We start from the raw sequence: 56,886 nt of genomic DNA on the forward strand, positions 1-56,886 counted from the left end.
GGTGCTGTGGCTGGAGGCGCGGCTGTGCCTCGGCTGGACGGTGGCCCACCTCTCCCTCCAGCTGCCCCTGCTGGCGGTCGACTTGCTGACGACGGGGCTCGGCCTCGGACCCCTCGCCGACGGATTCGTGACCGTCGAGGACAACCGCTGGTGGCACGTCCCGCTCGCACTCGTGCCGTTGATCTTGTGCTCCGTGGTCGTGGTGTGGTCGGGCCGCTGCGTCACCGCGCTGGCCGGGCGGCTTCTCGGGCCGTCCCGCGCCGAGCGGCTGGCGGCGCTGGAGGAACGCACCGAACAGTTGCTGGAACGCACGCGTATCGCCCGCGAGTTGCATGACTCCATCGGGCACGCGCTCACGGTCGCCGTGGTGCAGGCGGGGGCGGCTCGGGCGGCCGGCGACCCGGAGTTCACGGACCGGGCGCTGAGCGCCATCGAGGAGACCGGCCGCACCGCTCTGGAGGACCTGGAGCGGGTGCTGGGTGTCCTGCGCGAGTCTCGGAAGCCCGTGAGCAGCAGACCGACACTGGCGGACGCCGACCGGCTGCTGGATTCGGCGCGCGCATCCGGGGCGAAGGTCGACGCCGAGGTGACGGGGCCCGTGGACACCGTGCCCGGGCCGGTGTCGCGGGAGGGCTACCGGATCCTCCAGGAGGCCCTGACCAACGTGCTGCGGCACGCGGGTGCCGTTCCGGCCCTGGTCCGTGTCCAGGTCACCGACGGCACCCTCGTCCTCGCGATACGCAACCCGCTGCCCGAGCCGATGTCCGGCCCCGGCTCCGGCCCCGGACGCGGCAGCGGCCTGCGCGGCATACGCGAGCGCGCCGCCCTGCTCGGCGGACGGGCCAGAACCGGACCCGACGAGGGTGACTGGCAGGTCCATGTCGAACTGCCGCTGAGTTGATCTACGCTGTCCGGATGCCGGTCACCGTTCTCCTCGTCGACGACGAACCCCTGGTACGCGCGGGACTGCGGGCCGTCCTGGAGGCACAGCCGGACATCGAGGTCGTCGGGGAGGCCGCGGACGGGGCGGCGGTGATCCCGCTCGTGCGGCGGCTGCGGCCCGACGTGGTCGCCATGGACGTACGGATGCCGCTGCTGGACGGCATCGAGGCCACCCGGGCGCTGCTGCGGACCGTCGACGAGCCGCCGCGGATCCTGGTGGTGACGACCTTCGAGAACGACGAGTACGTGTACGAGGCGCTGCGGGCCGGGGCCGACGGGTTTCTGCTCAAGCGGGCCCGGCCGGCCGAGATCGTGCACGCGGTGCGGCTGATCGCCGAGGGCGAGTCGCTGCTGTTCCCGGCCTCGGTGCGGCAGCTCGCCGCCGAGTACGGCGACGACGGCGGGAACCGCGCCGCGCGGGCCGTGCTGGAGCGGGCCCAGCTCACCGAACGCGAGGCCGAGGTGCTGCGGCTGATGGCGCGGGGTCTGTCGAACGCGGAGATCGCCGCCCGGCTGGTCGTCGGGACGGAGACCGTGAAGTCACATGTCAGTGCGGTGCTGGCGAAGTTGGGGGCGCGGGACCGGACCCAGGCGGTGATCACCGCGTACGAGTCGGGCTTCGTGGCACCGGGCTGATCAGGGGAGGCCGGGGCCGGGTCCTCGCCGGGGCGCGCCGCGCCGAGTACGATCCGGCCAACACGCGCGCGACCTGGGAGGACGGACGGTGGGGCGGCTGACCGGCGGGGATCCCTCGCTGCTGCGAAGGATCAACTCCGCGGTGGTGCTGCACGCCCTGCGTGCCACGGACTGCGCGACGCTGACCGAGATCACCCGGGTGACGGGGCTGTCCCGGCCGACCGTCGAGGGCGTCGTCGAAGGGCTCATCGAGGCCGGGCTCGTGGTCGAGAAGGCGGCCGAGGAGGGAGCCGCACGGCGGCAGGGACGCCCGGCGCGGCGGTTCCGGTTCCGGGCGGAGGCGGGGCATCTGCTGGGGCTGGAGATCGGGGCGCACCGGGTGGCGGCCATGCTGGCCGACCTGGACGGCCGGGTGATCGGCGCCCAGGCCAAGGACGTGCCCGAGACGGCGGAGGCCGACGAGCGGCTGGAGCGGCTGCGCGGGGCGGTCGCCGAGCTGCTGCGGCGGGCCGGTGTCGCACGGGGCTCACTGCGGGCCGTGGGCGTGGCGACGCCCGGGATCGTCGAGGCGGACGGCACGGTACGGCTGGGCACCGCGTTGCCGGGGTGGACGGGGCTGCGGCTGGGCGAGCGGCTGAGCCGGTCCTTCAAGTGCCCGGTCCTGGTCGAGAACGACGCCAACGCGGCCGCCGTCGCCGAGCACTGGAAGGGCGCGGCCACCGAGTCGGACGACGTGGTGTTCGTGCTGGCGGGGCTCAGCCCGGGTGCCGGTTCGCTGATCGGGGGGCGGCTGCACCGGGGCTACGGCGGGGCGGCCGGCGAGATCGGCGCGCTGCATCTGCTGGGCCGGGAGGTCACGCCGGAGACCCTGCTCTCCACCACCGACGAACCCCTGCACCCGCTCGACGAGCAGGCGGTCGCCGAGGTGTTCGCACAGGCCCGCGAGGGCGACCAGCGGGCCCGCGCGGCCGTCGACCGCTTCCTCCAGCGCCTGGTCCACGACGTGGCGGCCCTCGTCCTCGCCCTGGACCCGGAACTGGTCGTCATCGGCGGCTGGGCAGCGGGCCTGGACGGCGTCCTCAACCCCCTCCGCCAAGAACTCTCCCGCTACTGCCTGCGCCCCCCACAGGTCACCCTCTCCCGCCTCGGAGACGCGGCAGTGGCGACCGGCGCCCTACGCCTGGCCCTGGACCACGTGGAGGAACAACTCTTCGCGGTGGAACAACGCCCCTTCTAGGGGCGCGGACCCGCGCGTCTTTGGGGGCGCGGACCCGCGCGTTTTTTGGGGGCGCGGGGAACTGCGCGTCTTGGGGGCGCGGGGAACTGCGCGTCTTGGGGGCGCGGGGAACTGCGCGATCAGCCACAGCGAACCCGCAGCCCAAGACTCACCGCACCCCTCACAGCGCGAGGGTCAGGACGCCCGCTGCTCAGGCCCGTCATGAATCTCGACCCCACCCGAGTCACCGAAGGTCAACCGGCACGTGTCAGCGCGATACGTGGCAACCGACAGCGCAGCCGTACGCCCCGCAGCCACAAACCGCGTCGTGACGACAAGAACGGGCGCCCCAGGAAGCCGGTCCAGCTCCTTCGCGTCATCGGCCCCGGCAGACCCGAGCTCCACCGCGTTCTCCTGCCGCCCCAGCTCCAGCCGCTGCAACTCACGCAGCACCGCACGCGCACGTGCCGCTCCGGACGGCGCGTCTATGCCGGAGAGCTCGGGCACCGAGGACTCGGGGATGTAGAGCAGCTCCGCGGCCACCGGCCGGCCGTTCGACACACGGGAGCGGCGCACGACATGGACGGCCTCGTCACGGCCGGTCTCCAGCGCCTCGGCGACCGCCGCCGACGGCACCGCCGCCACACAGTCGACGGGCTGCCAGGCGTCCTCGGAGCCGCCGGGCCAGGTGTGCGGGCCGGTGCCGAGGGAGACGCCCATGCGCGGCGGGGCGACGGTCGTGCCGACACCGCGGCGGCGCTGCAGCCTGCCTTCCAGTTCGAGCTGCTCCAGGGCCTGGCGGAGCGTGGCGCGGGCGACGCCGAACCGGGCCGCCAGATCGCGCTCGTTGGGCAGGATCTCCCCCACCGAGAACTCCGAGTCGAGCGCTTCACTGAGCACGGTCTTGAGATGCCAGTACTTCGGTTCCGGCACCGATTCCAGCTGCGTGGTCCCCACCCTGTCCTCCGCAATCGCCGTGGTCGGCGGCGTTTTCGCGCCCTTGTTTTTTAAAGGTTGTTTCACTTCTCTGCGACCATAGGACGGCCCCCATCCTTGGTCAAGACCAATGGCCGGGAACGTTCACGGCGCGTTCATCCGAGGTCCACGGGGCTACGGCGGCACCCGCTACCCCACGGCCAGCGACCGCAGCTTGTCGGGGTTCCGGACGATGTAGACCGCTTGGACCCGCCCGCCGGCGACGTCGAGCTGGAAGACGGAGTCGGGCTTGTCGCCGGACAGGACCAGCATGGCCGGGCCGCCGTTGAGCTCCAGGAAACGCACGGAGAAGTCCGGGACGTCGCCCTTCCGCGCGGCGCCGACGAGGAAGCGGCCCACCTTGTCCGCCGTCTGGAGGACCCGCAGCGGCGCCCGCGACTTGCCACCGCTGTCGCCGACAAGCCGGACGTCCGGGGCGAGCAGCGCCATCAGCCCTTCGAGGTCGCCGTCGGCCGCCGCGGCGAGGAACCGTTCGGTGAGGTCGCGACGCTGGGCGGGGTCGACCTCGTAGCGGGGCCGCCGCTCCTCGACGTGCTTGCGGGCCCGTCCGGCCAGCTGTCGTACCGCCGGTTCGCCGCGGTCGAGCATGGCGGCGATGTCGGCGTACGGGAAGCCGAAGGCCTCACGGAGCACGAACACGGCGCGCTCCAGTGGCGACAGCGACTCCAGCACGACGAGGACGGCGAGGGAGACGGAGTCGGCGAGCACGGCCCGCTCGGCGGTGTCCGGCACGGTGTCGCCGAAGTCGGTGACGTACGGCTCGGGCAGCCATGGGCCGACGTAGGTCTCCCCGCGGGACTTGATCTGGCGCAGCCGGTCGATGGCGAGGCGGGTCGTGATCCGTACGAGGTAGCCGCGCGGTTCGCGTACGTCGCCGCGGTCGCTGCCCGACCAGCGCAGCCAGGCCTCCTGGACCACGTCCTCCGCGTCGGCCACGCGGCCCAGCATGCGGTAGGCGACGCCCAGCAGGACGGGGCGGTGCGCTTCGAAGACGTCGGTCGCGGTCTCGGTGGTCACGGCTCCATCCCAGCCCACCGCTGCGGCCCTGTCCAGGCGGAATCACCCCTTCCCGGACAGAATGGGCGACAGGACGACAGGACGCCGGTGATCGCCGGCAGGGGTTCCGGAGGTGGCGATGCGGTACGCGGTTCTGGGCACGGGAGACGTCGGGCGCACCCTCGGCACCCGGCTGGTGGAGCTGGGGCACGAGGTACGGCTCGGCTCCCGGACGAGGGACAACCCGGCCGCCGTGGAGTGGGCCTCCGCCGCGGGCGCAGGTGCGGACGCGGGGACGTTCGCCGAGGCGGCGGCGTTCGGCGAGGTCGTGGTGAACGCGGTCGGCGGGCGGGTCGCGCTCGCGGCGCTGGACGCGGTGAGGCCGGAGGACTTCGACGGGAAGATCCTCGTGGACATCTCCAACCCGCTGGGGTTCGAGGAGGGCGAGCTGCGGTTGTCCCCCGTCGAGTCGGACAGCGTGGGCGAGACGATCCAGCGGGCTTTCCCGAACGCGCGCGTGGTGAAGACACTCAACACCGTCAACTGCCAGGTGATGGTGGACCCCGGGCGGGTGCCGGGCGAGCACAACGTGTTCGTCTGCGGGGACGACGCGCGCGCCAAGGAGCAGGTGACGGCCCTGCTCGGGGAGTTCGGTTGGCCGCGGGAGCGGGTGCTCGACCTCGGCGGCATCCGGGCGGCGCGCGCCGTGGAGATGTGGCTGCCGCTGTGGGTCGGCCTGATGCAGAAGTTCGGGCACGCCGACTTCAACCTGGAGCTGCGCCGGGCCCGTTGAGCGGTCCGGGACCGTGAAGGTGGCGACGACTCGGGGCTACCCGTCGGTAGCAATTGCTGACAAGCTGTCTACAGCGTCCGTCAGCGAGTACAGCCGAGGAGCACCCCATGTCCGCCACCGTCTCCTTCAAAGTCGCCTCCGCGCACGGCGAGCAGAACGTCACCCTGTCCTACACGCGCCGGGGCAGCGGCGACCCGTTGCTCCTGCTGCACGGCATCGGCCACCACCGGCAGGTGTGGGACCCGGTGATCCCGGCGCTGGCGGCCGAGCGCGATGTGATCGCCGTGGACCTGCCCGGGTGCGGCGAGTCGCCGGCGCTGCCGGACGGCATGGCGCACGATCTGCCGACGATGAACACCGTCCTCGTGGCGCTCTGCGAGGCGCTGGAGATCGAACGGCCGCATGTGGCGGGCAACTCGCTGGGCGGCCTGCTGGCCCTGGACCTGGCCCGGGCCCGGCTCGTCCGCTCCGTCACCGCGCTGTCCCCCGCCGGGTTCTGGAACGAGGCCGAGCGCCGCTACGCCTTCGCCGTGCTGATGACGATGCGGCAGATAGCCCAGCGGTTGCCCGTGCCCGTCGTCGAGCGGCTGGCCCGCCCGGCGATCGGCCGCACGCTGCTGACGAGCACCATCTACGCCCGCCCGGGCCGCCGTTCGCCCGAGGCCGTGATCGCCGAGACGCTGGCGCTGGCCCGGGCCCAGGGCTTCTCCGAGACCCTCCGCTCCGGCAGGACCGTGCAGTTCAGCGACGACATCGTGGGCACGCCGGTCACCGTGGCCTGGGGCAGCCGGGACCGGCTCCTCATCCCCCGCCAGGGCGTGCGGGCCAAGGGCGTCATCCCCGGGGCCCGGCTGGTGCGGCTGCCGGGCTGCGGCCATGTCCCGATGAACGACGACCCGGCACTGGTCGCCAGGGTCGTCCTCGACGGCAGCCGCTGACCCGCACCGGGGCTCGCGGGGCGACGAGCCTCTAAGGTCTCCCTTCATGAAGCCACCGCAGAGCGACCCGGGCGAAGGCACCGCGTCCGCCGCCTGGGAGCTGCTGCTTCCCGCCGCCGCGGCACCGGCACGCACACGTGGCCGATCCCTCCAGGCGGCGCTGCGCGAGGCGGTCCGCTCGGGCCGGCTCTCGCCCGGCACACGGCTGCCGTCCAGCCGGGATCTCGCGGCGGACCTGGGGGTGTCGCGGGGGCTGGTCACGGAGGCCTACGAGCAGCTGACGGCCGAGGGCTATCTGCGCAGCGGCCGGGGCGCCGGCACCTGGGTCGGAGCGGCCGCGCGGGCCGCACGGCCGCGGGCGCGCGACCTCGCCCCGCGCTCCCCCGGTGCCCGCGCGGACTTCGTGCCCGGCACACCGGACCTGTCGCTGTTCCCGCGCTCGGCGTGGGCCGCCGCGCAGCGCGACGTACTGGCGGAACTGCCGCACCAGGACCTGGGGTACCCCGATCCGCGCGGGCTGCCCCGGCTGCGCACCGCGCTGGCCGGACTGCTCGCCCGGCGGCGGGGCGTGGTGGCCGACCCGGAGCGGATCGTGGTGGTCTCCGGGGTCGCCCAGGCGACGGCCCTGCTCGGCTTCGCGCTGCACGCGCGCGGGGTGCGGACCGTCGGCGTGGAGGACCCCGGCAGTCCCCAGCACGACGCGCTGTACACCTCGGCCGGGGTCGCCGCCGTGCCGCTGCCCGTGGACGACGAGGGGATCGCCCTGGAGCCGCTGCGGGCGTCGGGCGTACGGGCCGTGGTGACGACTCCGGCCCACCAGTTCCCGACCGGCATCGCCTACTCGCCGGATCGCCGGGCCGGGCTGCTGGACTGGGCACGTGAGGTGGACGGCATCGTCCTGGAGGACGACTACGACGGCGACTTCCGCTATGACCGCGCCCCTGTCGGCGCCCTCCAGGGCCTCGACCCGGACCATGTCGCCTACACGGGCTCCGTCAGCAAGTCCCTCGCGCCCGGGCTGCGGCTGGGCTGGCTGCTGGTGCCCGAGTCCTGGGCGGCGGAGATCGTCGAACGCAAGCGCACCATGGACCTCGGCCACCCGGCCCTCGACCAGGCCCTGTTCGCCCGTTTCCTGGAACGCGGGGACTACGACCGCCAGCTGCGCCGCTGCCAGCGCGCCTACCGCGAGCGGCGTGACGCGCTGGTCGCCGCCCTGGACGAGCACTTCCCCGGCTCGGAGGTGTCCGGGATCGCGGCGGGCCTGCATGTGATCGCCACACTGCCGGAGCGGTACGGCCCCGAGGAGCGGTTCCTCGCGCGGGTGGCGGAGGCCGGGGTGGCGATACGCCCGCTGGCGTCCTGCTCCCACCCGCGGGCCGGGAGCGCCGAGACGAAGAAGGTGCGGCTCGTCCTGGGCTACGCCCATGTGCCGCCCGCCCGGATCGACGAGGGCGTACGTCTGATGGCGGAGGCGGCCACCGGGTGACTCCCGGGGGCTCGCCCGTGCGTGCCGGTTCCCCCGCCCCTGCGGTCAGTTGTTCACTTGGGGTTCGTGTGTGCGCTGCGGCGTGCCAGTAGTTGTGGCTCTGCACACTGGCCGGATCCCGTCCCTGGAGGCGTATCCATGTCACACCGTCCGTTCCCCGGGCGCCGTAGCGTCCTGCGGGGCTCCCTCGCCGCGTCGGCGGCCCTGTCCCTGCCCACCGCCCTCGGCGCGGCGCCGGCCTTCGCCCGGTCCGGGCGTCCGAAGGCGGGGTGGGGTGTGCAGGCGGGAGACGTGACCTGCGACTCCGGGCTGGTGTGGGTGCGGTCCGACCGGCCCGCCCGGATGATCGTCGAGACGTCGGCGACCGAGTCGTTCCGCAACCCGCGCAGATGGCACGGCCCGCTGCTGGGCCCGGGCACCGACTTCACCGGCACGACCCCGCTGCGCGGGCTGCCGTCCGGCGAGCAGATCCACTACCGGGTGCTGCTCGCCGACCCGGACGACCCGCGCCGTACCGGCGAGCCGGTCACCGGCACCTTCCGCACCGCGTCCGCCAAGCGCCGCGACGGGGTGCGGTTCGTCTGGTCCGGTGACCTGGCCGGGCAGGGCTGGGGCATCAACCCGGAGCTCGGCGGCTACCGGATCTACGACGCGATGGGCGCCCTGGACCCGGACTTCTTCCTCTGCAGCGGCGACAACATCTACGCCGACGGCCCGCTCACCGAGACCGTGGCCCTGCCCGACGGGCGGACCTGGCGGAACATCACCACCGAGGAGAAGGCGAAGGTCGCCGAGACCCTGGCGGAGTTCCGCGGCAACTTCCGTTACAACCTCCTGGACGAGAACCTGCGCGCCTTCAACGCCCGGGTCCCGTCCATCATCCAGTGGGACGACCACGAGGTCACCAACAACTGGTACCCGGGCGAGATCCTCGGCGACACCCGCTACACCGAGAAGAACGTGGACGTGCTCGCCTCCCGCGCCCGCCAGGCGTTCTCGGAGTACTTCCCGATCTCGACGCTGCGCCGCCCGAGCGGCCGGGTCCACCGCGTGCAGCATCACGGCCCGCTGCTGGACGTCTTCGTCCTGGACATGCGCACCTACCGCAACGCCAACTCCACGGACGACCAGCCCACCGACGCGCAGGGCATCCTCGGCCGCGAGCAGCTGGAGTGGCTCAAGCGCGAGCTGTCCCGCTCCCGGGCGGTGTGGAAGGTGATCGCCTCGGACATGCCGATCGGCCTGGTCGTCCCGGACACCGGTGACGGCAAGCCGAACATCGAGGCGGTCGCGCAGGGCGACCCCGGCAAGCCGCTGGGCCGCGAACTGCAGATCGCCGAGCTGCTGCGGTTCATCAAGCACCGTCGGATCACGGGCACGGTGTGGCTGACGGCCGATGTGCACTACACCTCGGCACAGCACTACCAGCCGTCGAAGGCCGCCTTCACCGACTTCGAGCCCTTCTGGGAGTTCGTGTCGGGCCCGCTCAACGCCGGTGCCTTCCCGGCGAACACGCTCGACGGCACCTTCGGTCCGGACCGCGTGTTCCTCAAGGCGCCGACGACCGCCAACGTCTCGCCCGCCGGCGGCTACCAGTTCTTCGGCGAGGTCGACATCGACGGCGGCAGCGGCGAGCTGACGGTCCGTCTGCGTGAACAGGACGGCACCGTCCTGTTCACCCAGGTGCTCCAGCCGGGCCGGGTCGGCCAGTAGGTGCCCGTGGGTCCGGCAAGTACGGAGCGCAACGTTTGAAGCGTCGATAAAGGGGGCAGACTGTCCCCTTTACCCGCCAGACACAAAGAGTTCGCGATCACGCAACACCGTTCCGTCACAGTGGGTGCATGACGCGAAAAGTGACCGAAGCGACGCACTCGAACAACAACTGCCGCCCCGCCACCACGATGCGGCGGTTCACCACGGCGTTCCGGGCCTGGCGGACACGACGCCACGAGAACGCGCCGCCGCCGGACCATACCGAGTCCCCGGCACCGGAGCCGGTGCCGGGGGCGAGCACGCTGTGGCGGATGCGGACCACGGTGCGGGACGAGCCGGGGGCGCTGGCGGCGCTGTGCACGGCCCTCGCCGGGCAGCGCGTCGACATCCTGAGCCTGCAGACCCATCCGCTGGCCGACGGCACGGTGGACGAGTTCCTGCTGCGGGCCCCGGGCGAGCTTCCGGCGTCCGGGATCACCACGGCCGTCGGTGCCGCCGGCGGCACCGACACCTGGATCGAACGGGCCGACGCCCACGACCTGGTGGACGCGCCGACCCGGGTCCTGGGGCTCGCCGCCCGCACCGCCCTGGACGCCGCGGAACTGCCGCTGGCCCTGCGCCAGTTGCTGGGCCGCTGCACGATCCGCTCCCAGCCGGCACCGGCCGGCGGCGACCGGGCGCCCGGCGGCGTACCGGTGGAGGGGGCCCTCGACGACACCGTGCTGCGCCTGCGCGCCCCGGAAGGCGGAATGATCACCGTGGAGCGGCCGTACCTGCCGTTCACCCCGACCGAGTTCGCCCGGGCCAGGGCCCTGGTGGAACTGGACGCCCGGCTGGGCCCGCGCGTCCCGCACGGCCGGGACGTGCTCACCCTCGCCGAGGGCGCCGACATCACCGTGCGCCGGGCCGACACCCGTGATCTGGAGTCGGCCCGGGCGATGCACGAGCGGTGCTCGGACCGCACGCTGAGGCTTCGTTACCACGGTCCGGTCGGCGATGCCGACCGGTATCTGAACCACCTGCTCAGCCCCCGATTCGGCCGTACCCTCGCCGTGCAGACCGCGTCGGGGCGCGTCGTCGGGCTCGGGCATCTCCTGTGGGACGGGGACGAGACCGAGGTCGCGCTGATCGTCGAGGACGCATGGCAGCGGCGGGGTGTAGGTGCCGAGTTGCTGCGCAGGCTGGTGGCGATGGCGGTGGACGCCGGGTGCGGGAGTGTGTATGCCGTGACGCAGGCGTCCAACACCGGCATGGTCGCGGCGATGCGGGGGCTGGGGCTTCCTCTCGACTATCAGGTCGAGGAGGGGACGCTGGTGATCACGGCTCGGCTGGGTGAGCCCGTGGCGTCGCGTGCGGGTGAATTGGGGAGCGCCTCCGCGCCGTAGGGGTTCAACGTCGGTGGGCGACCGCGAGTCCGTTGTGGCTTGTCGCGCAGTTCCCCGCGCCCCTGAGAAGCGCTCCCTCCAGGTCCCTCCAGAGGTCCTCGACGTCCTCCAAGCCCACCGACATCCTCAGCAAGCTGTCGCTCACCCCGGCGTCCTGTCGGTCGTCCGCGTCCACGATGCGGTGGCTGATGGACGCCGGGTGCTGGATGAGCGTGTCGACGCTGCCGAGGCTGACGGCGGGGGTGATCAGACGGACGCCGGCGATGACCTCGTGGGGGTCGCCGTGTACCTCGAAGGAGACCATCGCGCCGCCGATGCGCGGGTAGTGCACACGGGCCACCCGCGGGTCGGCGGCCAGGCGGCGGACGAGTTCGGCGGCGTTGGCGGAAGCGGCCCGGACCCGTACGGGGAGGGTGGACAGTCCGCGCAGCAGCAGATAGCCGGCCAGCGGGTGCAGCACACCGCCCGTGGCGAACCGCACCTGGCGCAGCCTGCCCGCCGACTCCTCGTCGCAGGCGATCACGCCCGCCAGCACGTCCCCGTGACCGCCGAGGTACTTGGTGGCGCTGTGCAGCACCAGGCGCGCGCCCTGCTCGGCGGGGCGCTGGAGGACCGGTGTGGCGAAGGTGTTGTCCACGAGCAGCGGCACCGAACCGCAGGCGTGCGCGACGGCCCGCAGGTCGACCTCGGCGAGCGTGGGGTTGGCCGGGGACTCCACCAGGACCAGCCCGGTGTCCGGGCGCAGCGCGTCGGCGATTCCGGCCGGGTCGGTCCAGGTCACCTCCGAGCCCAGCAGCCCGGCGGTCAGCAGATGGTCGCTGCAACCGTAGAGGGGACGTACGGCCACCACGTGTCGCAGCCCCATCGAGGCGCGGACGAGCAGGACGGCGCTCAGGGCGGCCATGCCGCTGGCGAACGCGACCGCCGCCTCGGTGCCCTCCAGGCGGGCCAGCGCGGTCTCGAAGCGGGCGACGGTCGGATTGCCCAGCCGTCCGTAGACGGGCGGGCCGTCCGGCTCCGAGCCCGTGGCGGCGAACGCGTCGATCCGGGCCGCCTCGCCGCGGCTGTCGTACGACGGGTAGGTGGTGGACAGGTCGATCGGCGGGGCGTGCAGCCCCTGCCGGGCGAGGTCGTCCCGCCCGGCGTGCACGGCCTCGGTGGCGAGAGCTCTCGATGCGGTCCCCGTGTTCATGCCCATGCCCGTATCCATGAGGGGAGAGTGAACACTGACCGGTTCTGTGCGGAAGAACACCGTGTTACGTTCGGCCGATGGCCGAATCTGTCGTACTGGACCCGGTGGATCTCCATCTTCTGCGGCTGTTGCAGAACGACGCCCGGGCGACGTACCGGGATCTCGCCGCGCAGGTCGGCGTGGCGCCGTCGACCTGTCTGGACCGGGTGACGCGGCTGCGCCGCTCGGGTGTGATCCTCGGGCACCGGCTGGAGCTCGATCCGGCCAAGCTGGGGCGAGGCCTGGAGGCCCTGCTGTCGGTGCAGGTCAGGCCGCACCGGAGGGAGCTGGTGGGGCCGTTCGTGGAGCGGATCCGGGCACTGCCGGAGTCGCGGACCGTGTTCCATCTGACCGGCCCGGACGACTACCTCGTCCATGTCGCGGTCGCCGACATGACCGACCTCCAGCGGCTCGTGCTGGACGAGTTCACCTCGCGGCGGGAGGTGGCGCGGGTGGAGACCCGGCTGATCTTCCAGCAGTGGGAGTGCGGGCCGCTGCTGCCGCCTTCGCCCTCGGCTCAATCCGGATGACGTGCGCTTCCCGTCGTACGAGGATGGCCGCATGTCTGAGATCAAGAGCCCGCTGCCCCGTGAGGTCGCCGACGCCTACGTCGACGAGCTCGTCGCCCTCGACCCGATCACCGGCACGTTCCTCGGCGTGAAGGAGAGTTCGAGCAGGCTGCCCGACACCTCGCCCGCGGGCCAGGAGGCGTCCGCTGAGCTGGCGCGCCGGACGCTGGCCCTGCTGAACGAGGCCGAGCGGCTGCCCGGCGCGGAGAGTGAGATCGAACGCCGCTGCGGGCGGCTGCTGCGCGAGCGGCTCAATGCCGAACTCGCCGTGCACGAGGCCGAGGAGAGCCTGCGTTCCGTCAGCAACCTGAGCTCTGTCGCCCATGCGGTGCGGCAGGTGTTCACCGTGACGCCGGCGCAGACGGAGGAGGACTGGACGGCGATCGCGGAACGGCTGCGCGCGGTCCCGGCGGCGCTGGAGGGGTACCGGGAGTCCCTGGCGCTCGGCCTGGAGCGGAAGCTGTACGCCGGGCCCCGCGCCACGGCCACGTTCGTGGAGCAGCTCGGCGAGTGGGCCGACGCGGACGGCGAGGGGCAGGGCTGGTTCGAGCAGTTCGCGGCCGCGGGCCCTGAGTCGCTGCGGCCCGAGCTGGACACCGCCGCCCGCTCGGCCACCGAGGCGGTCCTGCGGCTGCGCGACTGGATGCGGGACGTGTACGCACCGGCGATCGAGGGCACGCCGGACGTGGTGGGCCGGGAGCGGTACGCGCGCTGGGTGCGCTACTTCAACGGCACCGACCTCGACCTGGACGAGGCATACGCCTACGGCTGGTCCGAGTACCACCGCCTCCTCGGCGAGATGAAGGCGGAGGCCGAGAAGATCCTGCCGGGCGCGGCCACCCCGTGGGTGGCGCTGGCGCACCTGGACGAGCACGGCACGCACATCGAGGGCGTCGACGAGGTGCGGCAGTGGCTCCAGTCCCTGATGGACGAGGCGATCGACGCGCTCGACGGCACCCACTTCGACCTGGCCGAGCGCGTCCGCCGGGTGGAGTCGCGCATCGCCCCGCCGGGCAGCGCCGCGGCCCCGTACTACACGGAGCCGTCGGACGACTTCTCGCGACCGGGCTGCACCTGGCTGCCGACCATGGGAAACACGCGATTCCCGGTCTACGACCTGGTGTCGACCTGGTACCACGAGGGCGTCCCGGGCCACCACCTCCAGCTGGCCCAGTGGAAACACGTGGCGCAGGACCTCTCCCGCTACCAGGCCGGTGTCGGCATGGTGAGCGCCAACGCCGAGGGCTGGGCGCTGTACGCGGAGCGGCTGATGGACGAGCTGGGCTTCCTGACGGACGCGGAGCGCCGGCTGGGCTATCTGGACGCGCAGATGATGCGGGCCGTGCGCGTCATCATCGACATCGGCATGCACCTGGAGCTGACCATCCCGGACGACTCCCCCTTCCACCCCGGGGAGCGCTGGACGCCCGCGCTGGCGCAGGAGTTCTTCGGCTCGCACAGCAGCCGCCCCGCGGACTTCGTGGAGAGCGAGCTGACGCGCTATCTGTCCATGCCGGGCCAGGCCATCGGCTACAAGCTCGGCGAGCGGGCCTGGCTGCTGGGCCGCGAGAACGCCCGCGCCCGGCACGGCGACGCCTTCGACCCGAAGGCCTGGCACATGGCGGCCCTCTCCCAGGGCTCACTGGGCCTGGACGACCTGGTGGACGAGTTGTCGGCGCTCTGATGGAGAGCCCTCGGCTCAGCGCAGGAATCCGCCTTCGGAGTTGATGACCTCACCGGTGATCCAGCCCGCCTCGTCCGTCGCGAGCCAGGCGATGAGGCGGGCCGGGTCGTCGGGCATGCCCCACCGTCCGGCGGGGAAGCCGGCCGCCACGGCCTCGTACGCTTCCCCGGTCAGGTAACCGGTGTCGACGGGACCGGGGTTGACGGTGTTCACCGTGATCCCCTGCTCGACGAGGGTGGTCGACAGGGAGCGGGTGATCGAGGCGAGGGCGCCCTTCTGGAGGGCGTAGGCGATCTCGCCGGGCATGCCGCCCGCGATGTCCTGACCTGATGTCATCATCACGACGCGGCCTCCGGGGGCCGGTGGCCGCAGCCGGGCGTATGCCTGGACGAGCAGCAGGACCGCGCGGGTGTCGACCGCCCAGTGCCTGTCGAGCATCGCCGCGTCGATCTCGTCCAGAGAGCCGTCGAACCCGCTCTGCGCGTGGTTGGCCACGAGGATGTCGAGCCGCCCGCCGAGCGCCTCGGCGGCTCGGCCGACCAGTTCGCCGGGCACGGCCGGGTCGGCCAGGTCGCCGGGCCCGGCGAGGACCCGTGCCTCGGGGTCACCCAGTGCGCCGCGCACGGATTCCAGCACCTCCTCGGGCCGGTCGGCGCCCCAGGGCATGCCGGCGTCGTGTGGCACATGGTGATGCAGATAGACACTCGCCCCGTAGGCGGCGAGCCGACGCGCCACGGCATGCCCGATGCCGGCGCGGCGGCTTGCACCGGTCACCAGGGCGGTACGGCCACGCAGGGGCAGGGGGTCACGGCGCAGGTCTTCGGGGCTGGGGTGAGGAAGTCGCGGCATAAGGATCATCGTGGCCGGGCTTCTCGATCGACGCACACGATTTTCGCCCCTCTTTCAGGGGCGCGGGGCTGTGCTGATATGCGGCTCCGCCGCATGGGCGCGACCAGCCACAGACAACCCGCACACGCCAAACGGCCATTGCCCCACGGCTACCTGGGCGCCAACAACCGAAGTTGCACCAGACCCAGCCACGTCTCAGGCCCCGGCTGCACCCGAGCCGCCCGAACCGCATACCTCCCCGGCTCCAGAACCACCCGCACCCGGTCGCTCCCCACCGGCTCGCCTCCAGGCCACGCCGCGTCGAACAGCAGCACCGGCCCGGGCACGTCCCAGCCGACTTCCGGCTCCCACCGCGCCGACGCGACAGCGCCCGGCACACTCGCCAGCAGCTCGCCCTCGGAGTTGCCCGCACACCACCGCACGAAGACGCCCTGGTCGGGCAGATAGGCGGTCGAGGCCGGCTCGTCGCCCAGCACCAGGGCCGTGCAGTCGCCGACCGGCAGCAGCCCGACGTGTCCGTCCACCTCACAGGCCCGGTCGTAGTCGGACGCCGTCTCCTCGCCGTCGGCACCCGCCCAGAACGGCAGAACCGTCTCGGGCACCGCTATCAGCGGTCCGCCGCCCGACTCCACCCACTCCACCGTGCCCGGCTCCGCGTATCGCACCATGAGTCAAGAACCTACAATGCCAACCCGCGCCGCCGGGCCGGGGGTTAGGGCCTCCCCACAAAACCCCCTAAGTCCCGCGCTGCCTGAGCACCGATCCGGACCGGCCCTTGACGACCTCCAGTTGAGCGTGGATCCGCCGTCGCAGGTCGGCCACATGGCTGACGATGCCGACGCTGCGGTCGCGTTCGCGCAGGGAGTCGAGTACGTCGAGGACCTCGTCGAGGGTCTGGTCGTCGAGGCTGCCGAAGCCCTCGTCGATGAAGAGGGTGTCAAGCCGCACGCCGCCCGCCTCGTCCGTGACGACGTCCGCGAGGCCGAGGGCGAGGGCGAGGGAGGCGAAGAACGTCTCGCCGCCGGACAGCGTCGCCGTGTCCCGCTCGCGGCCGGTCCACGCGTCGACGACATGCAGTCCGAGTCCGCTGCGCCCGCGCCCGGTGCGGTCGTCGGAGTGGACGAGGGTGTAGCGGCCGGACGACATGCGCCGCAGCCGTACGGTCGCGGCGGCGGCGACCTGTTCCAGCCGGGCCGCGAGGACGTACGACTCCAGGCGCATCCGGCGTTCGTTGTCGGCCGAGGTGCCGGCGGTGAGGCCGGCCATGCGGGCGACCCGGTCGTACTCCTCACGTAGGGGCGCCAATCGGCGTACCGACGTGGTCGCCCGGGCGGACAGCCGGTCGAGTTCGGCGCAGCGCCTGGCGGCGGCGTCATGGGCGGAGGCGGCGTCGCGGGTGCGCCGGTCCGCGGCGGCAGCGGCCCGCTCCGCGCTCTCCAGGTCGGCGGGCCGCTGCCGGGCAGCGGCTGCCGTGTCGGCCTCGGCGAGGACGGCCCGTGCGGCGGCCTCCTCGGTCTGCCAGGCGTCCAGCCGCCGTTGCAGCTCGCGGTGGACGGCGTCGTCGAGGAGTGCGTCGGCCGCGGCCTCGGGGGTCTCGAAGCCGGCGCGGAAGGCGGCGTCGGCGAGCCGGGCGTCGGCGTCCTTGAGCCGCTGGGCGGTGTCCTCGGCGGCGCGGGCGGTGTCGGCGGCGTCCGTGAGCAGCGCGGTCCGCCGCTCCAGCTGTGCGGCCCGCGCGGCGACGCTGTCCAGCGTGCCTCTCGCCCGGTCCAGTTCCTTCTCCAGGCCGGCCCGTTCCTGGTCCAGCCGCTCCCGGTGACCGACCCGGGCGGCGGTCCGCACGGCGGCCTCCTGCCGGGCGGCGACGCGCCGTTCCTGCTCGTGCCCGGCCTGCCGCAGCCGTTCCCGCGCGGAGTGCAGCTCGGCGGCGGCACGGCGGGTCTGCTCGTACTGCTTCTCCAACTCCTCTGCCTCATCGGCGAGTTGCCCGGTGGGGATGTCACCGGCCTCGGCGGTGGCCGCAGCCAGCGCCTCCCGTACGTCACCAAGCCGGCGTTCGTCCGCGGTGCGCTGTTCGTCGGCGCGCTGGTAGTCGGCCAGGGCGTCGTCCTCGGCCTCCCGGTCGATGTGACCGGCGACCTTGCGGGCGGGGGCGGGGTGCTCGGTGGCACCGCAGACGGCGCAGGGCTCGCCGTCGGTGAGATGCGCGGCCAGTTCGGCGGCGATGCCGGTCAGGCGCTGTTCCTTGAGGTCGAGCCAGTGCTGCTTGGCCCGCAGCATCCGCTCCTGTGCGTCCCGGGCCCGGATGACGGCCTCGTCGGTGTCCTGGGTGAGCCGGTCCCGCCGCCGGGCCGCCGCCAGCCGCTGCCGCGCGGGCTCGCGCCGTACGGCGAGTTGTTCGGCGAGGGCGGCGGCCTGCTGCGCGGCATCCACCTGGGCCTGGAGACCGGCGTGGGTCTCCTCCCAGCCGTCGAGCCAGTCCTCCGCCTCCCGCAGGATCTCCGCGTCGGCGTGCTCCTGGCGGTCCAGGCCGACGCGTTCGTCGCGGAGTTCGGCCAGCCGGCGCTCGGCGCGGCGGGCCGAGTCCAGTCCGCCCAGTTCCTCGGCGGCCCGGCGTGCGGCCGTCGCGAGTCCGGCCGCGCCCGCGTCGGCGAAGCTCTCGGGCAACAGGGCTCGCGCGCGTGCCTCCGCGTCGGCGGCCCGCCGGTGTTCGGCGTCGGCGGACTCCCGCAGGTCCAGGGCGGGTGCGACCTTCTCGGCCTTGCGGGAGCGCTCCATGCGCGCCTGCGCCTCCCGGAAGGCCTCGGCACCCTCCTCCAGGCGCGCCGCCCGCTCTCGTGCCTCGGCGAACCGCCGCTGGAGCCGGGCGAGTTCGCGCGCGTCGTCCAGGGCGTGGCCGGCTGCGGCCCGCGCGGACTCGGCCGCGCTGAGCGTGCGGTCGGCGACGGTGAGCTGTTCCCGGGCGGTGCTGCGGGCGACGGCGGCGGCGCTCAGCACGGCCTCGGCGAGGCCCGGTTCGCCCGGGGCCAGCTCCGGAAGTTCCATGGCGTCGCCCGCGGCCTGCTGCATACGGTGGGCGTCGGCCAGCAGGTCGGCGTCCCCGTCCCGCACCTGGGCCTCGGTGGCCCGGCGCCGCTCGGCGAGACGCTTCTCGACGTCGGCGAAGCGACGGGTGTCGAAGAGACGGCCGAGCAGCTTGCCCCGGGCCTCGGCGTCGGCGCGCAGGAACCGTGCGAAGTCGCCCTGCGGCAACAGCACGACCTGGCAGAACTGCTCCCGGCTCATGCCGAGCAGCTGGGTGACCTCCTCGCCGATCTCCTGGTGGGAACGGCTGAGGTCCTTCCAGGCCGCGGCCGTCGCGTCGTACTCGCGGAGCCAGGTCTGGGCCTTGTCGACGGTCGTGCCGGTTCCGCGCTTCTTGGGGCGTTCCCAGGGCGGCTGACGGGTGACCTCAAGCCGGCGTCCGGCGACGGTGAGTTCGAGGGTGACCTCGGTGCGGGTCGCGGGTGCGGCGTGGTCGCTGCGCAGGGACGCACCCTGGCCGCCGCCCTGCCGGGCGCCGGGAACCGAGCCGTACAGGGCGTAGCACACGGCGTCGAGGACGGACGTCTTGCCGGCGCCGGTCGGTCCGTGCAGCAGGAACAGCCCGGCCGTCGACAGCTCGTCGAAGTCGACGGTCTGGGTGCCCCCGAAGGGGCCGAAGGCGGTGACCGTCAGCCGGTGGAGCCTCACCGGGCCACCTCCCGTACGGTCTCGTCGGCGCGGACCGCGTCGAACGCGTCCCGCAGGACGCCCTGTTCGTGCGCGTCGGGTCCGGCGCCGCGTACATGGGCGACGAAGTCCTCCGCGATCTGCTGGTCGCTGCGGCCGGCGAGGCGCCGGGCGTACGACACGTCGGGGTCGTCCTCGGTGCGGTCGGGGTCGAAGACGAGGCTGAGCGTGTGCGGGAAGCGCTCGGTGAGCCGGGCCATCGGGTCGGCCGGGCGGACCGGGTCGGTGAGCGTCGCCTCGACCCACGACTCCTCGTGCCGTGCCTGCTCCGGGTCGGCGAGCAGGTCGTCCAGCGCGCCCCGGATCCGGGCGAGGGGGCGTGGCACGGGGCAGTCGACGCGCTCGGCGCCGACCGACCCGTCGGCGTCCAGGTCGACGAGCCACATGCTCTTGCGGTGCCGGGCCTCGGAGAAGGAGTAGGGCAGCGGGGAGCCGGAGTAGCGGACGCGCTCGGTGAGGGTCTGGCAGCCGTGCAGGTGCCCGAGCGCCACGTAGTCGACGCCGTCGAAGACACCGGCGGGCACCGCGGCCACACCGCCGACGGTGATGTCCCGCTCGCTGTCGCTGGGCTCGCCGCCGGTGACGAAGGCGTGCGCGAGGACGACGGAGCGGGTGCCGGGCGCACGGGTGGCGAGGTCGGCGCGGACCCGGTCCATGGCGGCGGCGAGCACGGCCTCGTGCCCGGCCTTCTCCACCCCGAACTCGTCCTTCACCAGGGCCGGTTCGAGATACGGGAGCCCGTAGAAGGCGACGTCGCCGTGGGCGTCGGCCAGCACCACCGGGGTGCCCGCCGCCGACGGCTCGGTCCGCAGATGGATACCGGCCCGCCCGATCAGGCCCGCGCCGACGCCCAGACGGCGGGCCGAGTCGTGGTTCCCGGAGATCATCACGGTCGGCACACCGAGGTCGGCGAGCCGGTGCAGGGCGTCGTCGAACAGCTCGACCGCGGCGAGCGGCGGAACCGCCCGGTCGTAGACGTCCCCCGACACGACCACCGCGTCCACGGACCGCTCCCGTACGGTCGCGACGAGCCGCCCGATGAACTCGGCCTGGGCGCCGAGCATGTTCACCCGGTGGAACGACCGGCCGAGGTGCCAGTCGGAGGTGTGCAGCAGTCTCAAGACGCCGCTCCGACCCGCATGTCTCTCCCTGTCACCACTGCGCAACCAGCGCGAACCGGCACGGCTCGCTGTCAGACCCACCACGCTAACGCGTGCGGGCATCTGATCCACCACGAACCTCGGTCCGCCCCTGCCATCGGCGGCGATTCAGCGGACATATCCGCATCTGTGCCGTAGCGCCGTCATTCCGGCGCGATGTCGTACTCGCGCATCCACCTGTCGAGGTACAGGGCGGTCTCCAGTCCGTTGCGGCGCAGCTGCGTGTCGTAGTGGCCCTGGGGAAGCTCGAGCATGCGGGCGAGTTCGCCGGCGTCGACGATGTCGAAGGCGGGCGAGGAACGGTCGGCGAGCAGCGCCTGGGTCCGGGCCCGCAGGTCCTTCTCGTAGAGCTGGTCGGCGGTGGTCGGGTAGGGGCTCTTGCGTCGCTCCAGCACGGACCTGGGCACGATGTCGCGGGTGGCCCGCTTGAGGAGGCCCTTGGGGTCGCCGTCGGGTGTCTTGAGGTCCCAGGGCGTGTTGTGCACGTACTCGACGAGCCGGTGGTCGCAGAAGGGCACGCGGACCTCCAGACCGGCGGCCATGCTGAGCCGGTCCTTGCGGTCGAGCAGCGCGGGCAGCCAGCGGGTGAGGTGGAGGTGGCTGATCTCACGCATGCGGCGCTCCGACGGGGAGTCGCCGGGCAGGTGCTCGACCTCCGCGAGGGCCTCCTGGTAGCGGTCCGCGCGGTACTGCTCGAAGCGGGTGGCCGCCCGGAAGGCCGGGGAGAGCAGCCCGGGTGTGATCAGCTGCATACGACTGAGCCAGGGGAACGCCGCCGCCTCGACGACGGCCGGATCGTGGAACCACGCGTAGCCGCCGAAGACCTCGTCGGCCGACTCTCCGGACAGGGCGACGGTGGAGTGCTCGCGTATCCCCCGGAACAGCAGGTGCAGCGAGGTGTCCACATCGCCGAAGGTGTACGGCAGGTCATGGGCGCGCAGGACCGCGTCGCGGTTGGCGTCGCGGGTGAGTTCGTCGGCGGAGAGCTCGATGAGCCGGTGGTCGGTGCCGATGTGCCGTGCGGCTTCGAGGGCGTAGGGGGAGTCGCGCTCCGGCCGGAAGTCGCTGGCTTGGAAGTCGGCTTCGCTGCCGGTGAAGTCCACCGCGAAGGAACGCACGGGCGGTTCGCCGGCACGGGCCTGCACCCGGGCGGCCAGCGCGGTGAGCACGGTGGAGTCCAGTCCGCCGGAGAGCAGGGTGCACAGCGGTACGTCGGTGACCATCTGGCGGGACACGGTGTCCTCCAGCAGGTCCCGCACGGTGTCCGCCGCGGTGCCGAGGTCGCCCTCGTGCGGCTGCCGTCCCAGACTCCAGTACCTCTCGGTCCGCAGCCCCTCGCGGTCGTAGACGGCGAAGCAGCCCGGGGGCACTTCCTCGATGTCCCGGTAGGGGGTGACGCCCGGCGACTTCATCAGGCCGAGGAGATCGGCGAGTCCCTGGCTGTCGAGCCGGGCACGGAAGCGCGGGTGGGCGAGGACCGCCTTGGGTTCGGAGCCGAACAGCACACCGCCCCCGAGCCGTGCGACGTAGAGGGGCTTGATGCCGAGACGGTCGCGCACCAGGAGCAGGCGCCGGTCGCGCTCGTCCCACAGCGCGAAGGCGAACATGCCGTTGAGACGCCTGACGAAGTCCTGGCCCCACTGGAGGTAGGCGTGCAGGACCACTTCGGTGTCCGAGCGGGTGCGGAAGGTGTGTCCGAACCCGCGGAGTTCCTCCCGGAGTTCGCGGAAGTTGTACACCTCGCCGCTGTAGCTGAGCACCACGGACGGCCTGTCCCCGGCGGGCCGGTCCGGATCCGCGGGCGCCACCATGGGCTGCTTGCCGCCGTCCAGGTCGATGATCGCCAGCCGGCGATGCCCGAGGACCGCGTGCGGGCCGAAGTGGACTCCGGCGGCGTCCGGCCCTCGGCAGGCCATGGTCCGCACCATACGTTCGACACCGTCCACCTCCCCCGTGAGGTCGAGTCCTGCGTCGGCCCAGCCTGCGATTCCGCACATGAGAAAGCTCCAACCGGATTCGGATGAGGGTTGCGGACTGCCGGGTAAAACGGCGTGCGGTAAGCGCTCCAACAGGGCGCGAAACCCACTGTTCGGGTTCGATTAACCGCGTCTTCAAAACGATGCCGGTTTCACATCGGCGCTCATCGAGACTAGGCCGGAAAACCAACTCGGGCAACGTACCGAGTAGTAGCCCCATTGCCGCTTCAGCGGGGCCGTCGATTTTCGGTCGGGGATGGCGAGTTGAGGCTCCCGGAGGCGGTTGCACGGCTCACCTTTAGTGCTATACGTTCGCTGTGGGTCGGGCTCCTGACCCCTGCGCCACGCCCTGAGCTGTGGCTTCCCGACCCTCGCAGGGCGGCCCGTCGAGACCGACGTCACGGGCGCGTACAGCCCTTCCTGCTTCCTGGCTGTGCGCAGGCAACAAGCGATGAATTGAGCGAGGTTCGTGTGATCCTGCACACCGACAAACGCCAGACAATACTTCGTGAGGCACAGGCCGAGATAAGGGAGAATCAAGGCCGCATCCCGGCCGAGGACTTCTACACGGAAAAGATCTCCGCAGCTTGGCAACGCGCGCGCGGAACAAGGTCTTACGGCGCAGGTGAGGACAGCGGCGATATCGGGGAGTTCTCCCTCGATCGATTCCGGGACCTGCCCGTGACGCCGCGTGAGTCACTCAAGGCGCGGCCCCTGGACTTCGCGGCCGTCTCGCCGACCGAGGCCTCGAAGTACTACGAGACCACCGGCACCACGGGGCAGCCGACGCCCACCCCGCGCCGGGCCGAGGACACCATCTGGAACACCGTCTCGGTGGCCGAGGCATGGCGCCCGCTGCTCGGCTCCGACGAGCGCGTGGTGATCCTGCTGCCGTCCGACATCGTGCCGGTGGCGGATCTGGTCGCCGGGGTCTGCGAGTACCTCGACCACGCGCACATCCGGGCCTATCCGTTCGCCACCGGCATCACCGACTGGGACCGGCTGGAGTCGATGTGGCGGACCTACCGGCCCACCACGGTGTTCGTCGCCCCCGGCGTGGCCCTCCAGTTCACCCGGCTGCTGGCGCAGCGCGGGCAGCTGGACGAGCTCGGCTCCTCGGTCAAGCGGCTGATGCTGCTCGGAGAGGTCAACACCGCGCCCTTCCGCTCCCGGCTGGGCCGGTGGTGGAACGCCGATGTCCACGACGCCAGTTACGGCAGCACGGAGACCGGCACGCTGGCCGCCGCCTGCGCGCGGGGCCGCCAGCACCTGCTGCCGGCCGCCACCTACTTCGAGCTCGCCACGCCCGAGGGCGTCGTCCCGCTGCACGACCGGGGCGGGCACGAACGGGGACGGCTCGTCGTCACCCCGCTCAACGCACACGCCAGGCCGCTGCTGCGGCTCGACACCGGCGACGAGGTGTCCGTGGCGACGGACTGCCCGTGCGGCAACGCGGCGCCCGGGATCACCGTCCACGGCCGCTCGAGCGACGGCCTGCGGGTACGCGGCACACCGCTGTCCGTCCGTGCCGTCGAGGAGGTCGTCTACGGCGTCACCGACGCCACCGGCTACCTGCTGGAGGTGGACAGCGAGGGCACCTACGCGCGGCTGCTCCTGGAGCGCGGCATCGGCGCCGGGCGGGACGGCGAGCCCGAGGAGTGCCGGCGCGTCCAGGCCCGGTCCGAGGAGTTGCTGGGGCTGCGCTGGGACGGTGTGGTCTTCGTCAACTCCCTGCCCGCGAACACCAAGAGCGGCGCCTCGCAGAAGAGCTGGAAGCGGTCCAACATCCGGGAAGTGGAGGTCGCGCGATGACCGCCACCGCGACGACGACCTCCCCCCGCGCGCCGCAGGGCCGGGGTGTGTCCGGGGGCGAACCCGACCTGTGGTGCACCTACGCGGCCGTGCGGACGCTGGGCTGGCTGGACCGCACGGACACGATCACCGACCCGGACGGCACGGCCGCCTACCTGACCGGCCGGCGCAACGCTGACGGCGGTTACGCCTGGAGCCGGGGCATGCTCTCCGACGCCTGGGCCACCTTCTACTGCACCCAGGCGCTGCGCGACATGGGCCGCCCGGTGCCCGGCACCGAGGCCACCGCACGCTGGCTGGAACGCACCTGGTCCGGCGACGCCTACGCGATGCTCCCGGGGCAGGCCCCGGACGTGTGGGCCACCCACTTCTCCGCCCGCACGGCCGTCGAGCTGTGCGGCGGCCCGGTGCCCGACCGCGCCCGGCTGCTGGACTGGCTGAGCCGGCTCCAGTGCGCCGGGGGCGGGCTGAGCTGGTCCCCCGAGGACGCCCGGCGCGGCAAGGCCGACGTACGGGCCTGCTACTACGGGGTGATGGCCTGGCGGGCCGCCACGGACAACGGGGCCCGGGGAGCGCCGCCCTGGGACGAGGAGGCGCTCACCGCCTGGCTGCGCGCCCGCCAGGGCGACGAGGGCGGCTTCCGGTTCGCTCCCGCCGCCGAAGTGCCCTGCCTGTGGGCCACGTACCGGGCCGTGGGCGCGCTCGCGGCGCTCGGCCGGGCTCCGCGCGATCCCGACGGCTGCCAGGAGTGGGTCATGCGCCGCCGCGGTCCCTCCGGCGCCTTCGTCCGCTGGGAGGGGTACGACGTCGAGGACGTGTGGGCCTCCTTCTGCGCCGTGGGCACGCTCAAGGCGCTCGGCGCGCCGCTCGCCCCCGTCGCCGACGCCGTCACCGCCCGCATCGCCGAACTGGGCGTCGCCGGGGGCGGCTACACCTACCGGGAGCCCCCGGCCGCGGCCGACGCCCTGTCCACGGCCGCCGCCGTGCTCTCGGCCGGCCCCGCGTCCCCGCGCCCGGACGAGGTGCGCTGGCTTGAGGGCTGCCAACTGCCCAACGAGGGCGGTGTGATGTACATGCCGGGCCGGGGCAGTGAGGTGCGCTGCACCCTGTGGGCCCTCGCGGCCGGAGCGTTCGCCGAGGACCGGGCGGCCCGGCACCGGATCGCCGACTGGCTGGCCGGTCTCCAGAACGCCGACGGCGGGTTCGGCTACTGGGAGGGGCGCGGATCCGACCTGGTGTCCACGGCCGCCGCCGTGGAGACGGCGGCGCTGCTCGGCGGACCGGACGGGCTCGGCCTCGACCTGACGGGCGTCCTCGCCTTCGTCGACTCCTGCCGTACCCACGACGGGGAGCCGTTCGCGCACGGCAACGTGCCGGGCGCCGACCCGGGCCTGCGCCCGGCCCTGCAGGCCCAGCGCGTCCGGCTGCTCCTCGGCCCCGGCATCGCCCCGCCCGCCGAGGCCCGCGAGGCCGTCGGCGTCCTGCTCGCCCGCCATCGCGTACGGGGCGGCGGCTACGCGGGCGAGGGCAACCGGGTCCCCGACCTGCTGTCCACCTACGAGGCGGTGCTGGCGGCCGACCGGGCCGGGATCGCCCTCGACACCGGGCACCTCCGCGCGTTCACCGACCGGGTGCGCGGCGCCGACGGCACCGCGTGGAGCCCACTGGCCCCCGGCGGCGGAGGGCCGCTCGCCGACTGTCTCGGCACCCTGCTGGCCCGACGCCTGGCCGCGAACCCCGGCGCGCTGCCGGCCCTCGCCCTGTCCTGAACCGCCGAACGGGAGAACTCGTGCCCACGATCACCATCCGTACCCCCGAACTCCCCGTACCCCGCCGTCGCGCCGTCGCGCTGCGCCTCACCCGCTGGCTCACCGCCCAGGGCGTCCGGGCCGGTCACGTCGTCGTGCGTTTTGAACCCACCGAGGAGAGCACGGTCTTCTCCGGCGGCATGCCGGTCGAGGCCCTGCCGTACGACGGGGACACCGACGCCCCCGGCCCGCGCCACGCGTCGGTGACGTGCTGTGTGGGCCCCGACCGTGACGACGCCTTCCGCGACGGGCTCGCCCGGTGCGTCACCGAGGCGCTCGGTGCCGATGCCCGAACTCCCTTCTGCTACCTGGAGTTCCGGCCCACCTCGCCCTCCGATGTCTACCTCGGCGCCGGCGAGGGACTGTGCCGGGCCGACGGCACCCCCGTGGGGCCCGCGCCGGCCGCCGCGGTCTGACCCCACGGGCTCCCCCCCCAGTCCCACTGCTCGATTTTCCCCATGCGCCACCAGCAAGGAGTACGACCATGACCACGACCCTCCCCTCCCCCGAAGAGATCCACGACCGGACCCGGACCGTCCTGGCCACCCGCATCGGCGACGCCTTCACCGACGTCGCCTCCGACGCCGAACTCCAGTCGGCGCTCGGTGAGCGCTACGACAGCCTCACCGCCATAGAGTGCATCTCCGCCATCGAGAGCGAGTTCGGCATCGAGGTGGACTTCGTCGCCGACGACGTCCGGTTCTGGTTCTCCAGCGTGGAGCGGATGGTGCGCTTCACCCACGAGCGCCTGGAGGACACGGCGGCCCTCGGGCTCGGGAGCTGACCGTGCCGGACATCGCCTTCGCCACCTCCGGCAGCACCGGCCCGCCCGTGACCTGGCTGCGCACGGAGGCCCAGTTACAGGCCGAGGCGGCACTGGTGCACGACGTGGTGCTGGGTTCCGCCCGGTTCGGCCGCATCGTGTCGTACGCGCCTCCCGGCCACCTCTACGGCAGGCTCTACGGGCACGAACTGCCCCGGCTCGAGGACGTCCCGGTGTCCGGGCTGTGGGACGAGCCTCTCACCGTGCCCCCGCTCGACGACGGCGTTCCCACGCTGCTGGTCTGTCTGCCCTCCACCTGGCAGCTGCTCTCCCGGCACACGGCGGCCCTGGCACGGCACGGCCGGGTGACGGCCCTGCACAGCACCGGCCCGGCCACACCGGCGGCCCACCAGGTCGCCGAACGCCTTTCGGACACCGGCTTCCGGGCGCACGAGCTGCTCGGCTCCACCGAGACCGGAGCCGTCGCCCACCGCCCCGTCGCCGGCGAACACACGGGAGGCCTGCCCTGGCGCCTGCTGCCCGACGTGGAGGTGCTGCCCGGCGGGATCGCGGACGGCGACGGAAGGGTCCAGCGCCTGAGGGTCGCCGGTCCCCGGATGGCCCGCCGTACAGGCGCCGAAACGCCCCCGGACGACTGGGAGTTGCCCGATCTCGTCGCGCCGGTGACGCCGCGCACCTTCCACCATGTGGGGCGGGCGTCGCGGCTGGTCAAGGTGAACGGGGTGCGCTGCGACCTGACCCGCGTGGAGGAGTTGGCGCGCGACCGCTGCCCCGGCCTGGACCTCGTCTGCGCGCCCGTCAGCGACCCGGTCCGGGGAGAGCACTACGAGGTGTTCTACGCCGGACCCGGACCGGTCGACCCGGCGGCCCTGCGCCGGCGGCTGGGCCGGCTTCCCTCGGGGCTGCCCGCCCCACGGGCCGTGCATCGCGTGCCCCGTATCCCCCGCAGCGCCACCGGCAAGGTCCTCACCGCCGAGCTCACCGCCACCGCACGCCCCGCCCAGGAGGCCGAGCATGTCTGACGCCCCCACACCGCAGGACGCCATCACCGCCTACGCCCACCGGGCGCACTGGAACTCACCCCCCGAGGCGCCGCGGCCCGGCACGCCGATGGCGCTCCCGCTGCCGGAGCGGGTGGCGGCCCGCTCCCGGGGCACGCTGACCGCCGAGGAGTGGCGCACCGCGGAGGCCGACTGGTCCGACCGGGCCGACGCCCGCTACCGGGCGACCGTCCAGCGCGCCCCGCTCGGCACGGACGCGGCACCCGTGCGCGTGGGGGTCAAGGACACCGTGGACGTGGCCGGCCTCCCCACCCGGCTGGGCCTGCGCGGCCACCGGCACCACGCCCGGGTCTCGACCCCCGCGATCGCCGCCCTGCCGCCCGGACTCGCGGCCGTGACCGCCAAGGTCGTCACCACCGAACTCAACATCGGGGTGGGGTCGGAGTGCGTCAACCCCTACGTTCCGCACATCGACCCGGGTGGTTCCAGCACCGGTACCGCCGTGTCGGTGGCCGCCGGCATCTGCGACCTCGGTCTCGGCACGGACGTGCTGGGCTCGGTGCGCTGGCCCGCCGGGCAGTGCGCGACGGTGGGACTGCGGATGACGCAGCGCGTCTCCCTGCTGGAGGGGGTCTTCCCGCTCTCCCCACCGATGGACGCGCTCGGCTGGGTCACCCGCAGCGCGGCGGACCTGGCGTACCTGTGGCCGCTCCTCGGGCTCGACCGGCTCGGCACGCAGCGCCCGGCAGGCGAGGGCCCGTACCGGATCGGTGTCGTCGCGAACGCCGAAGGGCCCGAGGGCGCCTGCGGTCCCGCCATGCGCGGGGCGCTGGAGACGGCCTGCGAACGGCTGGAGGCGAGCGGTCAGCGGCTCGGTCCGGTGCGGGTCGACGACCTGTGGGCGCTGCGCGGACCCGCCTGGGAGCTGTGTGCGCGGCAGGCCTGGGACGCCTACCAGGTGTGGCGGCCGTGGGTGCCCGCCGACCTGCACGAGACCACCCGAGGCGCGCTCGAGGTGGGCGCGAAGGTCCAGGACGACCGCTACGCCTGGATCCTGGAGCGCCTGGCGCACACCCGCGCCACGGTCGAGGCCGGCTTCGACGACGCGGGCGTCGACGCCTGGCTGCTGCCGCTGGACCCGGCCGCACCGCCGGACCTGGCCGCCGCCGACGCCCGGGTCTCGACCATCCCGGCCCCTCAGGACCCCGACTACGACCTGCGGGTGGCCTACACACCACTGGCCAGCTTCGCCGGGCTGCCCGCGCTCACCCTGCCGGTCGCCCGGGACGAGCGCGGAGCGCCGCTGTGCGTCCAGCTCATCGCCCGCCGCGACCACGAACCGCTGCTGATCCGGCTGGCCGCGCTGCTGGAGGAGGCGGTCGGCCCGCTCGGCTTCCGGCCGAGCTGAGGCGGCGGGCCCCACATCCGCCCCCACCAGGACGACGGAAGGCAGTCATGTCCCTGTCCCGCCCATCCGACGCCGAACGGTCGCCCGACACCCTGGTGCGCGACCTGCTGGACCGCACGACCGCCCCGCTGGAGGCGACAGCCGCCGAACAGGCCCGTATGGCGGCGGCCCGCCGCACCCTGGCAGGCCTCGATGGGTCCCGGCACGTCTACGGGGTCACCCACGGTTTTGGACCGCTGGTGGACCATCCCGCCGACCCGGACCCGGCCCGACAGGGGGCGGGCCTCATCTCCCACCTGGCCACCGGGCAGGGGGATCCGCTGCCGCCCGAGGTGACCCGCACCATGGTCTGGCTGCGGCTGCGCGGCATGGCCCTGGGGCACTCCGCCGTCGCGCCGGAGACATGGCAGCGCCTCGCCGGCCTGTTGAACGCGGGGTTCGTCCCCGTGGTGCCGAGCGAGGGCAGCCTGAGCGCGAGCGGCGACCTGGTACCGCTCGCCCACGCCGCGCTGGCGTTCGCCGCGGACGGCGCCGGCCAGGCATGGTGCCGGGGCCCCGGGGGCGAGTGGCGGCGCGAGGACGCGCCGGCCGCACTGGCCGCCCTGGGCCTGCCGCCCGTCGTGTGGGAGGCCCGGTCCGCGCTCGCCTTCGTCAACGGCAGCAGCGCCTGCCTGGCCCGCGCCCTGCACACCCACCGGGAGATCAGCGCGCTCACCCGGGCCGCCGCGGTGGTCACCGGCCGTACGGCGGCGCTGCTCAGCGCCTCGGGCGAACCCTACGAGGACGCTCTGCAGCGCGTGCGCAACCAGCCCGGGCAGCGCACGGCCGCCGCGTGGATCCGGGCCGAACGCATCGCATCGGGCGCCGGGACCGGCACGGCCCCCGGCCCGGACCGGCCGCTCCAGGAGCGCTATTCGCTGCGGTGCGCCCCACAGGTCCTGGGCGCCGTCCTGGACCAACTGGACCTCCAGGGCTCGGTCCTGGCCGACGAGGCCGAGGGGTGCAGCGACAACCCCGTGCTCGTCGACGGCACCCTGCTGCACGGCGGCAACTTCCACGCCGCGCCCGTGGCGTTCGTCTCCGAGACGCACGCCGGCTGTGTCCACCAGGTGGCCTACCTGCTGGAGCGGCAGCTCGCCCTGGTGCTGGACCCGGCCGCCAACGGCAGTCTGCCGCCGCTGCTGACGCCACGGCCCGGCGCCGGGAGCGGCTTCGCCGGAGTGCAGATCGCCGCGAGTTCCCATCTGAGCCGGCTGCGCCAGCTGGGCCATCCGGCGTCCTTCACTGCCGTACCGACCAATCTGCACAACCAGGACCAGGTCCCGCTCGCCCTCAACAGCGCCAACGCCCTGGCCCAGATGACCGAACGGGCCTGGTGGATCCTCGGCTCGCTGCTCCTCGCCGTCAACCAGCTCGCCCATCTGACGGGGCACCAGGACCGGGAGGAGGGGCGGCTGTGGCGGGAGCTGCGGGAGGAGTTCCCGCCCCTGGACCGGGACCGTCCGCTCGCGCCGGAGATCACCCGGGCGGCCGGGCGGGCCCGGGCCCGATTCCTGCCGCTCGCCGTCACCGACCCCGACCCCGACGCCACCGCCGCGGACGCCCCTCGCACCGCGGCGGCGTGACGCCCACTTCCATGGAGGAACCATGACCGCCACGCGCCTGCTGCTGCCGGCCCGTGCCCTTCAGCAGCCCGAATGGGCCTCGCTCGACGAACTCAAGGACGTCCTGCTCTCCCTGGAGGCCAAGCCTCCCCTGGTGGACGCCACCGCCTGCGCCGACCTCACCGCCGAACTCGGGCGGGCCGCCCGCGGCGAGGCCTTCGTGCTGCAGGCCGGAGAGTGCGCCGAGCGGTTCTCGGACGCCAACCCCGAGACCGTCCTCGCCAAGACGGACGAACTGCACCGGCTGGCCGACGAGTTCACCGACGCCAGCGGTCTTCCCGCCGTCCGGATGGGGCGGATCGCCGGGCAGTACGCCAAGCCGCGCTCCAGCCCGACCGAGACCCTGCCCGACGGCACCGTGCTGCCCGTGTACCGCGGCGACGCCGTCAACGCCCCCGAGCCCAGCCAGGCGGCGCGCACCGCGCTCCCGTCCCGTCTGCTGCTGGCCCACCGCAACGCCGGCACCACCCTGAGCACCTTGCTCGAACGGGACATGGGCCTGGCCGGGCGGACGGCGTCGCAGCGCACCTACGCGGGCCACGAGGCGCTGCTGCTGGAGTACGAGCAGGCCCTGGTGCGCCCCGACGCGGACGGAGGGCGCTACGGCTCCTCGGGCCACTTCCTGTGGGTCGGCGACCGGACGCGTCAGCCCGACCACCAGCACGTGCAGTTCGCGGCGTCGATCAGCAACCCGGTCGGGGTCAAGATCGGTCCCGAGGCCTCGCTCGAGGACGTCCGCACGCTGGTGCGGATGCTCGGCGATCCACGCCGTCCCGGCAGGCTCTCCCTGATCGTGCGCATGGGCCGGGACGACATCGTCCCGAAACTGACCTCCCTGCTGGGGGCGCTCGGCGACGAGGCCGCCGGCGTGGCCTGGATCTGCGACCCGATGCACGGCAACACCCGGGTCAACGGTGCCGGGCAGAAGAGCCGCGTGGTCGGAGACGTCGTGGCGGAGATCGAGGGCTTCGTGTCGGCGCTGCACGCGCACGGCCTGCGTCCGGCCGGTCTGATGCTGGAGACGGCCCACGGCCCTGTCACCGAGTGCGTCGACACGGCGGCGGAGCTGGCCTCGGCCACTCCCCTGCCCCGCTACGAGTCGGCCTGCGATCCGCGGCTGAGTCCGCACCAGGCCGGTGAGGTGGTGACCCGTACGGCGGCACTGCTGTGAGGCGGCGCGCCACCGCGCGCGCCCGCGCTCCGCCGGGCCTCTCGGCGGCATCCCGATCCGAGAGAAGAACGAGAGACCGAAGAAGAGAAGAAGAAGAGAAGGGGACAGCACATGGAGTTCCGCCGGCTCGGCCACAGCGGCCTCGTGATCAGCGAGATCGCCTACGGCAACTGGATCACCCACGGTGCCCAGATCGACGAGGAGGCCGCGCACGCCTGTGTGCGCGCCGCGCTCGACGCGGGCATCACCACGTTCGACACGGCCGACGTGTATTCCGAGACCCGGGCCGAGACCGTGCTCGGCAAGGCGCTCGCCGGTCAGCGGCGCGAGGGCCTCGTGCTCGCCACCAAGGTGTGCCACCCGGTGGGGCCGGGACCCAACGACCGCGGCCTGTCCCGCAAGCACGTCGTCGAGGGCTGCAAGGGGTCGCTGCGCCGGCTGGGCACCGACTACGTGGACCTCTACTACGCGCACCGCTACGACCCGGCCGTTCCGCTCGAGGAGACCATGCTCGCCTTCGCGGACCTGGTCCGCTCCGGCAAGGTCCTCTACATCGGGGTGAGCGAGTGGACCGCCGAGCAGATCAGCCGCGCCGCCGGCCTCGCCAGGGAACTGCGCGTCCCGCTGGTGGCCAGCCAGCCGCAGTACTCCATGCTGTGGCGGGTCATCGAGTCACAGGTCGTGCCCGCGTGCGAGCGGGAGGGACTCGGCCAGGTCGTCTGGTCGCCGCTGGCCCAGGGCATCCTGAGCGGCAAGTACCTGCCCGGCGCCGCGGCACCCGCGGGTTCCCGGGCCGACGCCGAGGCCGGCAAGGGCTTCGTCGACATGCTGGTCGGCCACTGGATGAACGACGAGGGGGCGCTGCGGGCCGTCCAGGAGCTGGGGCCGGTCGCCTCCGACCTCGGGCTGACGATGAGCCAGCTCGCCGTCGCCTGGGTCCTGAACAACCCCTCCGTCTCGGCGGCCATCATCGGCGCGAGCCGTCCCGAGCAGGTCAAGGAGAACGCCGCGGCTTCCGGTGTGCGCCTGGAGCAGGCTGTGCTGGACCGTATCGACGAGATCCTCTCGGCGTACATCGTGCGGGACCCGGCGAGGACGGGCTGACCACTGCCGCGGGGCCGCCCGGGCGCCCGGGCGGCGAGCGGGCGACACGGACGGGGGCCGACAGCACGGGAGAGAGGAGCGTGAACGGCGTGGACGACACGGACGGTCTGGGCGGCACACAGGGGGTGGGCCGTCCCGGGGCCTCCGGAAGGGCGGTGATCGTGACCGGCGGCAGCCGGGGGCTCGGGCGGGAGACCACGCTCCGGCTCGCCGCGCAGGGGTGCGATCTCGCCGTGTGCGGCCGCGACGCCGCCTCGTTGAAGGACGTGGCCGAGGAGGTGCGTGCCCGGCACGGGCGCACGCTCCGCACGGAGCGGCTGGACGTGCTCGACGAGTCCGCCCTCACCGCGTTCGTACGGGAGTCGGCCGCCCGGCTCGGCCGGGTGGACGGCCTCGTGACCGTCGCGGGCGGGGCGCGCGGCGCGGACCTGCGCGAAACGGAGGCGTCCGACTGGGACCTGACGTGCCGACTGAACGTCACCCATCCGGCGATCGCCCTGCGCGAGGCGGCCGACCAGCTGGCCGGGACCGGGGGCAGTGCCGTGCTGGTCTCCTCCGTCTCCGGCTGGAAGCCCGCCCCGCCCGCGCAGTACGCGGCGGCCAAGGCCGCGCAGATCCACATGGCCGCCTCCCTCGCCCGTGAGCTGGGGCCGCGAGGGGTCCGGGTCAACTCCGTGTCGCCCGGCTCGATGCTGATCGAGGGCAAGGGCTGGGCCAGGCTCCGGGACGAGGATCCCCGGGCCTACCGGGCGTTCGAGAAGGAGTTCCCCGGCGGCCGTCTGGTCGATCCGCGGGACGTGGCCGAGGTGATCGCCTTCCTGCTGTCGGACCGGGCACGGGCCGTCAACGGCGCGAACATCCCGGTGGACGGCGGCCAGAACGCGCCGAGCGCCTACGGCTACTGAGCCGTCCCCGGCCGGGAACAGGGCGATGTTCCCGGCCGGGGACGCCGGGGCTCAGCCTTCCAGGCCCTCGTGCCCCACGTGGGAGACCCCCCGCACATCCAGTTCGTCCTGCACGTCGTCGAGCAGCTCGCGCAGCAGCTCGGCGAGTGCTTCGCGCCGCTGCGGGCCCAGGCGTTCCAGGAGCTGTGCCTCGCGGGCGAGCACCCGGTCCACGGTGCGCTCCACCAGCTCGTGTCCGGCCGGGGTCAGTTCGACCAGGACCGCGCGGCTGCGGCCGGGGGCGGGGCGGCGGGTGACCAGTTCGTCGCGCTCGGCGCGCGCGACCCGCTGCGAGATGGCCCCCGCGGTGACCAGGGAGTGCGCCGCGAGGTCCCGGGTGCTCAGGGTGTAGGGCGGCCCGCCGCGGCGCAGCACGCTGAGCAGGTCCAGAGTGGCCGGGTCGACCCCCGCCTCGGCGAGCACCCGTCGGCGGTCGTCGCCGAAGTGCTTGGCGAGCTGCCAGATCCTCGTGACCACACCGATGGAGCCCACCGGAGTCTGGGGCCGCTCGCGGCTCCAGGCGGCCGCGATGGCGTCCGCCGGATCGTCTCCCGCCGGCCTGCGATCGCTTTCCTCTGATGCCCTCATGAGCTCACCCTCCACACTGACCTGCTATATTTAGATCTGAATTTAGCACTAAACATGCGCGCTTCGGCGCACCGTCGAAACCGAGTGGTGATATGCGCACAGAGACACGGAAAGCGAGCCCGAAGGCCGGGGCGGAGGCCGGGGCCGCCACCGCGACCGGCCCTCCCCGGGCCACCGGGCGGGACTGGGCGGGACTCACCGTGGTCCTGCTCGCGATGTTCATGAGCCAGATCGACATGTTCATCGTGAACGTCGCGGCTCCGGGGATCCAGGCGGACCTGAACGCTGGGTTCGGCCAACTCCAGTTCGTCATCGACGGTTACGTGATCGCCTACGCAGCGGGCATGGTAACCGGCGGCCGGCTCGGCGACCGGATCGGCCGCAAGCGCGCCTTCCAGTACGGGGTGGCCGCCTTCACCCTGACCTCCCTGCTGTGCGCGCTCGCGCCCAGCCCGGCCACGCTGATCGCGGCCCGGGTCCTGCAGGGCCTGTCGGCCGCCGTGATGACTCCGCAGGTGCTCTCCCTCATCCGGGCCGTCTTCGTGTACGAGCGCGACCGGGCCCGGGCTGTCGGGGCCTACGGTGCCTCCATCGGCGCGGGCGTCATCGCCGGCCTCGTCGGCGGCGGCCTGCTGCTCGACCTCGACGTGGCCGGTCTGGGCTGGCGCATGATCTTCCTGATCAACGTGCCGATCGGCGCGGCGATCCTGTGCGCGGCCGTACCCGCCGTCACCGAGAGCCGCAGCGCCGACCTGCCGCGACTCGACATCGCCGGCGCCGTCTTCACCGCCGTGCTGCTGCCGCTCGTGCTCATCCCGCTGATCCTCGGCGGTGAGCACGGCTGGCCCTGGTGGACGTACGGCTGCTTCGCGCTCAGCGCGGCCGGTGCCGTGGCCTTCCTTCGCTGGGAGCGCCGGACGGAGGACCGGGGCAACGACCCGCTGCTGCCGAGCCGGCTGCTGCGGGCCAAGGGCTTCCCGCTGAGCATGGGCACCGTGCTGCTGTTCTTCTCCGGCAACGCCGGGCTGTTCCTGGTCCTCACCTACCACCTCCAGTCGGGCCTCCGGCTGACGCCGCTGGCCGCGAGCATGGTCTTCGTGCCGCTCGGCCTCGGCTTCATCGCCGCCTCGGCGGCCTGCCGCAGGCTCGCCGCCCGGTTCGGCATCGGGGTGTCGGTGGCGGGCGGGCTCGTCATGGCGGTCTCGCTCGCGGCCGTGCCCGCCGTCACGGGCCTGGACGGCACCAGCCAGGCGATCGGGCTCGCCGCGGTGATGGGCGTCTCCGGATTCGGGCAGGGCCTGGTCGTCGCGCCCCTGGTGGACACCGTCCTGTCCCGGGTCCACCCGGATGACGCCGGCGCCGGATCGGGTGTGCTGAACACCGTCACCCAGGCGGGAATGGCCTTCGGTGTAGCGGTCATCGGGGCCCTGTACCGCGGCTTCCTGGGTACCAATCCACAAGCGCCGGGTCCGAACACCGGCATGGCCGACTTCGCGGAGGCCTTCGACCTCACCGCGTACGTCCTCGCGGCACTCGCGGTCGGCACCGCACTGCTCGCCGTGCGGCTGGGCCGCGTCCCCGCCGGCGCACAGGCGGCGGGAGCGGATGCCGAGGATGTCCGCGCCCGGGACGATCGCCCCGCCGTGCACCCGGACGAGCTCGCGGGCGCCGACGCGCACCGCAGCGACAGCGACGCCGGCCGCGTCCGCCGCACGGACCGGTAGCCTCCACCCGCGGCAGACGGCCCGGCCGAGGCGGCGGAGCAGGTCCCCGCGTGCGACGGCCCCGGCAGTGCTCCGCGGGCCGTCGCTCGGCCGCCGGGCCGGCCTCGGGCGGCAGCGGCAGCGGCAGCGACATCCGCCACACGGACCGACAACCTCCGCCCGCAGCCCCCCGTACACCGAAACCGCCCCTTCACCGGCCCGGCCAAGGCAGTAGAGAACGTCCCCGCGCGCCACGGCCCCGGCAGTGCTCCGCGCGCCGTCGCTCGGCCGCCGGGCGGCGGCCGACCGCGCGTCAGGCGTCGCCGTACGCCTCCCCGCCCGGTTCGAACCCGGCCGTCCCGGCGGTCGTGTCGGCGAGCCACGCCCGGAAGGCGTCCACATCGGCGTCCGGGAGGGCCAGTTCGATCGTGACCGCCTCGCCGTAGCGCACGTCCCGCACCTCGCGGCCGGTGGTGCGCAGGTCGTTCTCCAGTTTGCCCGCCCGCAGGTGGTCGACGGTGACGGTGGCCAGGCGGAACCTGCGGCGGGTACGCGAGCCGAGGGTGTCCAGGGCCTCGCCGACCGCTCCGCCGTACGCCCGGATGAGGCCGCCGGCGCCGAGCTTGACGCCGCCGTAGTAGCGGGTGACGACGGCGACGACGTACCGCATGTCACGGCGCATCAGCATCTGCAGCATGGGGACGCCGGCGGTGCCGCCGGGTTCGCCGTCGTCGCTCGCCTTCTGGACCGAGGCGTCGGCGCCGATGACGTAGGCCCAGCAGTTGTGGCTGGCGGCGGCGTGCTCCTTGCGGACCGTGGCGATGAATTCCTGGGCCTCCTGCTCGGTGGCCGCCGGGGCGAGGGCGCACAGGAAGCGGGAACGGTTGACCTCGGTCTCGTGCACGCCCGAGCGGGCGACCGTGCGGTATTCGTCCTGCATCCGTCCAGCCTATGCGGGCGCCCGGCAGCGGCCCGGACCGGTCCGCGGCTACTTCTCCTTCCGGCCCCGGGGCACGATCACGGACGTGAGCAGCGCGGTGCCGGGGGTGAGGGACCGCCAGGTCATGCCGCGCCAGGACAGGACGGCGACCGCCGAGGTGGGGAACTTCGTACGGACCCGCTCCAGGGTGTCGTCGAGGCCGTCGGCGGCGAGCGCCAGGACCAGTTCCTCCAGGCCGGGGTTGTGCCCGATCAGCAGCAGCGTCTCGACCTCGGGTGGCACCTCGTGCGCGACGGCGAGCAGGCCGGAGGGGCCGGCGGCGTACAGCCGCCGGTCGTGGCGGACCGGCGGGGGCGTGCCCCACTGGCCGGCGGCCAGCTCCCAGGTCCGGCGCGCGCGTACGGCGGTGGAGCACAGCGCGAGGTCCGGCAGGCAGTCGGCCTCGGCCAGGGCGCGCCCGGCGGCGGGGGCGTCCCGGCGGCCGCGCGGGGCGAGGGGGCGTTCATGGTCGGCGACGTCCACGGGCCAGGCGGACTTGGCGTGCCGCAGGACGACCAGGCGGCGCAGTGGGCCGGCTCCGGCGCGCTCGATCATGACGGGAATCCCAGCTCGCGGGTGAGGTCGAGGCCGAGGAGCCGGTCGGCGTACGCGTACGTCTCGAAGCGCGCGCCGTCGGGCAGCTCCGGCTCGTTCTCGACATGGCGCAGGACGTCCAGGACCCGGGGCACGTCCAGGTCGTCCTCCCAGGCGTCACGCAGCCGCCCGCGCACCTCGTCGGGGACGGGCCGCGAGGGCCGCCGGGCCCAGCGCGCGACCGCACCGCGCCACCGGGCGAGGGTGCCCCGGGCCTCGTCGAACGCCGCCGCCTCCAGCAGGGCCGGGGCGCTGTGGTGCCGGGCGAGGAGGGCGAGGCGCAGGACACCGGGGTCGATGCCGGTGCCGTCCGGTGTGCCCGGGTTCCCGGGGTGCGCGGGGGCACCGTCTATGTGCGCGGGGGCGACCTCGATCCGTACACCGCCGGTCGCCGCCCCGCCCTCGACGGCCACATGGATGACCTGGGCCTCGCCCAGCCCGGCACTCACGTCGGGGCTGTCCTCGAACGGCCGGATGCCGAGGGCGGTGGCCTGCGACCGCAGCTCGGCCTGTCGTCGTCCTCCGGTCAGCAGCGCCCACACCGGGGTGCCGCCGAGTTCCAGGGCCCGGACGAGCAGGTCCGCGACGAGCAGCACCCGGAGGTTCGTCGTGTCGAAGCCGGGCGCGTGCACCTCGACACGGGTCAGGCCCCGGCGGGCCGGGGCGGCGTCGACCGGCTCGCCGGTACGGGCGTCGATGATGCGCAGCACGAGGCGAGCGTAGGCGTGCGGGCGGGCACACGCAGGCATGTTTGGCGATTTCCGGCCACCGTGGCGGGAATCGCCCCACCAATGGCGTGCCCGCCACGCGGGCCGGCGGGCCTCAGGCCAGCGTGCCCAGGAAGCGCACATGAGGCCGCTGTTCGGGCCCCTCACGGCTGACGGCGGCCCGCACCCCGTACACCTCCGCGATGAGCTCCTCCGTGAGGACGTCCCCCGGAGCACCGCCCGCCACGACCGTCCCCCCGCGCAGGACGACGACCCGGTCGCAGTACATCGCCGCGAGGTTGAGGTCGTGCAGCGCGACGACGGTGGTGACCGGCAGACCCGTGACCAGGGCGAGCAGGTCCAGCTGATGGTGGATGTCGAGGTGGTTGGTGGGTTCGTCCAGGAGGAGTTCCCGGGGTTCCTGCGCGAGCGCGCGGGCGATCTGCACCCGCTGGCGTTCGCCGCCCGAGAGGGTGTGCCAGGGCTGGCCGGCCCGGGCGGCGAGGCCGGTGCGCTCCAGGGCGGCGTGGATCGCCCGCTCGTCGTCCGCCGAGGCGGGTGTCCAGGCCCGGCGGTGCGGGATCCGGCCCAGCCGTACGACGTCCAGCACCGTCAGCTCGACCTGGGTGTCGGCCTGTTGCTCGACCGTGGCGAGGCGGCGGGCGACGGTACGGCGGGGCAGGTCGCCCAGCGGGGTGCCGTCGAGGGTGACGACTCCGGCGGTCGGTGTGAGCAGCCCGGCCAGCAGCCGCAGCAGCGTGGACTTGCCGGAGCCGTTGGGGCCGAGGACGCCGACGGTGGTGCCGGGTTCGGGCGCGAGGACGACGCCGTCGAGGATGAGGCGCCCGTCGGTACGGCGGCTGACCCGGTCCGCCCGGAGCCCGGCAGCCCGCACCGGCTTTTCCGTCTCACTGACGTGTGTCCCGGTCATCGCACCCTCCGCGTCCGGTAGAGCACCGCCACGAACGCCGGCACCCCGATCAGCGAGGTCACGACCCCCACCGGCACCTCCTGCGGATCCAGGACCGTACGGGCCAGGGTGTCGACCCAGACCAGGAACACCGCGCCGGCGAGGGCGGTGACCGGCAGCAGCCGGGCGTGCCCGGGTCCGGCCAGGGCCCGGGCGGCGTGCGGCAGGACCAGCCCGACGAAGCCGATCGCCCCGGCCGAGCTGACCAGCGCGGCCGTGAGCAGGGCCGTGACACACAGCAGCACCAGGCGGGTGCGGGCCACGGACACCCCGAGCGCGGCCGCCGCGTCCTGCCCGAAGGCGAAGGCGTCGAGGGTACGGGCGTACGACAGGCACACCACCAGCGCCACGGCCAGGACGGCGAAGCACAGCCACACATCGGTCCAGCCGGCGCCGCCGAGCGAGCCCAGGAGCCAGAACAGCACGCCCCGGGTCGTCTCGGCGTCGGCGGCGGTCAGTACGACGAACGAGGTCAGCGCGGAGAAGAGCTGCATGGCGGCGACGCCCGCGAGGACGACCCGGTCGGTGGTGTCGCCGAGGGTGTGGCTGAGCAGCAGGACCAGCGCGAAGGAAACCAGGGCTCCGAGGAACGCGCCCGCGGACACCGAGACGACACCGCCACCCACGCCCAGCACGACGATGACGACCGCGCCGGTGGAGGCGCCCGAGGACACCCCGAGCACGAACGGGTCGGCCAGCGGGTTGCGCAGCAGCGACTGCATCACCGCTCCGCACACGGCGAGGCCGGCCCCGCAGACGGCCGCGAGCAGGGTGCGCGGCAGCCGCAGCTGCCAGACGATGCCGTCCCGGATCGGCGTCAGGTCGGAGCTGCCGATCCCGAGGTGGGAGGCGACGACGGACCAGACGTCCCCGACCCGGATGTCGGCCGGTCCGATGGTGATCGCCAGGGCCACGGAGACCATCAGCAGCAGGGCGCCCGCGACACCGAGCGCCGGTCCGCGGAGGGTCACTTCACGAGCCCGAACTCACGCAGTCCGGCCGCGACCTTCTCCACGCCCTCGACCGTGCGGATGGTCGGGTTCATGGCCTGCCCGCTGAGCAGCACGTACCGCTTGTTCTTGACGGCGTCCATGTTCTTGGTGGCCGGGTTGGACTCCAGGAAGGCGATCTTGCGCTTCGCCGACTCGGCGGTCTCCGAGTCGCGGGTCAGATCGCCGATGACCAGGACGTCGGGGTTGCGGTCGGCGACCGTCTCCCAGTTGACCTGCGGCCATTCCTCGTGCGTGTCGTCGAAGACGTTCTTGGCGCCGAGGGCGCGGGTCATGATGCCGGGCGCTCCGCAGCAGCCCGCCAGGTAGGGCGACTCGGAGTTGGCGAACCAGTACATCAGGGAGACGTCGGAGGCGTCGACGCCCCGCGTGGCCTTCTTCATCCGCTGCTGGAGGGAGGCCACGAGCTTGTCACCGCGGTCCTTGACTCCGAACACGGTGGCGAGGTCCCGCACCTCGCCGTAGACGGCGTCGATGTCCAGCGGCTTGTCGCGCTTGCCGTCGCCGCCGCCCGAGTTGTCCTTGCCGGCGCAGTCGGACGGGGAGACGTAGGTGGGCACGCCGAGCTTCTCGAACTGGTCGCGGGTGGCGACGCCGCCCTTGCCGAGGGTGGAGACGAAGGACGCGGCGACGAAATCGGGCTCGGAGTCCAGGACCCGTTCGAAGGAGGGGTTGTTCTCGGCGATGCGCGGCACCTTGGCGTTGGCCTTCTCCAGCCCCTTCATCACGGGGTCGGTCCAGGTGGCCGTGCCGGCTATCCGGTCGGCGAGGCCGAGGGAGAGCAGGATCTCGGTGGTGCCCTGGTTGAGGGAGACGGCGTGCTTGGGCGCCTTGTCGACCCGGACCTTCCGGCCGCAGTTGTCGAGCGTGACGGCGGCCTTCGTGGCGGTGGGCTTCGAGTCCCCGCAGCCGGTCATGAGCAGGGAGCAGGCCGCGAGCAGGACGGCGGCACGGGCGGGTCGGGCGAGGGGCAAGGAAACCAGTCCTCAGACGTCGAGGGCCCGATCGCGGAGCCCGGTCGTACGGTGCTCCCCCACCGCCGGCCGGCCGCGGGGGCCGCCAGCAGGTCTTCGGACTCGGGTTCACCCGGTGCGGGGCGCCTTCCCGTACGACGTCCAGCCGTACAGTGGCCGCGGCCCCGCCCGTCCCCCTCACCGCTGCGCGTCAGTTCCGGATTCGCACCGGATTCCCTGACCCACGTACATGGGTTCGACTGGCCTCGGCAAGCTATCACGGAGGGTTCGGGGGAATCACAGCGCACCCTGCCTCGTTGCCCGGACAGCAGCTTTTCCACGACTGACGAGGAGGCCGCCGGTGTACGGCGACGACGCAACGGTCCGCAGGATCCTCACCGAGCTCGGCGACACCTGGGCCGTGGTGGGCCTGTCGTCGAACCGGCAGCGCGCGGCGTACGGCGTCGCCGCCGTGCTCCAGCGGTACGGCAAGCGCGTCGTGCCCGTGCACCCCAAGGCGGAGACCGTGCACGGCGAGCAGGGGTACGCGAGTCTGGCGGACATCCCCTTCGACGTGGACGTCGTGGACGTGTTCGTGAACAGCGACCTCGCCGGAGCGGTCGCGGACGAGGCGGTCGCGAAGGGCGCGGGGGCGGTGTGGTTCCAGCTCGGTGTCGTCGACGAGGCGGCGTACGACCGCACCCGGGCCGCCGGTCTGGAGATGGTGATGGACCGCTGCCCGGCGATCGAGATCCCGCGGGTCGGGTAAGGGTCACGACCGTCGCGCCCCCTCCATAATGAGCGCATGACCCACGCCTCCCCGCCCGCGGACACAGGCTCCCCCGGACGTTTCCCGGTCGTCGTCGTGGGCGCCGGTCCCGCCGGGCTGACCGTCGGCAACATCCTGCGGGCCGCCGATGTGGACTGCCTGGTGCTGGAGACCGAGACCCGGGAGTTCATCGAACAGCGGCCCCGGGCCGGGGTCATCGAGGAGTGGGCCGTACGCGGCCTGGAGAAGCGGGGCCTCGCCCGGAACCTGCTGGACCGCGCGGAGCTGCACACCGCGTGCGAGTTCCGCTTCGACGGGGAGCGGTACCGGTTCCACTACGGCGAGATGACGGGCAGTCATCACTTCGTCTACCCGCAGCCGTTGCTGGTGACGGACCTGGTGCGCGAGTACGCCGATGTGCGGGGCGGTGAGATCCGCTTCGGAGTCCGGGACGTGGAGCTGCGCGACCTGGACACCGACCGGCCGTCCGTGTCGTACACCTGCCCGGAGACGGGTGAACAGCGGGTCGTGCACTGCGATTTCGTCGCCGGCTGCGACGGGGCGCGCGGAGTGACGCGGGCCGCGCTGCCCCCGGAGCGGGTCCGGGTCGCACGGCACGACTACGGCATCGGCTGGCTGGCGCTGCTCGCCGAGGCCCCGCCGTCCGCCGACTGTGTGCTGTTCGGCTGTCACGAGAACGGCTTCGCGGGCCAGATGCCCCGCAGCCCGGAGGTGACCCGCTACTACCTCCAGTGCCCGCCTGGGGACGACCCGGAGAACTGGCCGCACGAGCGCGTCTGGGCGGAGCTGCGGCAGCGGCTCGGGGCCGCCGGTGTGCCGCCGCTGACGGAGGGGCGGCTGATCGAGAAGCGCGTGCTGGACATGCACGACTACGTGGTCGAGCCGATGGTGCACGGTCGGCTCCATCTCGCGGGCGACGCGGCGCATCTGGTCGCCCCCATCGCGGCCAAGGGCATGAACCTCGCCCTGCACGACGCCTTCCTGCTCGGTGACGCCCTGGTGGCGCGCCTGACCACGGGTGACGACAGCGGTCTGGCCGGCTATGCGCAGGCGTGCCTGCGGCGCGTGTGGGACTACCAGGAGTTCTCGCAGTGGCTGTCCGAGGTGTACCACGGCACGGCGTCGGGCGACCCGTTCCGCGCGGGCACCACGCTCGCCCGGCTGCGCCGCCTGTTCACCTCGCCCGTGGCGGCCGCGGCCTTCGCCGAGCAGTATCTGGGGACGGCCGCGCGGTACTGACTCAGTCGTGCGGGGGGCGGTCGCTGAGGCGGTGGTCGGCCACGTTCAGTGCCTCGTCCACGAGCCGGCGCAGATGGCCGTCGCGGAGTGAGTAGATCACGCGGCGGCCTTCTTTGCGGGTGTCCACCAGGCCCGCGAGACGCAACCGCGCCAGGTGCTGACTGACGGCGGGCCGGGCCGCCCCGCACGCCTCGGTGAGGGTCGTGACGTCGGCCTCTTCCCTGGTCAGTGCGTGCAGCAGGGCGAGCCTGGTGCGGTCGCCCAGAAGGGCGAGGAGTTCGGCGGCGAGCGCGAACTGTTCCTCGCCGGGGCTGCGCGGGTGCGCACCGTGCGCAGGTGACAGGTGCATGCGTGCGCTCATACGCACATAATGACCCTGTGGGCGTGTGCACGTCCACTCCCGCGCACCGGAAGGGGACGCACGTGAGCGACCGGCACCAGCACACCCACCCGCACGGCCACGGACACAGGCACGGCATTCGCCACCGCCTGGCCCACCTCCTCACCCCGCATTCCCACGAGACGGCCGACAAGGTCGACTCCGCCCTGGAGTCCTCGGCCCGGGGGATGCGGGCGCTGTGGGTCTCGCTCGCCGTGCTGGGCGTGACAGCTCTGGCCCAGGCGCTCGTGGTGGCCGTCTCCGGCTCGGTGGCGCTGCTCGGGGACACCGTGCACAACACCGCGGACGCCCTGACCGCGGTACCGCTCGGGATCGCCTTCGTGCTGGGCCGCCGCGCGGCCACCCGCCGGTTCACCTACGGCTACGGGCGGGCCGAGGACCTGGCGGGGCTCGTGATCGTGCTGACGATCGCCGCGTCCGCCGCCTTCGCGGGATGGACCGCGATCGACCGCCTCCTCGACCCGCGCCCGGTCCAGCACGTCCCGGCGGTCGCCGTGGCGGCCCTCGTCGGGTTCGCGGGCAACGAGTGGGTGGCCCGCTACCGCATCCGCGTCGGCCGCGCGATCGGCTCGGCCGCGCTGGTCGCCGACGGGCTGCACGCCCGCACCGACGGCTTCACCTCACTGGCCGTGCTGCTGGGCGCCGGCGGCTCGGCCCTGGGCTGGCAACTGGCGGACCCGATCGTGGGGCTGGCGATCACGGCGGCGATCGCGCTGGTGCTGCGGGACGCGGCACGGGAGGTGTTCCGGCGGGTGATGGACGCGGTCGACTCGGCCCTGGTGGACCGGGCCGAAGCCGCCCTGACCGAGGTCCCCGGGGTGCGCGCGGTGGGCGAACTGCGGCTGCGCTGGATCGGGCACCGGCTGCGCGCCGAGGTCGCGGTCGTGGTGGACGGCACCGTGACGGTCCGCGAGGCCCACCGCATCGCCGTCGACGCCGAGCACGCGCTGCTGCACGCCGTGCCCCGCCTCACCGCCGCCCTGGTCCACGCCGACCCGGCACCGGTCCCGGGCGAGGCCGACCCGCATCTCGTACTGGCCCACCACACGCCGGCGTAGCTCAGGAGACCCCGAGCCCCTCCAGCACCACGGCCCCCGGCAGTTCCGCGAACGCCTTGCCCGGGACCAGCAGTTTGCCGCGCCGCCGGCCGCTGCCGACCAGCACGTACGGCAGGTCGACGACGGCCGCGTCCACCAGCACGGGCCAGCCGTCCGGCAGTCCGAGCGGGGTGATGCCGCCGTACTCCATGCCGGACTCGCCGGTCGCCGTGTCCATACCGGCGAACGAGGCCTTGCGGGCGCCCAGTTGACGGCGCACGACGCCGTTCACGTCGACCCGGGTGGTGGACAGTACGACGCACGCGGCGAGTGTGGTCTCGCCGGCGCGCTTGCCCGCCACCACCACGCAGTTCGCGGACCGTTCCAGCAGGTCCCGTCCGTAGTGCTCCACGAAGACGGCGGTGTCGGCCCACTCCGGGTCGGTGTCGACGTAGACGATCTGGTCGGCGGGGACACTGCCCGGCCAGTGACGTACGGCGTCGGCGACGGGGCGGGTGAGTTCGTCCAGGCAGGCGGGGGCCGGACGGGCGTCGTCGAAGTGTCCGATGGGTGCGCGCATGGCCGCACGCTAACAACAGCGGACCGCCTCCCGCCGGGCGTCTCAGGACACGGGCGGCACCGAGACAGCCATGATCATCTGCATCGGCACCTCGCCGGTGTTGCCGTACACGTGCGGGACGTTGGCCTCGAAGTGGACACTCGAGCCCGCGGGCACGCGGTACTCGACACCGTCGGCGGTGAGCGTCAGCTCCCCGGCCGTGACATGCAGCAGTTCGGTCGTGCCGGCGGGGTGCGGGTCCGAGGGGCTGCTCTCGCCCGGCATGAGCCGCCAGTCCCACATCTCCAGCGGGCCGGGCGCCTCGGTGCCCGCGAGCAGCCGGTTGTAGCTGCCGGCCTCGGTGTGCCACAGCCGTACGGTCTGCTCGGCGGGGACGATGTGGACGTTCGGGCCCTTCTCGTAGTCGAGCAGGGTGGTGATGCTGATGCCGAGCGCGTCGCCGATCTTGACGACGGTGCCGAGGCTGGGGTTGGTGCGGGCCTGCTCGATCTGGATGAGCATGCCGCGGCTGACGCCCGCCCGGGCGGCGAGCACGTCCAGGGTGAAGCCGCGCACCGCGCGCCAGTGCTTGACGCTGCGCGCCAGGGACTGGGTCAGCAGCTCGAGGTCCGACACATTCCATCCAATATTTTGCATTACACAGTGCAGCGGATTGCACTACGGTGTGGTTGACCAACTCGTTCACTGAACTGTACTGCGAGGCTTCCGCACCATGACAGCGCTCTTCGCCCTGGCCACCAGCCTGCTGTGGGGGCTGGCCGACTTCGGCGGCGGGCTGCTGACCCGGCGCACGCCCGCGCTGACGGTGGTCGTGGTCTCGCAGTCGATCGCGGTGATCGTGCTCGGCGCGGTCGTGGTGGCGACCGGCGGCTGGAGCGAGGCGGGGCCGCGGCTGTGGTTCGCCGTGGCGGCCGGACTCGTCGGGCCGGTGGCGATGCTCGCCTTCTACAAGGCGCTCGCGCTGGGCCCGATGGGCGTGGTCTCACCGCTGGGTTCGATCGGCGTGGCCGTGCCGGTCGGCGTCGGCCTGCTGCTGGGCGAGCGCCCCGGCCTGCTCCAGTTCGTCGGCATCCTGGTCGCCGTAGCCGGTGTCTGTCTCGCCGGCGGACCTCAGTTCCGCGGCGCCCCGGTCCAGCGTCAGGCCATCGCCCTGACCCTCCTCGCGGCGTTCGGCTTCGGCGCGGTGATGGCCCTGATCGCCGAGGCGTCGACCACACTCACGGGACTCTTCCTCGCGCTGTTCGTGCAGCGGGTGACGAACGTGACCGCCGGAGGAATCGCGCTGCTGGTGTCGGTGCGGCGCGGCTCACCGGCCCTCCCCGCGGACGGCTTCCCCTGGGCCTCGCTGCCCGCGCTCGCCTTCGTCGGCCTCGCGGACGTCGCCGCGAACGGCACCTACTCGATCGCCGCCCAGCACGGCCCGGTCACCGTCGCGGCCGTACTCGCCTCCCTCTACCCGGTGGTGACGGCCGTGGCCGCGCGGGGCCTCCTGCGCGAACGGCTGCGGGCGGTCCAGGCCGCGGGTGCGGGCCTTGCCCTGGTGGGGACGGTCCTGCTGGCGTCGGGCTGAGGTCAGGTCCCCGGCGTCGGCTCCGCGAGATCGGCCGCCGCCCCCTCGTCCAGCTCGGCCAGCCGGGCCGCCGTCTCCTCGTCCAGGTCCGAGAGCGCGCGCAACTGCTCGGGCGTGACGCCCTCCGGTATCGGCACCGGCGGCGGGGTGCGCAGCGGCGGCTGCCAGCCGTCGGCGGGGGTCCAGCGCCGTACGACACGGGCCGGCGCGCCCGCCACCACGGCGTGGTCGGGCACCGCGCCCCGGACGACCGCGCCCGCGGCCACCACCACGTTCCGCCCGATCCGGGCGCCCGGCAGGATCACCGCGCCGGTGCCGATCCAGCAGCCTGGCCCGATCTCCACCGGCTCCATCCGCGGCCACTGCCTGCCGATGGGCTCGTGCGGGTCGTCGTAGGAGTGGTTCGTGGACGTGACGTAGACGTACGGACCGAAGTAGCAGTCGCTGCCGATGGTGACCGTCGTGTCCGCGATGACATGGCTGCCGCGGCCGAGGACGACGCCGTCGCCGAGGCGCAGGATCGGGTCGGGGCCGAGGTCGAGGTCGGGCATCAGGCCCGCCGTGAGGGTGACCTGCTCGCCGATGATGCAGTGGGAGCCGAGGTGGATCCAGGGCTCGCCGAAGACGGTGCCGAGCGGGAAGGCGAGTCTGGTACCTGTTCCGATGGCTCCGAAGCGGTGGCGCCCCGGGTGCTCGGCCGTGACGGAGCCCGTGCGCTGCGCCCAGGCCCAGCCCGCGTGGACGGCGCGCTGCGCGAGGCCCCGCCGCCAGGATGAGAACGTGTTCTTGCGCTTCGGCACGAGGGTCACGGTACTCAGCGGTAGCTGAACGCGCGGCGTCGGAGGCCTGTGATCTTCGCCCCACCGGGTGTCGTACGGTTTGCGCGTTGTCTACGACGTTTCTGGAGGCGGACATGACACAGCGGGCGATGATCACGGGGATCGGCGGCAGGGAGCCGCGGGTCGATCCGGAGGCGTTCGTGGCGCCGACGGCTTCGGTGATCGGGGGCGTGACGCTGGGTGCGGGGGCGAGTGTCTGGTACGGGGCCGTGCTGCGCGGTGACGTCGAGTCGATCTCGGTCGGCGCCAGCAGCAACGTCCAGGACAACTGCACGCTCCACGCCGACCCGGGGTTTCCCGTGACGGTGGGTGAGCGGGTGTCCATCGGGCACAACGCCGTGGTGCACGGGGCGACCGTCGAGGACGACTGTCTGATCGGCATGGGGGCGACCGTGCTGAACGGGGCCGTGATCGGGGCCGGGTCTCTTGTCGCCGCGCAGGCGCTGGTGCCGCAGGGGATGGTCGTGCCGCCCGGCTCCCTCGTCGCCGGGGTGCCGGCCAAGGTCAAGCGACCGTTGACGGAAGAGGAGAAGCAGGGGGTGCCCCTCAACGGCACGATGTACGCCGAGTTGGCCAAGGCGCATCGGGATGTGCACGCGTAGGTCGACCGGCGGGTGCGGCACGGTGGGGGCTGATCGCGCAGTTCCCCGCGCCCCTAAAGAACCTGCGGCTGCGCCGCTTCCCGGTTCTGGCCTGCCTTCTTCGCCTTGCGCTTGATCACCAGCATGGACGTGACGCCGACGAGGACCGCCGCCACCAGGCCCAGCCACGAGAAGCGCTTCAGCCAGGACTCGGCGACGATGCCGACGTAGTAGATGACCGCCGTCGTGCCGCCGGCCCAGACGATGCCGCCGAGGACGTTGGCGATCAGGAACTTCCAGTAGGGCATGCGGAGCACGCCGGCGAGGGGGCCCGCGAAGATACGGAGGAGGGCGACGAAGCGGCCGAAGAAGACGGCCCACATGCCCCACTTCTCGAAGGAGCGCTCGGCGGTGGCGATATGGCCCTCGCTGAAGTGCCTGGGGAACTTCTTGCCCAGCCAGGCCAGCAGGGGCCGGCCGCCCTTGCGGCCGATGGCGTAGCCGATCGAGTCGCCGATGATCGCGCCGGCCGTGGCGCAGGCGCCGAGGACGACGGGGTCGATGTCACCGTGCTGGGAGGCGAGCAGCGCGGAGGAGACCAGGATGATCTCGCCCGGCAGCGGGATGCCCAGGCTTTCCAGGCCGATGACCACTCCCACCAGCGCGTAGACGGCGACGGCGGGTACGGTTTCGAGCCACTCCTGGACGTGCAACGCGGGTTCCTTTCCCTGAGCTTCCCTGCGGGCACGGGAAGCCTACCGGGTTGCAGGACGTGCTCCGCGGCTCAGGCGTTCCACGTCCACTCGGCGACTTCGGGCAGGTCGGTACCGTGCTCGCGGATCCAGTCGTGGTGGCGGGTGCGGGCGTCGGCCATCCGCTGGCGTACGGCCGTGGCGCGCACCGCGAGGCCCGGGACGCGGTCGATGACGTCCATCACCAGGCGGTAGCGGTCGAGGTCGTTGCGGACGACCATGTCGAAGGGCGTGGTCGTGGTGCCGGACTCCTTGTAGCCCCGCACGTGCAGGTGCTGGTGCCCGGCGCGGCGGTAGGCGAGGCGGTGGATCAGCCAGGGGTAGCCGTGGTAGGCGAAGATCACCGGCTTGTCGGTGGTGAACAGGCCGTCGTACTCGAAGTCGCTCATGCCGTGCGGGTGCTCCTCCTGCGGCAGCAGCCGGGCCAGGTCCACGACGTTGACGACGCGGACCGCCAGGTCGGGCAGGTGCCGGCGGAGCAGGTGCGCGGCGGCCAGGACCTCCTGGGTGGGGACGTCACCGGCGCAGGCCAGCACCACGTCGGGTTCCCGGAGGCCGTCCTCGGTGCCCGCCCACTCCCAGATGCCGGCGCCGCGGGCGCAGTGCACCCGGGCCTCGTCCATCGACAGCCAGTCGAAGCAGGGCTGCTTGCCGGCCACGACGACGTTGACGTAGTCACGGCTGCGCAGGGCGTGGTCCGCGACGGACAGCAGGGTGTTGGCGTCCGGCGGGAGGTAGACCCGGACGACCTCGGGGCTCTTGTTGAGGATGTGGTCGACGAAGCCGGGGTCCTGGTGGGAGAAGCCGTTGTGGTCCTGCCGCCACACATGCGAGGTCAGCAGATAGTTGAGGGAGGCGATGGGGGCCCGCCACGGCAGTCGGCGGGAGGTGCGCAGCCACTTGATGTGCTGGTTGACCATCGAGTCGACGATGTGCACGAACGCCTCGTAGCAGGAGAACAGCCCGTGCCGACCGGTGAGCAGATAGCCCTCCAGCCAGCCCTGGCAGAGGTGTTCGGAGAGGATCTCCATCACCCGGCCGTGCCGGTCCAGGTGCTCGTCGACGGGCAGCGTCCCGGCCTGCCAGGTCTTGCCGCTGGCCTCGAAGACGGCCTGGAGCCGGTTGGAGGCGGTCTCGTCCGGGCCGACCAGGCGGAAGTCGCGGCGGTCGGCGGTGTCCCGCATGACCTGGGCGAGGAGGTCGCCCAGGACCCGGGTGGGCTCGTGCGTGGTCGTGCCCGGTTTGTCGACCGGGACGGCGAAGTCGTCCAGGGGCGGGACCGGCAGGTCGCGGAGCAGCAGTCCGCCGTTGGCGTACGGGGTGGCGCCGAGCCGCCTGGTGCCCTCGGGGACGCAGTCGAGGACGTCCGCGACCGGGCGGCCCTCGGCGTCGAACAGTTCCTCGGGCCGGTACGAGCGCAGCCAGGCCTCCAGCTGCCTCAGGTGCTCCGGGTTGTCGCGGACGCCGGCCAGCGGCACCTGGTGGGAGCGCCAGGTGTTCTCGACCGGTTCGCCGTCCACCTCGGCCGGGCCGGTCCAGCCCTTCGGGGTGCGCAGCACGATCACCGGCCACCGCGGGCGTTCGGTCACGCCCTCCTCGCGGGCGGCGCGCTGGGCGCCGGCGATCCGGTCGAGCGCGGTGTCCATCGCCTCGGCCATCGCGCGGTGGACGGCGGCCGGGTCGTCGCCGGCGACGTGGATGGGCTCGTGGCCGTAGCCGCGCAGGAGGGCGTGGAGTTCCGTCTGCGGGAGGCGGGACAGCACGGTCGGGTTGGCGATCTTGTAGCCGTTGAGGTGGAGGATCGGCAGGACGGCACCGTCGTGGACGGGGTCGAGGAACTTGTTGGCGTGCCAGGAGCCGGCGAGCGGGCCGGTCTCCGCCTCGCCGTCGCCGATCACGCAGGCGACCAGCAGGCCCGGGTTGTCGAGGGCGGCGCCGTAGGCGTGGGCGAGGGAGTAGCCGAGTTCGCCGCCCTCGTGGATCGAGCCGGGGACCTCCGGGGCGACGTGGCTGGGCACGCCGCCGGGGAACGAGAACTGCCTCATCAGCAGCTCCATGCCCGGCGCGTCCCGCGTCGCGTCCGGGTACTTCTCGGTGTAGCTGCCCTCCAGCCAGGAGTTGGCGAGGACCGACGGGCCGCCGTGGCCGGGCCCCCAGATGCAGAGGGCGTCCAGGTCGTGTGCCTTGATGACCCGGTTGAGATGGGTGTACACGAGGTTGAGCCCGGGTGAGGTGCCCCAGTGCCCCAGCAGCCGGGGCTTGATGTGCTCGGGCCGCAGCGGCTCGGTCAGCAGGGGGTTCGCCAGCAGATAGATCTGACCGGCCGCCAGGTAGTTGGCGGCCCGCCAGTGGGTGTCCAGCCTGCGCAGTTCCTCGTCGGTCGGTGCGGTCCTGGTGTCCTGGCGCGGGGCCTCGGGCATGAGTGACTCCCTGGGTTCTGCGGGCGGCCTCAGGAGGAGTACCAGTTTGTTCCGGTTCGATGCCAGGCGCCTGTCGGCCATGCGGTGCGGGCCGCTCGGTACCCGCCGGGTTTCAGCCGCCCACCCGTACGCTCGTCCGCAGCCGCAGGTCGCGTGACGAGGCCCCGACCCACAGGGTGCGGTGGCCGGTGCCGAGCACCCAGTCGTGGACCTTCGGGTCCCAGGAGGACAGGGTGCGCGGCTCGACGCGTACGGTGGCACGCCGCTGTTCGCCCGCCCGCAGGGAGAGCCGCCGGTACCCGGCCAGGACGCGTACCGGCTGGTCGAGCCGGAGGTCCGGGGCCGGTCCCGCGTACACCTGCGGCACGGCCACGCCGTCGCGCGGGCCGGTGTTGCGGACGGTGAAGGCGACGTCGAGGCCGTCGGCCGTCCAGCGTGCGTCCGGGTCCTCGTAGGCGAAGGTCGTGTACGACAGTCCGTGGCCGAAGGGGAACAGCGGCGCCACGTCCTCGGCGTCGTACCAGCGGTGGCCGACGTGGACGCCCTCCGTGTACCGCTCGGTGCCGTCCACGCCGGGGTAGCGGCGGGGATCCCCGGCGACGGGGTGGTGGCCGTCGTCGGCGGGGAAGCTCTGGGTGAGACGGCCGCCGGGATCGCGCTCCCCGAACAGGACGGCGGCGGTGGCGGCCGCGCCCTCCTGGCCCGGGTAGTACATCTGGAGCACGGCACCGGTGCGCTCCAGCCACGGCATCGACGTGGCGGAGGAGGTGTTGAGGACGACGGTGGTGCGCGGGTTGGCCGCCGTCACGGCCTCGATGAGCCGTTCCTGGTTGCCGGGGAGGGCGATGGTCGTACGGTCCTGGCCCTCGATGGCGTCCTCGTAGGCGAACAGGACGACGTCCCGGGCGGCGCGGGCGGTCCGTACGGCCTCGGCGACGTCCTGGGCGCGGGTCTCGGAGGTGATGCGGCGCAGCCGGAACAGCTGGCCGGTGTCTCCGCCCTGTGCGGTGACGGACAGCCGGTGCGGTCCCCCGGCCGGCTTCAGGGTCCTGCGGCGCACGGACAGGCCGTCGGCCGCGTGGGTGAGCAGGCCGCCCATGAAGTACTCGTCCCAGCCGGGCACCAGGGGGAACAGTTCCTCACCGTCGAGGAGGACCTTAGGGCGGAGCGGGGGCGTGCCGGAGTAGTGGAGGACGAACGTCCAGTCGTCGCCGGCCTCCGCGTCGGTCACCGTGAGGGTGCCGTCGTACGTCCAGGTCCGGCCGGCGTCGACGCGCTGGGCCTCGGTGTCGAAGGCGGGGTCGAGCGCACTCGCCGGGAGTGGCTTGCCGAAGGCGTCCTCGCCGAGCGCGTAGGTCACCCGTGCGGCGCGCGACCGGATGACGTCGAGGGGGCCCTCGGCGTGCTCGGGCACGACGTGGGCGCTGCCGCCGCCGCTGACCAGGGGCCGGACCCCGGTCGGCCCGATCACCGCCACGCTCCCGCCGCCGGTCAGGGGCAGGGTGCCGTGTGCGTTGCGGAGCAGGGTGGCGCCCGCCTCGGCGACCTCGCGTGCGACGGCCGCGCCGGCCTTGGCGTCACGGTCCGGGCGGGGCGGGACGGTGCCGCCGAGCAGCCCGAAGCGGTCCATGACGGTCAGGACGCGGCGCACGGCCCGGTCGACGTACCGTTCGGGCACGCCGCCGTCCCGCACGGCCGCGGTGAGCGGCGTGCCGAAGTGGGTGCCGTCGGGCATCTCCATGTCGAGGCCGGCCAGAAGCGACCGGCGCGTGCTGTGCGCGGCGGACCAGTCGGTCATGACCCAGCCGGTGAAGCCCCAGCGCTCGCGCAGGACACCGGTGAGCAGCTCCTCGTTCTCGCAGGCGAAGGTGCCGTTGACCTTGTTGTACGCGCCCATCACCGCGCCGGTGCCGGCCGCGACGGCCGCTTCGAAGCCGCGCAGCTCGGTCTCGTGCAGGGTCCGTTCGTCGACGCGTACGTCGACGGAGGTGCGGTCGCGCTCCTGGTTGTTGAGCGCGAAGTGCTTGACGGTCGCGATGAGCCCCTCGCCCTGGATGCCCTCGATCTCGGCGGCGACCAGGTGGGCGGAGAGCAGCGGGTCCTCGCTGAAGGTCTCGAAGTTGCGGCCGGCGTACGGGGTGCGGATGAGGTTGACCATCGGGGACAGCAGCACGTCCTGGCCGAGGGCGCGGCCCTCCCGTCCGATGACCTGGCCGTAGCGCCTGGCCAGGTCGGGGTCGAAGGCGGAGGCCAGCAGGACGGGGGCGGGCAGGGCGGTGGCATGCCGGGTGACGCGGACACCGGCGGGGCCGTCGGCCAGACGCAGCGGCGGGATGCCGAGCCGTGCCACTCCGGGGACGTAGCCCGCCTGGCCTAGCGGGCGCGGGTCGGTGGCGCCGTGCAGCAGGGAGATCTTCTCGTCGAGGGTGAGCCGGGCGAGCAGCCCCTCGACGCGGGCGCCCGCGCCCCGGCCGAGTCCGTCTCTCGCGTGAGCACGGGAAGCCGGGGCGAAGCCGCCGGTGGCCGCCGCGACCACGGCGACCGCTCCACCGAGCAGACGAAGGGCGGACCGCCGGGGGAACCGGGAGACGGTGTCGGTCATGAACGCACTATGCGTCAGGCCCGCCTTCGCCTTCCGCCGGACACCCGGTCAGGTCGGGTGAACCTCTTCCCTAGAACCGACGCCGGGGTCACCCGGCCGGGTGAGCGGGCCGATGCCCCCGGCTCTACGGAAGCGTCACGGCATGCAGCGTCAGCGCGGTCCTTGCCACGACGGTGGTCGCTCTCCCCAGTACGTCGGGGCCGGGGGCGGCCGTGTCGTCGGGGGCCGGGCCCGGGTCGGGTTCGTCGCAGCAGGTCACCTGGGCGAGCCGTGGCTCGTAGCGGTCCGGCGGGAGTTGCCGCTCGGACGTGGCCCTCGGAGACCGGGGCGGGTGGGCCGAGGGGGCATCTGCGTACGGCCCCTTCTTCTCCTGGTGCTTCTCCCTCGGCACGACCGGGGAGTCCTGGGGCCGCTTCTGCCGGGACTCCCCCGCATCCTCGCGGGCGACCGCCGGTTCCAGGGCCCAGCGCTGTGCCCCGGATCCGTCGCGCCCAGTGACGATCACATGCCGGCCCTTGCCGGGGACGACGGCCAGTCCCTTGCCGCCGCGCGGCAGGAGTTCGCCGCGCACGGTCAGGTCGTAGCGCACCACCCCGGCGTGCACGAGGCACCCGGTCAGGCCGACCGATCCCTCTCCAAGGTCGGAGCCGAGGCAGAGCGTCGGGTCGGCGGCGCTGCGCAGCAGGCCGTCGTCCTGGTACGACCACTGCGGAGACCCGTCGGAGCAGGCGGTCAGCACGATACGGGCGTCGGCCCGGACCCGGCCGCCCCGGACGTCGAGGCACAGTCCGGCGTCGAGGTTGCGCAGCCGCCCACGGGCCACTTCGGCGGGGTTGCCAGCGGAGGCGGCCGACGGGGCGCCGGCCGGGGACGAATCCGTGGACGGGGATCCCGCACCCCCCGGGTCGACGGAGTGGCCGCTGACCGCGCCCCAGGTGGCCTGAGGATCGGCGGTACCGCCCTCCTCCGACCAGCCCCGCGCGGCGAGCAGCGTCGCGAGCAGCACAAGGGAGGTCAGCCCGACAGCGGCGGCCAGCGCTTTCGTATGTCTCCTCGAAGGCCCGAGGCGGCCGCCCGCCGGCAGGACGTGGGCCCGCAGGCGGTGGCGGCCACCGGCCGGGTGTGCGGGAAGGGCGTTCGGGCCCTCGTCGCGGCCCGGCCGCGACGCGAGATAGCGGCGGGCACCCCAGCCGAGCACGGTCTCGACGAGCAGGTCTTCCAGACCGCCCTCGAAGTGGCTGAGTTGCTCGGCGGCGTGACGGCAGTAGCGGCAGGCCATGAGATGCCGTTGCACATCGGGCAGCAGAGCCCCGCCGCGGCGCATCGGAACGTCCAGCAAGCGGTTGTAGTACCGGCATTCCTGAGTCGGCGCGAGTTCCCGGTGCGCCCGTACGCACCCCGCCCGGAATTGCTCGCGCGCCTGCTCCAGAGCGGCCGACGCGACACGGGGGTCCACGCCCAGCAGACCGGCCGGTACGGATATGGGTTCGGCCTCGACCTCCGTGTGCCAGAGCAGGCATTGGGAAGCCCCGGGAAGGGCCCGGAATGCGCGTTCCGCGAGTCGCCGCCTTTCGGGCGTCATGGACCGGGCGGCGCGCAGCCCGCGGGCACCGACGGGTTTGCGGAGTTCCGGCAGCACGCCGGAAATGCCGTCGTCGGCGGCCCACTCCCCCACCGTGTCCCGCACGGCCGCGAGCAGGCGCGGACGCAGGGCACCCCCGCCCGGCCCGGCGAGTTCCCGGCGGAATGCGGCCGCGGCCGCCATGGACGCCGAATCCGCCGAGGACGCCAGACAGATCACGGCGTACTCGTAGACGGCCCGCCAGTGCCGCGAGAGCAACAGCGCGACGGCGCGCGGGCCTTCACCTGGTTCGCCGACCCGGGCGAGAAGATTGCGGTCGGACTCCGCGGGCCCCGCTCCGGGTCGCGGCGGGTACGGCGGGCGTGGGGGGTACGGGGATTGCACTGAACCATTTCCTTCCAGCCGCAGGACGGCATGCGAATTGCGCGTCCGTCGGAAAGCAGGTGCGTGCTTGGTGCATACCTTTGCCGCGTCAGCCGCGGACTTGGGTGTGAGGCGGCTCACTTTCGCACATGCGACTCACAGGTAACAAGGAGTTCGGATGACCCGAGTTCAAAACGACGGCAATTCAGATATGTTACCGGCGGTATCCGCACCGGCATTCGAAAACCGCATCGTGGAGAGCTTCAAGTTGTGTGCACGCAAAGGCGGTTGGCACACGAAATCTCCAACTCCACAGCGCGCTCCCACGTGACTCCAGGCGCGCTCTCAGCTCGGCGGGTCAGCATGGGCCGCATGATCGCCCCCCACCCTTCCGCCCCGGCCACACCCACCCGGACCCCCCGCGCCGTCCGCAAGGCGGTCGTCCCGGCCGCCGGCCTCGGCACCCGCTTCCTGCCCGCCACGAAGGCGACGCCCAAGGAGATGCTGCCGGTCGTCGACAAGCCGGCCATCCAGTACGTCGTCGAGGAGGCGGCAGCGGCGGGCCTCGACGACGTCCTGATGGTCACCGGCCG

The 56,886-nt window shown here is 73.3% G+C and carries 50 protein-coding genes and 1 riboswitch (2 of these 51 running past the window's edge); of the genes, 27 read left to right on the forward strand and 23 right to left on the reverse strand.

The genetic code is table 11. From position 1 onward, the window contains the following. The 3 genes from ACIBK5_RS38175 to ACIBK5_RS38185 all read left to right on the forward strand — a co-directional run. A protein-coding gene (locus ACIBK5_RS38175) for a sensor histidine kinase (protein ID WP_399027172.1) crosses the window boundary here: on the forward strand, positions 1–901 show its 3' portion. Its footprint begins 281 nt before the window's first position; 901 of the gene's 1,182 nt are visible here — the last part of the coding sequence; the start codon falls outside the window, past its left edge; the stop codon is at positions 899–901. Between the two features lie 14 nt (positions 902–915). Next, entirely contained in the window at positions 916–1,578 is a 663-nt protein-coding gene (locus ACIBK5_RS38180) for a response regulator (protein ID WP_399027174.1), read from the forward strand. An 88-nt stretch (positions 1,579–1,666) separates the two neighbouring features. After that, positions 1,667–2,815, forward strand: coding sequence for an ROK family transcriptional regulator (locus ACIBK5_RS38185; RefSeq protein WP_399027176.1), 1,149 nt, complete (start codon positions 1,667–1,669; stop codon positions 2,813–2,815). Positions 2,816–2,989: 174 nt separating this feature from the next. Here ACIBK5_RS38185 and ACIBK5_RS38190 read toward each other — a convergent pair whose 3' ends face one another. Together ACIBK5_RS38190 and ACIBK5_RS38195 are read right to left on the reverse strand one after the other, a co-directional pair. Continuing rightward, positions 2,990–3,751 carry a GntR family transcriptional regulator gene (locus ACIBK5_RS38190; protein WP_399027178.1) on the reverse strand — a complete coding sequence of 254 codons (762 nt, stop codon included), beginning with the start codon at positions 3,749–3,751 and terminating at the stop codon, positions 2,990–2,992. Between the two features lie 168 nt (positions 3,752–3,919). Further along, on the reverse strand, positions 3,920–4,807 hold the full coding sequence (locus ACIBK5_RS38195) for an RNA polymerase sigma-70 factor (RefSeq protein ID WP_399027180.1): 888 nt from the start codon (positions 4,805–4,807) through the stop codon (positions 3,920–3,922). A 118-nt stretch (positions 4,808–4,925) separates the two neighbouring features. Here ACIBK5_RS38195 and ACIBK5_RS38200 point away from each other — a divergent pair, with 118 nt between their 5' ends. The 5 genes from ACIBK5_RS38200 to ACIBK5_RS38220 all read left to right on the forward strand — a co-directional run bounded on the left by ACIBK5_RS38200 (position 4,926) and on the right by ACIBK5_RS38220 (position 11,101). Next, entirely contained in the window at positions 4,926–5,579 is a 654-nt protein-coding gene (locus tag ACIBK5_RS38200; protein WP_399027182.1) for an NADPH-dependent F420 reductase, read from the forward strand. Positions 5,580–5,686: 107 nt separating this feature from the next. Next, complete coding sequence (locus ACIBK5_RS38205; protein ID WP_399027184.1) at positions 5,687–6,517, forward strand: alpha/beta fold hydrolase; 831 nt, start codon at positions 5,687–5,689, stop codon at positions 6,515–6,517. Between the two features lie 46 nt (positions 6,518–6,563). Continuing rightward, positions 6,564–8,003, forward strand: coding sequence for a PLP-dependent aminotransferase family protein (locus ACIBK5_RS38210; protein ID WP_399027186.1), 1,440 nt, complete (start codon positions 6,564–6,566; stop codon positions 8,001–8,003). A gap of 138 nt (positions 8,004–8,141) precedes the next feature. Further along, positions 8,142–9,716 (forward strand): alkaline phosphatase D family protein, encoded by a 1,575-nt coding sequence (locus ACIBK5_RS38215; RefSeq protein WP_399027187.1) that lies wholly within the window; start codon positions 8,142–8,144, stop codon positions 9,714–9,716. A 128-nt stretch (positions 9,717–9,844) separates the two neighbouring features. Then, complete coding sequence (locus ACIBK5_RS38220) at positions 9,845–11,101, forward strand: GNAT family N-acetyltransferase (protein WP_399027189.1); 1,257 nt, start codon at positions 9,845–9,847, stop codon at positions 11,099–11,101. A 4-nt stretch (positions 11,102–11,105) separates the two neighbouring features. Here ACIBK5_RS38220 and ACIBK5_RS38225 read toward each other — a convergent pair whose 3' ends face one another. Continuing rightward, positions 11,106–12,311 carry a trans-sulfuration enzyme family protein gene (locus ACIBK5_RS38225; RefSeq protein WP_399027191.1) on the reverse strand — a complete coding sequence of 402 codons (1,206 nt, stop codon included), beginning with the start codon at positions 12,309–12,311 and terminating at the stop codon, positions 11,106–11,108. Positions 12,312–12,370: 59 nt separating this feature from the next. On the opposite strand from ACIBK5_RS38225, the gene ACIBK5_RS38230 reads away from it, so the two are divergent. Both ACIBK5_RS38230 and ACIBK5_RS38235 read left to right on the forward strand, forming a co-directional pair. After that, the gene (locus tag ACIBK5_RS38230; protein ID WP_356923810.1) at positions 12,371–12,862 is read left to right on the forward strand and encodes an Lrp/AsnC family transcriptional regulator; all 492 of its coding nucleotides are present in this window, start codon (positions 12,371–12,373) and stop codon (positions 12,860–12,862) included. Positions 12,863–12,893: 31 nt separating this feature from the next. Next, positions 12,894–14,585 carry a DUF885 domain-containing protein gene (locus ACIBK5_RS38235; protein WP_399027193.1) on the forward strand — a complete coding sequence of 564 codons (1,692 nt, stop codon included), beginning with the start codon at positions 12,894–12,896 and terminating at the stop codon, positions 14,583–14,585. A gap of 15 nt (positions 14,586–14,600) precedes the next feature. Here ACIBK5_RS38235 and ACIBK5_RS38240 read toward each other — a convergent pair whose 3' ends face one another. The 5 genes from ACIBK5_RS38240 to asnB all read right to left on the reverse strand — a co-directional run bounded on the left by ACIBK5_RS38240 (position 14,601) and on the right by asnB (position 22,359). Further along, on the reverse strand, positions 14,601–15,434 hold the full coding sequence (locus ACIBK5_RS38240; protein WP_399027195.1) for an SDR family oxidoreductase: 834 nt from the start codon (positions 15,432–15,434) through the stop codon (positions 14,601–14,603). Between the two features lie 149 nt (positions 15,435–15,583). Next, entirely contained in the window at positions 15,584–16,102 is a 519-nt protein-coding gene (locus ACIBK5_RS38245; protein WP_399027197.1) for an immunity 21 family protein, read from the reverse strand. A 67-nt stretch (positions 16,103–16,169) separates the two neighbouring features. Next, complete coding sequence (locus ACIBK5_RS38250; protein ID WP_399027199.1) at positions 16,170–19,163, reverse strand: AAA family ATPase; 2,994 nt, start codon at positions 19,161–19,163, stop codon at positions 16,170–16,172. Further along, positions 19,160–20,323: an exonuclease SbcCD subunit D gene (locus ACIBK5_RS38255; protein WP_399027201.1), complete on the reverse strand. Its 1,164-nt coding sequence runs from the start codon at positions 20,321–20,323 to the stop codon at positions 19,160–19,162. The genes ACIBK5_RS38250 and ACIBK5_RS38255 overlap by 4 nt, the downstream gene beginning before the upstream one ends. 182 nt (positions 20,324–20,505) lie before the next feature. Beyond that, positions 20,506–22,359 carry an asparagine synthase (glutamine-hydrolyzing) gene (asnB, locus tag ACIBK5_RS38260; protein WP_399027203.1) on the reverse strand — a complete coding sequence of 618 codons (1,854 nt, stop codon included), beginning with the start codon at positions 22,357–22,359 and terminating at the stop codon, positions 20,506–20,508. A 660-nt stretch (positions 22,360–23,019) separates the two neighbouring features. On the opposite strand from asnB, the gene ACIBK5_RS38265 reads away from it, so the two are divergent. From ACIBK5_RS38265 to ACIBK5_RS38310, 10 genes are all read left to right on the forward strand, one after another. Beyond that, positions 23,020–24,150 carry a phenylacetate--CoA ligase family protein gene (locus tag ACIBK5_RS38265; RefSeq protein WP_399027205.1) on the forward strand — a complete coding sequence of 377 codons (1,131 nt, stop codon included), beginning with the start codon at positions 23,020–23,022 and terminating at the stop codon, positions 24,148–24,150. Further along, positions 24,147–25,919 (forward strand): prenyltransferase/squalene oxidase repeat-containing protein, encoded by a 1,773-nt coding sequence (locus tag ACIBK5_RS38270; RefSeq protein WP_399027207.1) that lies wholly within the window; start codon positions 24,147–24,149, stop codon positions 25,917–25,919. Before ACIBK5_RS38265 ends, ACIBK5_RS38270 begins: the two co-directional genes overlap by 4 nt. Before the next feature lie 20 nt (positions 25,920–25,939). Next, entirely contained in the window at positions 25,940–26,374 is a 435-nt protein-coding gene (locus ACIBK5_RS38275) for a hypothetical protein (protein ID WP_399027209.1), read from the forward strand. 68 nt (positions 26,375–26,442) lie between these two features. Next, positions 26,443–26,742, forward strand: a complete 300-nt coding sequence (locus ACIBK5_RS38280; RefSeq protein WP_399027211.1) for an acyl carrier protein — start codon at positions 26,443–26,445, stop codon at positions 26,740–26,742. Positions 26,743–26,744: 2 nt separating this feature from the next. Next, the gene (locus ACIBK5_RS38285) at positions 26,745–27,764 is read left to right on the forward strand and encodes an acyl-CoA synthetase (RefSeq protein ID WP_399027213.1); all 1,020 of its coding nucleotides are present in this window, start codon (positions 26,745–26,747) and stop codon (positions 27,762–27,764) included. Then, a complete protein-coding gene (locus tag ACIBK5_RS38290; RefSeq protein ID WP_399027215.1) occupies positions 27,757–29,151 on the forward strand; it encodes an amidase family protein in 1,395 nt (464 codons plus the stop codon). Before ACIBK5_RS38285 ends, ACIBK5_RS38290 begins: the two co-directional genes overlap by 8 nt. A gap of 47 nt (positions 29,152–29,198) precedes the next feature. Beyond that, positions 29,199–30,776, forward strand: a complete 1,578-nt coding sequence (locus ACIBK5_RS38295) for an aromatic amino acid lyase (RefSeq protein ID WP_399027217.1) — start codon at positions 29,199–29,201, stop codon at positions 30,774–30,776. A gap of 22 nt (positions 30,777–30,798) precedes the next feature. Then, positions 30,799–31,986: a 3-deoxy-7-phosphoheptulonate synthase gene (locus ACIBK5_RS38300; protein WP_399027219.1), complete on the forward strand. Its 1,188-nt coding sequence runs from the start codon at positions 30,799–30,801 to the stop codon at positions 31,984–31,986. 111 nt (positions 31,987–32,097) lie between these two features. Beyond that, entirely contained in the window at positions 32,098–33,090 is a 993-nt protein-coding gene (locus tag ACIBK5_RS38305; RefSeq protein ID WP_399027221.1) for an aldo/keto reductase family protein, read from the forward strand. Positions 33,091–33,179: 89 nt separating this feature from the next. After that, the gene (locus tag ACIBK5_RS38310) at positions 33,180–33,995 is read left to right on the forward strand and encodes an SDR family NAD(P)-dependent oxidoreductase (protein WP_399027224.1); all 816 of its coding nucleotides are present in this window, start codon (positions 33,180–33,182) and stop codon (positions 33,993–33,995) included. 51 nt (positions 33,996–34,046) lie between these two features. Here the strand turns inward: ACIBK5_RS38310 and ACIBK5_RS38315 are convergent, their stop codons facing one another. After that, entirely contained in the window at positions 34,047–34,622 is a 576-nt protein-coding gene (locus ACIBK5_RS38315; protein ID WP_399027226.1) for a MarR family winged helix-turn-helix transcriptional regulator, read from the reverse strand. 92 nt (positions 34,623–34,714) lie between these two features. Here ACIBK5_RS38315 and ACIBK5_RS38320 point away from each other — a divergent pair, with 92 nt between their 5' ends. Then, complete coding sequence (locus ACIBK5_RS38320) at positions 34,715–36,346, forward strand: MFS transporter (protein ID WP_399027227.1); 1,632 nt, start codon at positions 34,715–34,717, stop codon at positions 36,344–36,346. A 292-nt stretch (positions 36,347–36,638) separates the two neighbouring features. Here ACIBK5_RS38320 and ACIBK5_RS38325 read toward each other — a convergent pair whose 3' ends face one another. The 6 genes from ACIBK5_RS38325 to ACIBK5_RS38350 all read right to left on the reverse strand — a co-directional run bounded on the left by ACIBK5_RS38325 (position 36,639) and on the right by ACIBK5_RS38350 (position 41,502). Beyond that, positions 36,639–37,265: a YigZ family protein gene (locus tag ACIBK5_RS38325; RefSeq protein ID WP_399027228.1), complete on the reverse strand. Its 627-nt coding sequence runs from the start codon at positions 37,263–37,265 to the stop codon at positions 36,639–36,641. A 48-nt stretch (positions 37,266–37,313) separates the two neighbouring features. Then, the gene (locus ACIBK5_RS38330; protein WP_399027230.1) at positions 37,314–37,859 is read right to left on the reverse strand and encodes a SixA phosphatase family protein; all 546 of its coding nucleotides are present in this window, start codon (positions 37,857–37,859) and stop codon (positions 37,314–37,316) included. Next, positions 37,856–38,647 carry a hypothetical protein gene (locus ACIBK5_RS38335; RefSeq protein ID WP_399027231.1) on the reverse strand — a complete coding sequence of 264 codons (792 nt, stop codon included), beginning with the start codon at positions 38,645–38,647 and terminating at the stop codon, positions 37,856–37,858. The genes ACIBK5_RS38330 and ACIBK5_RS38335 overlap by 4 nt, the downstream gene beginning before the upstream one ends. Before the next feature lie 73 nt (positions 38,648–38,720). Continuing rightward, positions 38,721–39,536, reverse strand: a complete 816-nt coding sequence (locus ACIBK5_RS38340) for an ABC transporter ATP-binding protein (protein ID WP_399027233.1) — start codon at positions 39,534–39,536, stop codon at positions 38,721–38,723. Further along, complete coding sequence (locus tag ACIBK5_RS38345; protein WP_399027335.1) at positions 39,533–40,498, reverse strand: FecCD family ABC transporter permease; 966 nt, start codon at positions 40,496–40,498, stop codon at positions 39,533–39,535. The genes ACIBK5_RS38340 and ACIBK5_RS38345 overlap by 4 nt, the downstream gene beginning before the upstream one ends. Positions 40,499–40,542: 44 nt before the next feature. Continuing rightward, on the reverse strand, positions 40,543–41,502 hold the full coding sequence (locus ACIBK5_RS38350; RefSeq protein WP_399027337.1) for an ABC transporter substrate-binding protein: 960 nt from the start codon (positions 41,500–41,502) through the stop codon (positions 40,543–40,545). 126 nt (positions 41,503–41,628) lie between these two features. Next, positions 41,629–41,818, reverse strand: a riboswitch (cobalamin riboswitch). An 81-nt stretch (positions 41,819–41,899) separates the two neighbouring features. Here ACIBK5_RS38350 and ACIBK5_RS38355 point away from each other — a divergent pair. Next, a complete protein-coding gene (locus ACIBK5_RS38355) occupies positions 41,900–42,307 on the forward strand; it encodes a CoA-binding protein (protein ID WP_399027235.1) in 408 nt (135 codons plus the stop codon). A 36-nt stretch (positions 42,308–42,343) separates the two neighbouring features. Next, entirely contained in the window at positions 42,344–43,567 is a 1,224-nt protein-coding gene (locus tag ACIBK5_RS38360; protein ID WP_399027237.1) for a 4-hydroxybenzoate 3-monooxygenase, read from the forward strand. 1 nt (position 43,568) lies between these two features. Here the strand turns inward: ACIBK5_RS38360 and ACIBK5_RS38365 are convergent, their stop codons facing one another. Then, positions 43,569–43,928, reverse strand: a complete 360-nt coding sequence (locus ACIBK5_RS38365; RefSeq protein ID WP_399027239.1) for an ArsR/SmtB family transcription factor — start codon at positions 43,926–43,928, stop codon at positions 43,569–43,571. A 62-nt stretch (positions 43,929–43,990) separates the two neighbouring features. Here ACIBK5_RS38365 and ACIBK5_RS38370 point away from each other — a divergent pair, with 62 nt between their 5' ends. Continuing rightward, entirely contained in the window at positions 43,991–45,025 is a 1,035-nt protein-coding gene (locus tag ACIBK5_RS38370; RefSeq protein ID WP_399027241.1) for a cation diffusion facilitator family transporter, read from the forward strand. 1 nt (position 45,026) lies between these two features. On the opposite strand, the gene ACIBK5_RS38375 is transcribed toward ACIBK5_RS38370, so the two are convergent. Together ACIBK5_RS38375 and ACIBK5_RS38380 are read right to left on the reverse strand one after the other, a co-directional pair. Further along, positions 45,027–45,584 (reverse strand): YbaK/EbsC family protein, encoded by a 558-nt coding sequence (locus ACIBK5_RS38375; RefSeq protein WP_399027243.1) that lies wholly within the window; start codon positions 45,582–45,584, stop codon positions 45,027–45,029. 42 nt (positions 45,585–45,626) lie between these two features. Continuing rightward, complete coding sequence (locus ACIBK5_RS38380) at positions 45,627–46,199, reverse strand: helix-turn-helix domain-containing protein (protein ID WP_399027245.1); 573 nt, start codon at positions 46,197–46,199, stop codon at positions 45,627–45,629. Positions 46,200–46,296: 97 nt separating this feature from the next. On the opposite strand from ACIBK5_RS38380, the gene ACIBK5_RS38385 reads away from it, so the two are divergent. Continuing rightward, on the forward strand, positions 46,297–47,154 hold the full coding sequence (locus ACIBK5_RS38385; protein ID WP_399027247.1) for a DMT family transporter: 858 nt from the start codon (positions 46,297–46,299) through the stop codon (positions 47,152–47,154). A 2-nt stretch (positions 47,155–47,156) separates the two neighbouring features. On the opposite strand, the gene ACIBK5_RS38390 is transcribed toward ACIBK5_RS38385, so the two are convergent. Then, a complete protein-coding gene (locus ACIBK5_RS38390) occupies positions 47,157–47,954 on the reverse strand; it encodes an acyltransferase (RefSeq protein ID WP_399027249.1) in 798 nt (265 codons plus the stop codon). 113 nt (positions 47,955–48,067) lie between these two features. Between ACIBK5_RS38390 and ACIBK5_RS38395 the strand changes: the two genes are divergently transcribed. Continuing rightward, on the forward strand, positions 48,068–48,595 hold the full coding sequence (locus ACIBK5_RS38395; protein ID WP_399027339.1) for a gamma carbonic anhydrase family protein: 528 nt from the start codon (positions 48,068–48,070) through the stop codon (positions 48,593–48,595). Between the two features lie 53 nt (positions 48,596–48,648). Here the strand turns inward: ACIBK5_RS38395 and ACIBK5_RS38400 are convergent, their stop codons facing one another. From ACIBK5_RS38400 to ACIBK5_RS38415, 4 genes are all read right to left on the reverse strand, one after another. After that, positions 48,649–49,287: a DedA family protein gene (locus tag ACIBK5_RS38400; RefSeq protein WP_399027251.1), complete on the reverse strand. Its 639-nt coding sequence runs from the start codon at positions 49,285–49,287 to the stop codon at positions 48,649–48,651. Positions 49,288–49,358: 71 nt separating this feature from the next. Further along, complete coding sequence (locus ACIBK5_RS38405) at positions 49,359–51,746, reverse strand: phosphoketolase (RefSeq protein ID WP_399027253.1); 2,388 nt, start codon at positions 51,744–51,746, stop codon at positions 49,359–49,361. Between the two features lie 112 nt (positions 51,747–51,858). Continuing rightward, entirely contained in the window at positions 51,859–54,348 is a 2,490-nt protein-coding gene (locus ACIBK5_RS38410; protein ID WP_399027255.1) for a beta-glucosidase, read from the reverse strand. A gap of 124 nt (positions 54,349–54,472) precedes the next feature. Further along, positions 54,473–56,314, reverse strand: a complete 1,842-nt coding sequence (locus tag ACIBK5_RS38415; protein WP_399027257.1) for a ricin-type beta-trefoil lectin domain protein — start codon at positions 56,312–56,314, stop codon at positions 54,473–54,475. 351 nt (positions 56,315–56,665) lie between these two features. Between ACIBK5_RS38415 and galU the strand changes: the two genes are divergently transcribed. Next, positions 56,666–56,886, forward strand: partial view of a UTP--glucose-1-phosphate uridylyltransferase GalU gene (gene galU / locus ACIBK5_RS38420; RefSeq protein ID WP_399027259.1) — the 5' end (the start) only. The gene runs 745 nt beyond the window's last position; only the first 221 of its 966 coding nucleotides appear in the window; the start codon lies at positions 56,666–56,668; its stop codon lies off the right edge, out of view.

Source organism: Streptomyces sp. NPDC050546, from assembly GCF_044457425.1.
Classification (GTDB): domain Bacteria; phylum Actinomycetota; class Actinomycetes; order Streptomycetales; family Streptomycetaceae; genus Streptomyces.

Coding starts and splice junctions, on each gene's coding strand:
- ACIBK5_RS38245 (WP_399027197.1), bottom strand. CDS start 16,102: ATGGTGCGATACGCGGAGCCGGGCACGGTGGAGTGGGTGGAGTCGGGC.
- ACIBK5_RS38325 (WP_399027228.1), bottom strand. CDS start 37,265: ATGCAGGACGAATACCGCACGGTCGCCCGCTCGGGCGTGCACGAGACC.
- ACIBK5_RS38280 (WP_399027211.1), top strand. CDS start 26,443: ATGACCACGACCCTCCCCTCCCCCGAAGAGATCCACGACCGGACCCGG.
- ACIBK5_RS38270 (WP_399027207.1), top strand. CDS start 24,147: ATGACCGCCACCGCGACGACGACCTCCCCCCGCGCGCCGCAGGGCCGG.
- ACIBK5_RS38210 (WP_399027186.1), top strand. CDS start 6,564: ATGAAGCCACCGCAGAGCGACCCGGGCGAAGGCACCGCGTCCGCCGCC.
- ACIBK5_RS38410 (WP_399027255.1), bottom strand. CDS start 54,348: ATGACCGACACCGTCTCCCGGTTCCCCCGGCGGTCCGCCCTTCGTCTG.
- ACIBK5_RS38290 (WP_399027215.1), top strand. CDS start 27,757: ATGTCTGACGCCCCCACACCGCAGGACGCCATCACCGCCTACGCCCAC.
- ACIBK5_RS38395 (WP_399027339.1), top strand. CDS start 48,068: ATGACACAGCGGGCGATGATCACGGGGATCGGCGGCAGGGAGCCGCGG.
- asnB (WP_399027203.1), bottom strand. CDS start 22,359: ATGTGCGGAATCGCAGGCTGGGCCGACGCAGGACTCGACCTCACGGGG.
- ACIBK5_RS38345 (WP_399027335.1), bottom strand. CDS start 40,498: ATGGTCTCCGTGGCCCTGGCGATCACCATCGGACCGGCCGACATCCGG.
- ACIBK5_RS38340 (WP_399027233.1), bottom strand. CDS start 39,536: ATGACCGGGACACACGTCAGTGAGACGGAAAAGCCGGTGCGGGCTGCC.
- ACIBK5_RS38405 (WP_399027253.1), bottom strand. CDS start 51,746: ATGCCCGAGGCCCCGCGCCAGGACACCAGGACCGCACCGACCGACGAG.
- ACIBK5_RS38330 (WP_399027230.1), bottom strand. CDS start 37,859: ATGATCGAGCGCGCCGGAGCCGGCCCACTGCGCCGCCTGGTCGTCCTG.
- ACIBK5_RS38240 (WP_399027195.1), bottom strand. CDS start 15,434: ATGCCGCGACTTCCTCACCCCAGCCCCGAAGACCTGCGCCGTGACCCC.
- ACIBK5_RS38365 (WP_399027239.1), bottom strand. CDS start 43,928: ATGAGCGCACGCATGCACCTGTCACCTGCGCACGGTGCGCACCCGCGC.
- ACIBK5_RS38230 (WP_356923810.1), top strand. CDS start 12,371: ATGGCCGAATCTGTCGTACTGGACCCGGTGGATCTCCATCTTCTGCGG.
- ACIBK5_RS38315 (WP_399027226.1), bottom strand. CDS start 34,622: ATGAGGGCATCAGAGGAAAGCGATCGCAGGCCGGCGGGAGACGATCCG.
- ACIBK5_RS38295 (WP_399027217.1), top strand. CDS start 29,199: ATGTCCCTGTCCCGCCCATCCGACGCCGAACGGTCGCCCGACACCCTG.
- ACIBK5_RS38320 (WP_399027227.1), top strand. CDS start 34,715: ATGCGCACAGAGACACGGAAAGCGAGCCCGAAGGCCGGGGCGGAGGCC.
- ACIBK5_RS38235 (WP_399027193.1), top strand. CDS start 12,894: ATGTCTGAGATCAAGAGCCCGCTGCCCCGTGAGGTCGCCGACGCCTAC.
- ACIBK5_RS38215 (WP_399027187.1), top strand. CDS start 8,142: ATGTCACACCGTCCGTTCCCCGGGCGCCGTAGCGTCCTGCGGGGCTCC.
- ACIBK5_RS38225 (WP_399027191.1), bottom strand. CDS start 12,311: ATGGATACGGGCATGGGCATGAACACGGGGACCGCATCGAGAGCTCTC.
- ACIBK5_RS38335 (WP_399027231.1), bottom strand. CDS start 38,647: ATGCCTGCGTGTGCCCGCCCGCACGCCTACGCTCGCCTCGTGCTGCGC.
- ACIBK5_RS38180 (WP_399027174.1), top strand. CDS start 916: ATGCCGGTCACCGTTCTCCTCGTCGACGACGAACCCCTGGTACGCGCG.
- ACIBK5_RS38305 (WP_399027221.1), top strand. CDS start 32,098: ATGGAGTTCCGCCGGCTCGGCCACAGCGGCCTCGTGATCAGCGAGATC.
- ACIBK5_RS38200 (WP_399027182.1), top strand. CDS start 4,926: ATGCGGTACGCGGTTCTGGGCACGGGAGACGTCGGGCGCACCCTCGGC.
- ACIBK5_RS38220 (WP_399027189.1), top strand. CDS start 9,845: ATGACGCGAAAAGTGACCGAAGCGACGCACTCGAACAACAACTGCCGC.
- ACIBK5_RS38300 (WP_399027219.1), top strand. CDS start 30,799: ATGACCGCCACGCGCCTGCTGCTGCCGGCCCGTGCCCTTCAGCAGCCC.
- ACIBK5_RS38375 (WP_399027243.1), bottom strand. CDS start 45,584: ATGCGCGCACCCATCGGACACTTCGACGACGCCCGTCCGGCCCCCGCC.
- ACIBK5_RS38205 (WP_399027184.1), top strand. CDS start 5,687: ATGTCCGCCACCGTCTCCTTCAAAGTCGCCTCCGCGCACGGCGAGCAG.
- ACIBK5_RS38350 (WP_399027337.1), bottom strand. CDS start 41,502: ATGACCGGCTGCGGGGACTCGAAGCCCACCGCCACGAAGGCCGCCGTC.
- ACIBK5_RS38360 (WP_399027237.1), top strand. CDS start 42,344: ATGACCCACGCCTCCCCGCCCGCGGACACAGGCTCCCCCGGACGTTTC.
- ACIBK5_RS38385 (WP_399027247.1), top strand. CDS start 46,297: ATGACAGCGCTCTTCGCCCTGGCCACCAGCCTGCTGTGGGGGCTGGCC.